We start from the raw sequence: 41,245 nt of genomic DNA, 5'->3' as shown, positions 1-41,245 counted from the left end.
AACCTGCCGGTGTCCGGCCCCCACCAGCCCGGATAGCGATCGTCAAGTTTGTACCGGCGGCCCGACGGGTCAGCGGCCGGGACGGTAACGCTTGGCCGCCCTGGCGTGCGCCTCGTTCAGCAGCGTGTACGCCTGCCCGCCGGTCGCCTCGCCGGGGTTGAGGACGCAGATCCATCCCTGGACGGCGTACAGCGGGTGCGGGATGATCCGGTCGGTCGCCGTGTAGTCGACGCCGGCGTGGTGGTCGGCGTGGGCCGCGGGCGGGTAGCCGATCAGCTCCTCGAAGGCGGCGCGGCCGACGGCGATGTTCAGCCGGAACACGCCGGGCCGGTCGAGGCCGGAGGCGGTGTCCCAGCCGGGGTAGTCCTTGACGACGACCGTCGCGTACGGCAGGCGTCCGTCGGTGGGCATCGTCCCCTCGGGGGCGTAGAAGAAGAAGGTGTCCCCCCATGCCGCCTCGGGGGTGCCGTTGTCCTCGCCGGCGGTGATGGCGACGGTGGCGGGCAGGCCGCTGACGAAGTCGATGATGTCGTTCTCGGTCACGCTCGGACGGGTCCTTTCGGAGTCGGGTTCCCTCCCTTCAAGTGTTTCATTGAAGTCCTCTTGGGACTTTTCGTGCTTTCTGCTGGACTCCGGCCGGAAAACCCTCAACCAGCGCTGTCAGCCGAGCGCGCGGTCGAGGTTGAAGGCGGCGCTGATCAGCGCCAGATGGGTGAACGCCTGCGGGAAGTTGCCGAGTTGCTCGCCGGTGTGCCCGATCTGCTCGGCGAACAGGCCGACATGGTTGGCGTAGGTGAGCATCTTCTCGAAGGCCAGCCGGGCCTCGTCCAGACGTCCGGCGCGGGCGAGCGCCTCGACGTACCAGAACGAGCAGATCGAGAACGTGCCTTCCATGCCCTGCAGGCCGTCCGGGCTGGCCTGCGGGTCGTAGCGGTAGACCAGCGAGTCGGACACCAGATGGTTGCCGAGGGCGGTGAGGGTGGACATCCACTTCGGGTCGGTGGGCGCCGAGAACTTGGCCAGCGGCATCATCAGCACCGAGGCGTCGAGGACGTCGCCGTCGAGATACTGGGCGAAGGCCTCCAGGTCGCCCGACCAGCCGCGGCGCATGATCTGCCGGTAGATCGTGTCGCGGGTCCGCTGCCAGCGGGCCAGGTCGGCGGGCAGCCCGCGGTGGTTGGCCAGGCGGATGGCGCGCTCGATGGCCACCCAGCACATCAGCCGCGAGTACAGGAAGTTCTTGCGACCGCCGCGGGTCTCCCACACGCCCTCGTCGGGCTGGTCCCAGTTGTCGCACACCCAGTCGACCAGGGTGCCGACGTAGTCCCAGTCGTCGCTGGAGATCGGTTTGCCCCACTTGTCGTAGAGGTAGATGGCGTCGACGAGCGCGCCGTAGATGTCGAGCTGCAACTGGTCGACGGCGGCGTTCCCAACCCGGACCGGCCACGATCCCTGGTAGCCCTCGAAGTCGTCGAGCAGGCGTTCCGGCAGGTCGCCGCGCCCGTCGATGCCGTACATGATCTGCAAGGGCCCGGACGTGCCGGGCGTGCAGGTGCACACGCTGGTCGTCAGGAAGCGCATGAACGCCGCGGCCTCCCCGGTGAAGCCGAGCCTGAGCAGCGCGTAGACGCAGAACGCGGCGTCGCGCACCCACACGTAGCGGTAGTCCCAGTTGCGCTCGCCGCCGATCGACTCCGGCAGGCTGGTGGTCGGCGCGGCCACGATGCCGCCGGTCGGGGCGTACGTGAGCAGCTTCAGCACCAGCGCCGACCGGTGCACCATCTCGCGCCAGCGGCCGCGGTAGCGCGAGGTGGACAGCCAGCGCCGCCAGAAGGCGACGGTGGCGGTGAACTGCTCCTCGGCCTCGGTGGTCGCGCACGAGCGCGGCGCGACTCCGTCGCCGACACGGTCGAGGGCGAAGACGGCGTGCTCACCCTCCTGAAGTTTGAACTCCGACCACACGTCCGTGCCGTCGGCTTCCATCGGCACGGTGGCGGTCAGCGCCAGCGACAGGGAAGGGGTCTCGAAGACGGCCTGGCCGTGCGCCAGGCGGAGGGTGTGCTGCTCGCTTCCGTAACCGAACCGCGGCGCTATCCGCGCCCGGAAGGGGAGCGCGCCCCGCACGCAGGTCACCCGGCGGATGAGCCGGTGGCGGTCGTGCTCGAGCGCCTCGTCGGCGACGGGCATGAAGTCCTGGATCTCGCCGACGCCGTCGTTGGCGTAGAAGCGGGTGATCAGGACGTTGGTGTCGGGGAAGTAGAACTGCTTGGTCCTGGCCGGCACGTCGGCGGCCAGCTCGAACGAGCCGCCCCGCTCGCTGTCGAGGAGCGAGGCGAACACGCTGGGGGAGTCGAACCGGGGACAGCAGTACCAGTCGATCGTGCCGTTCGTGCCGACCAGCGCGGTCGTGCGCAGGTCGCCGATCAGGCCGTGGTCGGCGATCGGCAGGTATCGGGAGTTCTCGCCGGGGATCGCAGTGGCCACCGGGGCCTCCTCGCGGTTTCGAGTGGTCCGACGGTCAAAGCCTAGGAAAGCGGGTCGCCGGGCTGGGTCTGCGTCACGTCAAGGACTCGGCAGGGTTTGGCCTCGCCGCGACGACCACTGCGACTCAGAGCGGGCGACGGCCGGGAAAGCCCAGTTCGGTGCGGTGGTACCAGGACAGCTCGCGTTCGCCCTCGATCCAGCACAACCGCACCGATCGCCCGTCCAGCACCGACGGGAAGTCCACCAGGATCGGCGCGATGCCCTTCACCTCGACCCCCTGCTGCGTCCAGCCGGTCAGGATCTCCTCGATACGGGCCTCGATGCCCTTCAGCTCGGCGAGCCCGCCCAGCGGCGAGGCGCCGTGCTGCTCGCGGTCGTGGGCGATCTCGGCCAGGTCGGCGCGGGCGGCGACCAGTTCTCGGGCCTCCTCGATGATCACGGGCAGCAGCGCGCGGGCCTCGTCGAGGGTGAAGGTCCTGTCCATGACGGCACGCTATCGGCTCGGGCCGGAGGCGCGGATCCGCGGCCCGCCCGTGTTGCCGTGGCGAGGGATCCACGGTAGCGTCGCGCTTCGAATGATCTTAACATCTGAATGTTCACGACATTTGAAAAGAGGGACTCCGTGACCCGCGGGATCGACTTCACCCGTCCTGAGCCGCTGCCCGACCCGGGCCTCCGGCAGGTGCCCGCGCCCCCGACGACCGTCTGACACGCGATGGCCCACGCGGGAAGCCGGGACGCGGCGCTGAGGTGCGCGTTCTGCGGCAAGCCCCAGAAGCAGGTCAAGAAGCTCATCGCGGGTCCGGGCCGGATCTGCATCTGCGACGAGTGCGTCGAGGTGTGCACCGAGCTCGTCGACGACGACCTCGACCCCGCCGGCGCGCCGCCCAGGCCGCCGAAGCCGCGGGAGATCCACGCCTTCCTCGACCAGTACGTCATCGGGCAGGACCGGGCCAAGCGCACGCTCGCCGTGGCCGTGCACAACCACTACAAGCGTGTCAGCACGCGATCACGCCGGGGCCGGCGCGACGAGCGGGTCGAGCTCGGCAAGTCCAACATCCTGCTGATCGGCCCCACGGGCTGCGGCAAGACCCATCTCGTCCATACGCTGGCCCGCATGCTCGACGTACCCTTCGCGACGGCCGACGCCACCGCGCTCACCGAGGCCGGGTACGTCGGGGAGGACGTCGAGACCATCCTCGCCAAGCTGCTCCACGCGGCCGGCAACGACGTGCGCAAGGCCGAGCGCGGCATCGTCTACATCGACGAGATCGACAAGATCACCCGCAGGAGCGAGCACGCGTCGCTCACCCGGGACGTCTCCGGCGAGGGCGTCCAGCAGGCACTGCTGAAGATCCTCGAAGGGACCGTCGTCAGTGTGCCCCCGCTGACCGGCCGCAAGCACCCGCAGGAGGAGTACGTCCGGATGGACACCACCGACGTGCTGTTCGTCGCCGGCGGCGCCTTCTCCGGGCTCGAACCGATCATCGACCAGCGGGCGGGGCGCGGGGCCGCCGGGTTCGGCGCCACGGTCCGCGGGGAGACGGACCCCGACCCGTTCGCCGAGGTCATGCCGCAGGACCTGCGGCGGTTCGGGCTGATCCCCGAGTTCGTCGGCCGCCTGCCGGTCGTGGCCACCTTCCAGCCACTGGACGGTGCGGCGGTGGCGCGGATCCTCACCGAGCCGCGCAACGCGCTGATCAGGCAGTACCAGCGGCTGTTCGAGATGGACGGCGTGGCGCTGGACTTCGCCGACGGCGCCGTCGAGGCGATCGCCGAGCTGGCGCTGCTGCGCCGTACCGGGGCCAGGGCGGCGCGCGCGATCCTCGAGGAGGTGCTGCTCGGCGTCATGTACGAGATCCCGGGCCGGAATGACGTGGCGCGCGTGGTGATCGGGCGCGACACGGTGCTCCGCAACGCCGGCCCGACCCTGGTGCCGCGCTCCGACGACGGGCGCCGCCACCGACGGTCGGCCTAGCGGTGGCCATGCTCGCGCCGCGCACCATCGAGGCCACCAACGGTCGGCCTGCGGGCTCGCGCCGTGCCGCCGGGGTCGCTGACGGCCGGTCTAAGGGGTCGCGCCGCGCACCGCCCAGGCCCGGGCGGGCAGCGTGATCGACCCGTCGGCCGCCACCGGGAGTCGCTCGCGCAGCCGGTCCCGCAGGGCCGTCCGGTGTGCCTCGGACAGGGACGCGGCGTACGCCGGCGCCGGGCCCTGAGCGCCGAGGAACGGCCGCCAGTAGTCGTCGAAGTCCGGGAAGACCACGGCCACCTCGATCGGCTCGACCAGCACGTCGCTCAGCCCGGCGCCGGCCCACAACGCGCGCAACGGCTCCGGTCGGCAGAGCGGGAACCGGGTCCCTTCGTCCAGCGCCTCCGCGTCCGGATCGAGTTCGGCGGCGGCCGCCCAGAAGGCCCGGATGATCGCCATTCGGCCGGAGTAGTCCCAGACGTACGCCGCGACCGTCCCGCCCGGTGCGGTCACCCGGGCCAGCTCGGCCACGGCCGCCGGCGCGTCCGGCACGAAGTTCAGCACCAGCCCGCTGACCGCGACGTCGAACCGCCTGTCCTCGAACGGCAGCGCCCCCGCCTCGGCGGCCGCGAACCGGACCCGCGGGTCGGCGACCAGCTCCCGCGCGTGCCTGACGAATCCGTGCGACGGATCGACCCCGACCACCTCGGCCGGCGCGGCGGCGCCCGGCACCGCGGCGGCCAGCGCGCCGGTACCGCAGCCGGCGTCCAGCCAGCGCCGGCCGGCCGGTACGGCGAGCCACGAGACGAACGCCGTGGCCACCATCCGGCTCCACCGGCCCATGTAACGCTCATACGCCTCGCCGACCTGCCAGATCCTCCTCCCACCCATGGTGTGACGCTACGCCGGCGGGCCGGGCGACGGCTCGCCGGGCGCCATGCCGCGGCCCTCCGCCCGTTGGCCGGTCGTCCCGCGCGGGTCGACCGGCCTGCGCGCCCAGGGCGCCGCGCCTGCGTGCAGGGTGTCCGCGCCTGCGTGCAGGGTGTCGCGCCTGCGTGCAGGGTGTCCGCGCCTGCGTGCAGGGTGTCCGCGCCTGCGTGCAGGGTGTCGCGTCTGCGTGCAGGGTGTCGCGCCCGTGGTGGCCGGGGGCGGATCCGGCCGCGCGACCTCCTGCGAGGGGCGGAAAGATCTCGGATCCGGGGTTTGCCGCCCGGGTTATCCTCGGCTCGCCCCCGAGCCTTGGAGCCGCGATGTCACGCAAGCTCAGGACCCTGTTATCACTCTTCGTGCTGGCCGTGACCCCGCTGGTCGCCGGCCCGTCGCCGGCCGTGGCCGCGGCGCCGTCCGGTGCCGCGGTCACGGCACCGGACGGCGAGAAGTGGATCACTCTGGTCACCGGAGACCGGGTGTTGCTGCGGCCGGACGCGCCACGCGGACAGGACGTGGTGGTCAGACCCGGCCGCGGGCGTGACCAGGTACGCTTCCGCAGCTACACCGACCATGGCGACACCTATGTGGTCCCGTCCGACGCCGAGGGACGCGACCGTGAGCTGTTCAACCTGACCAGGTCGGGAGGAGCGCGCCGGGCGGCGGCCACGACCACGGCGGCGGAGACCTTCGACGTCACCATCCGCGTGCTCGACCACCAGGGCCGGCCCACCTCGACCTGGTCGGCGGTGTTCAACAGCCTCGAGGTGGAGCAGTCGTTCTCCCCCCACGACCCCTCGGGCACGGTGGTGGCCAAGCTCCCGCGCGGCTCCTACTACCTGCAGGCGGAGGTGCGGACCGGGCCGCTCGTCACGCACATCGTCGAGCCGCTGTTCGTGGTCGACGGGGACCGTACGCTCGACCTGGTGGCCACCGAGGGCAAGCCGGTCGGCATCACGCTGGACCGGCCGGAGGCGGTCGGCGGCGAGGTCGCGTTGATCTTCGAGCGGTACACGCCGGACGGCCGGTTCGTCGGGCAGGGGTACCACGCGGTGAACTTCGCCGACACCCTGGTGCGGCCGTCGACCACGGCGGCGCCGCCCGGACAGTTCACCTTCTACGTCGCCGGGCGCTTCGCCAAGCCCGACGGCGCGGGCGGCTTCGCGGGCAGCCCGTACCTCTACCACCTCCAGTGGGTGCAGCCCGACAGGGTGCCCGCGGACCTGGTGCGGCACATCCCCGACGGCAACCTGGCGACTGTCGACTCGACGTTCGCCGCCTCGGCCCCCGGCAAGGTCGGCCAGAAGGACTACCTGGTCTCGGCGCCGCTGCCGTTCTCCCTCAAGGAGTACTACATCCCCGACACCCACTGGCTGTCGTCGTTCGGCCAGTTCGACGGCGCGGTCGGGGCCACCCCCGAGATCATCACCTACAGCGGGCCCAAGGTGTTCACCGCGGGTACGGTCTCGCGCGAGAGCTGGGGTGTGGCCGCGTTCGGGCCGTCCTTCCCGCCGGCGTGGCCGTGGTCCTGGACGAAGGCGGTGCGGTCCGGCGACACCCTGGACGTCGAGATCCCGCTGTTCACCGACCAGAACCCGATCAGGGAGACGCGCTCCACGGTCGACCGGGCCGCCACCGTCCTGTACCGGGACGGCAGGGTGGTCGGGCACACCGCGCTCCCCGGCAAGGGCTCCTTCACCCTGCCCCCGGGCGAGGGCTCCTACCGCCTGACGGCCACGGCCCGCCGCAGCGGCGTCTCGGGCCTGTCGGCCGAGGTCCGCGCGTCATGGACGTTCAGGTCCGGCACGGGCGAGCAGCGGCTGCCCCTGGCCGTGGTCCGGTTCGCGCCCGGCCTGGACGAGTACAACCGGGCGGCGTCAGGGCCCTTCTCCTTCCCGGTCTACGTGCAGCGGCAGGACGGCTCCACGCCCAGCGCCGTGCGGCGGCTGAACGTCGAGATCTCCTACGACGACGGCCGGTCGTGGCGGTCGGCGCGCCTGGAGGGCGCGGGCGACCAGTGGAAGGCGACGGTCTGGCACCCCAGGTCGGGGCATGTCTCGCTACGCGCCGCCCTCGTCGACGCTTCCGGCAACCGCGCCGAGCTCACGATCCTGCGGGCCTACCGGATCCGCTGAGCCGTAACAGCCGAGGACCCCGCCATGGAGATGGCGGGGTCCTCCGCGTGATGCGCCACCTCGTCGAGACCGTGCCCCCTTCCGCGGCCGGAGCGGCGGCGGGGGCGGGGGCGGGGGCGAGGGCCGGCATCCACGGCGGGAGGGGAGGACGAGGCGGGACCTCGTCCTCCCCTCGACGGTTCAGCCGGTCAGCAGGAAGGAGCGGATCAGGCCGACCATCTCGGCCGTCTTCTCGAAGATCGCGAAGTGGCCGCTGTCGACCTCGGCGTAGGCGCTGCCGGGAATGGCGGCCCGCAGCTCCTGCGAGCGTTCCACCGGGACGATCTGGTCCCGGGTCAGCCCGATCACCAGCGTGCGAGCGGAGATCTTGGGCAGCAGGTCCCGGATGTCGGCCTGGAGGTCCAGCTCGATCTGGCGGGCCAGGCCGGGAGCGGGCTGGTTGGCGGCCAAAACGGCGCTCAGCCCCTCGTCGCTGAGCGCGCTGAGGTAGCCGGGGGTGAAGCCCTGCAGCATGCCTAACCTGCTGAACAGGTCGAAGTCGGTCCGCGCCAGATCGCGCCAGAGCCCGAAGTTCAGCCGGTGCCGTACGTCGTCCCCGTGCGCCCAGCCGGCGATGAGCACGAGGCTCCTGACCAGGTCGGGGTGGTGCGCGGCGGTGGCGGCGGCCACCACCGCGCCCAGCGAGGCGCCGACCAGATCCACCGGACCCGGTGCAGCCGTGCGGGCGACCGCCACGACCTGGTCGGCCAGGCCCTCGACGGTCAGCGGCGCGCCGCCGTCCGTGGTCCTGCCGCTGCCACTCAGGTCCGGCGTGACGACGGTACGGCGGTCGGCGAAGCCGCCGACCACGTGGCCCCAGCTGGCCTCGGCGCCCGCCTGCGTGCCGTGCAGCATGATCAGGCCAGGGCCGGAGCCGGTGAGCGCGTAGTGCACGTCGGCGTCGGCCACAGTGACCGTGGGCATGGGCTACTTCCTCCTGGGCGGGTAGTCGGTGACGGGGGTGAAGGCGACGGGCAGGCTGGCCAGGCCGCGGAACATCGAGCTGCGCTGGTAGACGAACTGCTCCTCGGGGATCGTCACGCGCAGGTCGTCCAGCCAGATGAGGCGCTCCAGGGCGGCGGCGATCTCCAGCCGGCCCAGGATGGCGCCCAGGCAGTAGCGCATGCCCGCGCCGAACGACATCGGCTGCACGCCGGTGCGGGTGATGTCGAAGCGGTCGGGGTCGGGGAACTCCGCGGGGTCGCGGTTGGCGGCGCCCATGAGGGCCACGACGAAGTCGCCGGCGGGCAGCGTGACGCCGCCGAGCTCGACGTCCTCGGTGAGCCTGCGACTGTTGGACTGCACGGCCGAGTCGTAGCGCAGGCACTCGCTGACCGCGTCGGCCATGCGGTCCGGGTCCTGCCTGAGCAGCCGGATCTGCTCGGGATGGTGGATGAAGGCCAGGATGCTGTTGGAGATCTGGTTGGTGACCGTGTCGTGCCCGGCGAAGACCACCGAGATGATCGTGCTGATGATGGCGCTCAGCGTGAGCGGCCGGTCGCCGCCGCCCCTGCCCTCCTCCAGGGCCTCCAGCATGACGCCGATGAGGTCCTCGCCGGCCCGGTCGGGCCGTTCGGCGATCAGCTGGGCCAGGTAGTCGCTGAACTGGCCCATGGCGATGTGGCCGATCCTGATCTCCTCCTCGGTCGGGACGAGATCCAGGGTCGGGGCGATGTCCAGCGACCAGACGCGCACCTTCTCGTGGCCTTCCTCAGGCACGCCGAGCAGCTCGCAGATGAAGATCAGCGCGAGTGGCGCGGCGAAGTCCTTCACCAGGTCCATCTCGCCGCGCCGGACCAGCGGCTCGAGCAGCTCGTCGACCACGCGGCGGATCTGCGGCTCCATCGCCCGCATGCGCTTGGGCTTGAAGGCCGGGCTGATGAGGGAGCGCAGGAACCCGTGCTGCGGGTCGTCCTCGAAGAAGATCGTGTCCCGCATCACCTCCTTGAGCGCGCCGGGGCCGACCATCTCCTCCCAGTGGTCGCGGACGTTGGCGCAGGCGAAGCGCTTGTCGCTCATGGCCGTGCGCACGTCCTCGTAGCGGGTGACGTACCAGGTGCCGTCCTTGCCCCGGTGGACCGGGTCGTGGCGGAGCAGCCAGTGGTAGAAGGGATAGGGGTCGCGCTGGTAGGTGGGGTCGAGGCAGTCCAGGCCGGTGGCGGGAACGGGGGAGTCGGTGTCGGTCAGCTGTGTCGTCATCGGTTGTCTCCGGGTCAGCCGCGGACGGCTTCGACGGCCCAGGCGGGCAGCCGCCCCCGTCCGCGATCGTCGGTGTCGAGGTTGAGCCCCGCGGACCGGAAGAATCCGGTGGCCGTCGCGGTGACCAGGAAGGTGTCCACGCGCAGCGCGGTGATGGTCCAGCCCGCGCCGCCCAGGGCGGTGCGGAAGTCCTGCTCGGAGATCGTGAAGACGCCCGGGACTTCGACGGTCACCGCGTCGGAGAAGCAGACGACCAACAGCTTGGCGCCGGGCCTGGCGGTGCGGTGGAGCTCGGCGGCGTAGCGGTCGCGCTGCTCGGCGTCGAGGCAGTCGAAGACGCCGCTGTCGATGATCGTGTCGAAGCGGCAGTCGTAACCGCGCAGGTCGGTGACGTCGGCGACGGCGTACTCCACCTCGGCGCCGCGGTCGCGCGAGCGCTGCCGTGCCCACTCGATCGCGGTGGGCGCGATGTCCACGCCCGTCACCCGGTATCCGCGGGCGGCGAGGAAGATCGCGTTGTCGCCCGCGCCGCATCCGACGTCGAGCACGTCGCCGCTGACCTGCCCCCTGCCCTCGAACTCGACGACCACCGGTTGTGGTTCCCCGATGTCCCACGGGACCGTGTCGAATTCCATCCCTGGCACCGGAGACGCACCCCGGTAGAGGGTTTCGAAATCGGCGGCTACTGTCTCCGACATGACGACTCTCCTCTAGAAATGCCCTTTTTGCTCCTTTCTATAGGAAAGGGAAGGAAGTGAGCTGGGGGCGTTTCTTGCTGCTGACAGATTCTTTTCGATCTCCGCCAGATTCCGTATGTGGCGGGATACGTTGTCACCATGGCTGAAAAAGCGGTACCTGAGCGTTTGTCATGGGCGGTGGAGACGCTGGAGCTCGCGCCTTCGGATCGTGTGCTGGAGATCGGATGCGGCCGCGGCGTCGCCGCCGAGCTCGTCCTCGACCGGCTCAAGGAGGGCACCTTCGCCGCCATCGACCGGTCGCGGGTGGCGATCGAGGCGGCCAGGCAGCGCAACGACGTGAGCGTCGCGGCGGGCAGGGCGAGCTTCGAGGTCATGGGACTCGAGGAGGCCGCGTTCGACGACGGCTCCTTCGACAAGATCTTCTCGGTCAACGTCAACCTGTTCTGGACGCGCTCCCCGGCCAGGGAACTGACCGCGCTGCGCCGCTGGCTGGCTCCCGGCGGCAGCCTGCACCTGTGCTGGGAGCCGCCCGGCGCGGGACGCGCCAGGGAGATCGTCGACAAGGTGGTCCCCGCCGTCGAGGCGCACGGGTTCGCGGCCACCCCCGTGACCGACGTCACCTCCACCTCGGCCGCCCTGGTGTGCATCGTGGCCCGGCCGCGCGACTGATTGGTCCGAAGGTTGTACGGCGGGCTGCCTCTTTCGGTCCCGCGGTCCGACCTTCGGTCCGGATGCGTTGAAGGAGCCCGTTCGCCGCGTAGCGTCGCGGACATGGCCGATCCCGGTCGAACCTCTGGAGGGGATGGCTGTGAAGGTGAACGGATCCACGAGCGGGCTCCCCGTTCTGGAGCAGGCGAGCTACCACCACTCCCTGCACGGGGAGAGCGCCGGCTTCCTGCGGGTGGCCGTCCATGTCGACAACGACCTGGTCAGGCACGGCCTCAACGTCATGCTCGGCGCGCTCGCCCCGGTACGGCACGTCCGGCTGTGCGCGCTCCGCTCCGAGGTGCTGGAGCTGGCCCGCCAGCGGGCGTTCGACCTGCTCATCCTCGGCCTCGGCGGGCTCAACGGGGCAGAGGTGTGCATGCTGGCCGCCGAGGTGTGCCGGCACGACGTCAAGGTGCTGGTGCTGATCGCCGGCGTGGACGAGGACGGCCTCGACCTGGCCACCGCGGTGCCGTGCAACGGCTTCCTCGTCCAGGACGAGCTGACCGCCCAGGCGCTGGACGCCGCCATCTGCGGCGTGGTGGCCGGCGACGTGCCGATGCCGTCGTTCCTGGCCAACCGGCTGCTGAGCCGGGCCAGGGCGGACTTCCGCCAGTCGCAGTCGCGTATCAACACCCTGACCCCGCGCGAGCGTGAGGTGCTCGACCTGCTGGTCGAGGGGCTCGGCAACAAACAGATCGCGCTGCGCCTGCATATCTCCCAGCACGGCGTCAAACGCCTGGTGTCCAATGTTCTGGCGAAACTCAACTGCTCGAACCGGACCCTCGCGGTGGCCATCGCCTTGCGGAGCGCATACGGCGCCTAGTCGAAATTTGTGTTTTTCCATCACGTCCCCGCCTTGATGTGCGGGGGCGTGATTTTCGCTGTTCGGCGGCTTTTGGGCTAGCCGGATGGCTACCCCTAGGGGGGTGCCCATCTAGGTCTTCAGATAAGGCGTCGTCCGTGCTGATATGAGGAAAATGGTGATGATTTATATAGAAAAATGAGAAAGGGGACAGGCGATGCGCCAAATCAGAGTGAAAAAGCCTAGAAGGGCACCCGCGGCACTCGAAACTCTTGATCTTCGCACTCCTTCCGGCCGGGTCCTGTCCTACTAGATCCAGTGAGGTAGACCATGACCGCGACACTGCTACGTCGCGCGCTCGCCCTCGATCCCGCGCGGCTCACCCTGGCCCGGCTGGGCTTCCCCCAGGCCGCCCCCGGCGTGCGTGACCGGCTCGACGAGGTGGTCCGCAGCTTCGTGCGCGGCTACAACGACGGCCTCACCCAGTCCTCCGGCCCGCTCGACCTTTCCGGCGTCACGCCCGAGTTCCGCGGGTTCGCCTACGAGGGCGCGGCCATGAGCAGGTGCCTGCTCGACGTGCTGAGCCTGTCGGGCGGACGGCGGCTGCGCGACCTCCGCGAGGATCGGGGCGCGGGTTACATCCATCTCATCACCGTCGGCGCGGGATGGGCCTACGCCCGGCTGCGGCTGCCGGTCTGGCGGCTGGCCCGCCCCTGGCATCCCCTGCTGGGCTGGCTTGCCTGGGACGGCTGGGGCTTCCACCAGGCGTTCTTCCGGCCCGAGGCGGTCTTCGGCCGGCAGTGGATCGAGCGCGCGGCCCGCGGCCCGGTCAGAGCGATCAGGGACCAGGGCGTGGGCCGCGCGCTGTGGTTCTACGGAGCCGCCGAGCCCGAGCGCGTCGCGGCGACGATCGAGCGGTTCGCCCCCGAGCGCCGGGGCGATCTGTGGGCCGGGATCGGGCTGGCCGCCACCTACACCGGCGCGCTGGCGGCCGACGGCGTGGACGACCTGGCCGCTCTGGCCGCGAGCCACCGCGCGGACCTCGCCCAGGGCGCCGCCTTCGCGGCCAAGGCGCACCACCTGTCCGGCATCGAGCCCGCGGGCACGGCGATCGCCGTGGAGCGACTGACCGGCGCGGATCTGGCCACCGCGGCTGCGTGGACCGACCGCGCCTTCGAGCAGGTGGTCAGCCTGCCCAGCTCCACCACCGCCTACGAGGCGTGGCGTGCGCGGATCCGCCACGCCTGGGCGGAGGCCCACCAGGCGAAGGAGACGACATGATCGAAAGACTGCGGACGGGTGCGGCCGCCTTCTGCTCGGTGGTGCTGATCACCGGCGGGGTCTTCGCCGCGCAGGCTCCGTCCATCTCCGCCGCGGAGGAGGACCGGCTCGCCGGCCGCTTCGCCTTCCGGCAGACGGCGCTGAACACGACCGACACCCGGCGAACGGTCCGGGCGGTCGCGCCCGCCTACAAGCGGATCAGCCACTGGATCTCCTCCGTCGGCGCCGGTCTGGCCATGGACGACGTGGACGGCAACGGGCGCCCGGACGACGTGTGCCTGGTGGACACCCGGGACGACTCGGTGACGATCCGCCCGGTGCCCGGCACGGGCGACCGCTATCCGGTCGTCACGCTCACGCCCGGCAGCCTGCCGTACACCTCCACGATGGCGCCGACGGGCTGCGTGACCGGCGACTTCGACCAGAACGGCAGCACCGACGCGATGGTCTACTACTGGGGCCGCTCGCCGGTGCTGTTCCTGCGCACCGGGAGCACGTTGGCCTTCACCGCGCAGGAGCTGGTCAAGCCGTACCAGGTGTGGAACAGCAACGCGGCCTCGCTCGCCGACGTCGACGGTGACGGCAGGACCGACATCGTGATCGGCAACTACTTCCCCGACGGCGCGCGGGTGCTCGATCCGGCCGCCCGGCAGGACGAGCTGCACATGCAGACCTCCATGTCGTCCTCGGTCAACGGCGGGGTCAACCGCATCCTGCTGAACGCGGGCAAGCCGGGCGAGGCGCGGTTCTCCGACGTGCCCGGCGTGCTGGACGCGGCCGTGGCCAGGAGCTGGACGCTGGCCATCGGCGCGCAGGACCTGAACGGCGACGGCCTGTCCGAGCTCTACTTCGCCAACGACTTCGGCGCCGACCACCTGCTGCGCAACCTGTCGACGCCGGGCCGGCCCCGCTTCGAGGTCCAGGGCGGCATCAGGCACCTGACGACACCCAAGTCCAAGGTCCTGGGGCGCGACTCCTTCAAGGGCATGGGCGTCGCCTTCACCCACCTCAACGACGACGGCGCGCCCGACATGGTGGTGAGCAACATCACCGAGGAGTTCGCCCTGCAGGAGAGCAACTTCGCCTGGGTCAGCACCCGGCGCGAGGTGCTGGGCGCGGGCGGCACGGCCCACTACGACGACCTCAGCGAACCGCTCGGGCTGTCGAGGTCGGGCTGGGGCTGGGACATCAAGGCCGGCGACTTCGGCGGGGACGGCGACGTGCAGGTGCTCCAGGCCACCGGGTTCGTCGCCGGTGAGGACAACCGGTGGGCGAACCTGCAGGAGCTGGCGATGGCCAACGACGTTGTGGTGAGCAATCCCACCATCTGGCCACAAGTCATCCCGGGCGATGATATTTCGGGATCTGATCCCAATCCCTTCTTCGCGCGAGACCGGGACGGCCGCTTCCACGACATCGCCGCCCGGCTCGGCGTGGCGGACCCCGGCGTCTCCAGGGGAATCGCCCTGGCCGACGTGGACCACGACGGCAAGCTGGACTTCGCCGTGGCCAACCAGTGGCGCGCCTCCTACGTCTACCGCAACACCAGGCCCACCGACCTGCCGTACCTGGGCCTGACCCTGAAGCGGCCCGCGGGCTGCGGCTCGTCGACCGCCACGACCCCGGCCGTCGGCGCGAGCGTGACGCTCCGCTCGGGCGCGGCGGGCATCTCCGCCGGTCAGCTCTACCCGGCCAACGGCCACGGTGGAGTCTCCGCCGCCGAGCTGCTGTTCGCGCTGGCCGACCCGAAGGCCCCGGTCCCGGTCACCGTGACCTGGCGTGACGGGTGCGGCACCCGCCACACCACCGACGCCACCCTGAAGCCGGGCTGGCACGAACTGGTTCTCCGTCCGGAGGTATGACCATGAAACGCGACCCCAGGACGGCGGCCCTGCGCCGGTTCGCCCTGTCCATCACGGTCTTCAACATCGTCGGCCATCTCCTTCTCGGCTTCGAGCAGGCCTACATCACCCCGATCGCCACCGTCCTGCTGGCCTACGTGCTGGAGCTCGGACTGGAGACGATCGACGCGCGGGCCAGGCGGCGGCCGGCGAAGTACCTGGGCGGCTGGGTCAAGCTCATGGACTTCCTGCTGCCGGCGCACATCAGCGCCCTGGCCTGCGCGATGCTGATGTACGCCAACGAGCGGCTGGAACCGGTACTGCTCGCGGTGGTGATCGCCATCACCTCCAAGTACCTCTTCCGCGTCATGGTGATCGACCGCACCGGCAGGCGGAGCGTCCGGCACGTGCTCAACCCGTCCAACTTCGGGATCGTCGTCGTGCTGCTGGCCTTCCCCTGGGTCAGCATCGCGCCGCCGTACCACTTCACCGAGTTCGTCTCGGGCCCGGTCGACTGGATCATCCCGCTGGCCATCCTGTCCGCGGGCACCATGCTCAACGCCAAGCTCACCGGGAAGATCCCCCTCATCCTCGGCTGGGTCGGCGGCTTCGCGGCGCAGGCGCTCATCAGGACCGCCGTGGACGGCACCTCGACGTGGAGCGCCCTGCTGGTGATGAGCGGGACGGCGTTCATCCTCTACACCAACTACATGATCACCGACCCGGGGACCACGCCGGTGGCCCGCTGGCGGCAGGTCGCGTTCGGGGCGGGGACGGCCGCGGTCTACGGCCTGCTGGTCTCCTTCCACATCGTGTTCGGCCTGTTCTTCGCGCTGACCATCGTGTGCGCCATCCGCGGCGTCGCGCTCGCGCTCGTCTCGATCTCGCGGCGCAGGAGCGCGCCCGCCGGCGAGCCGGTCCTGGTGCCGGAACCCGCCGTCGCCCGCTGAGGAGCTGATCATGAGTTCTGCGATCGCCATCGTGGGGACGGGCTGCCGATACCCTGACGCCCGCGACCCCGGGCAGCTGTGGGAACTGGTCCTGTCGCGCCGCCGGGCCTTCCGGCCGATCCCCACGGTCCGGCTGGGCTCGGGCTACCGCAGCTCCGATCCCGGCGACCCCGACCGCACCTACGTCGGGTACGCCGCGGTGCTGGAGGGCTGGGAGTTCGACCGGTCCCGCTTCCGCATCCCCGGCCCGGTGTACCGGGCCACGGATCCGGCGCACTGGCTGGCCCTCGAGGTCGCCGCGGACACGCTGGCCGACGCCGGGTACGGCGGCGCCGAAGGGCTGGACCGGCGACGCGTGGGCGTGGTGGTGGGCAACACCATGGCCGGGGAGTTCAGCCGGGCGGCGGCCCTGCGGCTGCGCTGGCCGTACGTGGAAGGCGTGATGCGCGAGGTGCTCGCGGCCGAGGACCCCGCGCGGCTGCGTGGCCTGCTGGCGCGGGCCGAGCAGATCTTCAAGGCGCCCTTCGCCGAGCCGTCCGACGAGACCCTCGCGGGCGGGCTGGCCAACACCATCGCCGGCCGCATCTGCAACTACTTCGACCTGGGCGGCGGCGGCTACACCGTGGACGGGGCCTGCTCGTCGTCGCTGCTGGCGGTCATCACGGCCTGTACGGCGCTGCGCGAAGGGGAGGTCGACTTCGCCCTGGCGGGCGGTGTCGACCTCAGCCTCGACCCCTTCGAGCTGGTCGGGTTCGCCAGGACCGGCGCGCTGGCGAACGGAGCCATGCGCGTCTACGACGCCCGGCCCACGGGGTTCTGGCCCGGCGAGGGCTGCGGGATGGTCGCGCTGATGCGGTTGGACGACGCTCTGGCCGCGGGCCGCGCCCCGGTCGCGGTCATCAGCGGCTGGGGCGTCTCATCGGACGGTCAGGGCGGCATCACCCGGCCCGAACGGGGCGGGCAGCTGCTGGCGATCGAGCGGGCCTACCGGCGCGCCGGGTGGGGGCCCGAGACCGTCTCACTGTTCGAGGGACACGGAACCGGCACCGCTGTCGGCGACAGCGTGGAGCTGGCCGCCCTCATGGAAGCCCAGCGCGGCGGCCGCGAGCTACCGCCCGCCGCGTTGGGCTCCATCAAGGCCAACATCGGCCACACCAAGGCGGCCGCCGGGGTGGCGGGGCTGTTGAAGGCGGCCACCGCGCTGCAGCGCCAGGTCATCCCCCCGACCACCGGCTGCGAGGAGCCGCACGAGCTGCTGCGTGCGGCCGGTGCCCCGCTCCGCGTCGTCGCCGGGGCGGAGCCCTGGCCCGACGCGCCCCTGCGGGCGGCGGTGAGCGCCATGGGGTTCGGCGGGATCAACGCCCACGTGGTGCTCGAAGCCGCCATGCGGCCGGTGGGTCGTCCCCTTACCGCGCCCGAGCGCAGCACAGCCGGGCGTCCGCGCGGCCACGAGGCGTTCGTCTTCGCCGCCGACACCGTCGAGGAGCTGGCGGCGACGCTGGCGAGGACCGCCGAGGTGGCCGCCGCGATGTCCTTCGCCGACCACGTCGACCTCGCGGCGAGCCTGGCGGTCTCGACGGGCCGGCGCCGGTACCGGGCCGGCATCGTGGCGCGGGATCCGGCACAGCTGGGCAGGCGCGCGGGGCAGGCGGCCGCGATGCTGGCCGGGGCAGGCGAGGCCAGGTTGCTCACCGCTCCGGGGATCTTCGTCTCCGGCATCGCCGAGGGCCGGGTGGGCCTGCTGTTCACGGGACAGGGCGCGCCGGTGCCCACCGGTCCCGGCGCTCTCGCCTCCGTGCTGCCCGAGGTCCGCTTCGGCACCGGGGAACGCGACGACGGGCCCGTGGACACCTCGGTCGCCCAGCCCCAGATCTTCTCGGCGTCCATGGCCGGCCTGCGCTGGCTGGACCGCCTGGGGGTGAGCGCCGTCGCCGCGGCCGGGCACAGCCTCGGCGAGATCACCGCCCTGTGCTGGGCCGGCGCCTTCTCCGAGCCGGACGCCCTGGACCTGGTCACCTTCCGCGGCCAGGTGATGAGCGAGGAGGGCGAGGCGGGGACGGGCATGGCCGCCGTCCACGCCCCGGCCGAGACCGTGGCCCACCTGATCGACGACACCGAGCTGGTGATCTCGGCGGACAACGGCGCCTCCCAGGTCGTCGGCGGCCCGGTCGGCGAGCTCGAACGGGTGCTGGCGAGGGCGCGCGAGGCCGGCCTGCAGTGCACCCGGCTCCAGGTGAGCCACGCCTTCCACACCAGGGCCATGCTCGCGGCGGAGTGGCCCCTGTCCAGCCACCTGGCCGAGATGGAGATGGCGCCCATCTCCCGGCCCGTCTACTCCACGATCCTGGGTGCGAAGGCGACGCCCGCGACGGACCTGCGACGGGCGCTGGCCGCGCAGGTCACCGGTCCGGTGCTGTTCCGCCAGGCCGTCGAGCTGCTCTCGCGCGACTGCGACCTGCTCGTGGAGGTGGGGCCGGGCAGGGGGCTGGCGACCCTGGCCGCAGGCATCACCGACGTGCCCGCCGTCTCCCTGGACGTGGGGGCGGCCTCGGCCGAGGGACTGTGCCAGGTGGCCGCCGCGCTGCATGCCGTCGGCGCCGTGGACGATCTGCGCGCCATGTTCGCCGCGGGCTTCCACCGGCCCTTCGACCTGTGGCGGGACCCGTCCTTCCTGGTCAACCCGTGCGAGCGGACGACTGGGGAGCTCCCGGCCCCCGCCGAGCCCGACAGGGACGCCGCGGCCGGCGACGTCGACGCGCTGGTGCGCGATCTGGTCGCCGCGGCGCTCGAGCTGCCGAGCGAGGCGATCAGCGAGAGCGACCTGCTGATCGGCGACCTCCACCTCAACTCGCTGCGCGTGGCCCAGCTCGTGGTGGACGCGGCCAACGCCTGCGACCGGGCGGTGCCCGAGCTGCCGCCCTCTCTGGCCGACGCCACGGTGGCCGACCTGATGGCCACCGTGCGGGAGCTGCCCTCCGGGGCCAGGGAGGCCGAGCCGACGGTGCCGCGCGGCCTGTCGCCCTGGCATCGCCTCTTCGTGCCCGAGGCGCATCCCGTGGAGCCGCCCGACGCGCCCGCCGAGCCCCATGCCTGGCAGGTGCACGGTCTCGCGCCGCTGCGTGACGCGGTCGAGCCACGCCTGGTCACGGCGCCGCACGGGCCTCCCGCGGTGCTGGTCTTCCTGCCCGCCGACCCCGGCGATCAGGACATCGCCGTCCTGGTCGACGCCTCCCGCCAGGCCGTGGCCGCCGGAACGCCGCTGGTCGTCATCGACCAGGGCGACACCGCCTCCGGCTTCGCGGGAACGCTCCGCCAGGAGCACCCCGGCCAGATCGTCCGCCTGGTGCGCGCCGACTGCCCTGGCCGCTGCCCGGTGGCCGCCGAGGCGCTGGCCAAGGTGATCGCCGCTCCCGCCGCCATGGCCGACGACCTGCTCGTCGACGACGACGCGCGGATCTTCGCCGTCACCCACCGGCCGCTGGAGCCCGCCACCGGCGCGCACATCGGGCTCGGCCCCGACGACGTGGCGCTCGTCACCGGTGGCGGCCGGGGCATCGGCCTGGAGACCGCTCTCGCGCTGGCCTCACGAGGGGTACGGCTGGCGCTGCTCGGCCGCGGCGACCCCGACCACGACGAGGAGCTGCGCGCCAACCTCGAAAGGCTGCGGGAGGCCGGGGCGGCCTTCCACTACATCGCGGCCGACGTCTGCGACGCCGCCGCCGTCCGTCGCGGGGTCGCGCAGGCCACGCGGGCCCTGGGCCCCATCACGGCTCTCGTGCACAGCAGCGGCGTCAACCGCCCGGCCAGGTTCACCGACCTGAGCGCCGCCGACTTCGCCGAGCACGCCGCGCCCAAGGTGGGCGGGCTGCGCACGGTCCTGGACGCGCTGGACACCGACCGGATACGCGTCGTGATCACCTACGGATCGGTGATCGGCAGGTACGGCCTGCACGGCGAGGCCCACTACGCGCTGGCCAACGGCCGCATGCGCGAACTGGTGCGCACCCTGCGGTCCCGCCTGCCCGCCGCCTACGTGTGCAACCTCGACTGGACGGCCTGGTCGGGCGCGGGCATGGGGGAGCGGCTGCACGTCGTGCACGACCTCGAACGGGCCGGTGTCACGCCGCTGCCCGCGGCCCGCGGCGTGCAGTTCCTGCTCCAGGTGCTGGCGACGCGCCCGGAGCCGGCCTCGATCGTGATCTCCGGCAGGCATCCCGCGCTGGACCGCGCCGCGGACACCGCACCGGGAACGGCCCGCTACCTGGAGCACGTGCGGCTGCACGTGCCCGGTGTCGAGCTGGTGGCCGAGGCCATCCTCACCGCGGAGCGGGACGCGTTCCTGGCCGACCACCGGATCGACGGGCTGCGCGTGCTGCCCGCGGTCTGCGCCATGGAGGCCATGGCGCAGGCGGCGCGGCTGCTGACCGGGCAGGCCGCGACCTGCCTGGAGCTCGGGCGCTTCACCCGCCCGATCGTGGTCCCCGAGGAGGGCGGCCGCACCATCCGCATCTGCGCCCAGGTGCGCGAGGACAAGGGGGTCGACGTCGCGATCCTCAGCGACGAGACCGGCTTCGCCGTCGATCACTTCAGCTGCCGGGTCGCGGGCCCCGCGCAGGAGGCGGCGATCCTGGAGGTACCGGCGCGCCGGTCGCCGGTGCCGCCGCACGAGGCCGCCCGGCTGTACGGCCCGCTGTTCTTCCACGGGCCCGCCTTCCAGCTGCTGCGAGGCTACGAGCATCTGGAGGCCACCGCGTGCACCGCGGTGCTCGCGCCCGGTGGTGCGGCAGGCGACACCGAGCTGGGGGACCACGCGCGCAACGACGCCACCATCCATGTCCTGCAGGCGTGCGTTCCGCACCGCCGCCTGTTGCCGGTCGGCTGCGACCGCCTGACGGTCCACCGGCGGGCGGTCGCGGACGACCACCTGGTGCTCGCCGCGGCCGAGCGGTCGAGGCAGGGCGCCGACTACACCTACGACGTGGTGGTCTCCCAGGCCACGGGAGAGCCGGTCGTCACCTGGGAGGGGCTGCGGCTGCGGGACGTCGGGCCGCTGCCGGCCTTCACCCGCTGGCCGCGGCTGCTCCTGAGGCCCTACCTGACCCGCGCGCTCGCCTCCCACCTGCCCGGTGCGGACGTCGAGCTGGACCTCGGCGAGGACCTCACACTCGAGGTCCTGCCGCCGGACTCCGCGATGCTGGCGGGCGCCGAGCTCGCGCGAGCCGTACCGGACGGCGCGGACCCCTGGCCCGGCCTGACCCGCGAGCTGGTACGGCTGGCCGCCGAGCCGGTGGGCCACGTGCTGGCCCGCACGCGCGGCCTCCGGGACTGCCTTGCCAGGGCCGGACGCGACGACGAGGCGCCGCCGGAGATCCAGGGCGTCTACGACCAGGGCTGGGCGGTCCTGCGGGCGGGCGACGACCTGCTGGTCTCCGCCCTGGTGCAGGTCGAGGGGGCGGACGACCCGGTCGCCATCACCGCATTCATGGAAGGAGAACAGTGCGCCCTTACTACGCCTATGAGCACCTCGTGACCTTCGCGGACACGAACCTGGTCGGCAACGTCTACTTCGCCCGGCACCTGGCCTGGCAGGGGGAGTGCAGGGAACGCTTCCTGGCCGAGCACGCTCCGGAGATCCTGGCTCAGCTGGGCGACGACCTCGCGCTGGTCACGCTGGCCTGCTCGTGCGACTACTTCGGCGAGCTGTACGCCTTCGACCGGGTCTCCATCCGCATGACCCTCAGCGGCCTGGAGCAGAACCGCGTCACCATGGGCTTCGCCTACTACCGGGTCAACATCGACCCCGCGCAGCTGGTGGCGCGGGGATCCCAGACGATCGCCTGCATGCTTCGCACGGAGCGGGGGCTGACGCCGGTGGCCGTTCCAGGTGGGCTGCGGCGGGCTCTCGAGCGCTATTCGGATCAGCTGGTGGGTGGAGGAGTGCAGTGAACACACAGATCCTGCGATGGCGCGAGGGCACGGCACGGCGCCGGGTCGCGGCCATGCCGTCAGGTACCAAGACCGCGATCAGCATCGTCGGCTGCGGCCAGATGGGCTCGGCGCTGGCGCGGGCGCTGTCCGGCAAGGGCACCCGGCTGTTCCTGACCAGCCGGGTGCGCCGGTCGGCCGCCCAGCTGGCGCGGCAGGTCCAGGGCGCCGTCGCCGGCCCGCTGGAATGGGCGGTGGCCAACGGCGACGTGGTGATCCTGGCCACGCCGGTCGACGCCACGTGCGAGGAGATCGCTCCGCGCCTCCAGGGCCTGGTGAACGACAAGGTGCTCATCGACGTGTCCAATCCCGGCCTGGTGGACAACCGGGGCCGGCCCGACGTCTCCGCCGCCGAGCGCATCGCGCAGGCCATGCCCGGCGGGTACGTGGTGAAGGCGCTGAACTGCGTGGCCGCCAAGCGGCTCGGCGAGCTGAGCTCCGGCCACGAGCGGCTGACCATTCCCGTGGCGGGTGACGACATGTGGGCCAAGGCCTGCGTGGCCGACCTGGTCCACCGCATCGGCTTCGACACGGCCGACGCCGGAGCGCTGTCGAGCAGCCGCTGGATCGAGGGGCTCAGCTGGCTGCTGTTGCAGATCGAGAACTCGGCCGACGCGGACGAGACCGTGCGGCTGCCCTTGCTGCGGGTCGCGGCCGCCGAGGCGGGCGCCGCTCAGGGAGGAATGTCATGACCGTCACCCAGCAGCCCGTGCGGCCGGCCGCGGTACCCACCCGGCGCGCCCTGGTCGTCGTCCTGAGCGTCGTGGGCGGCGCCGTGCTGAGCATGATCTGGTCGGCGACGTTCGTCGACAAGGTCATCGGCGGCACCGTCGCCACCACCCTCCTGGGAGGCGACCCTCAGGACTTCGCCTTCACCGGCACCGCGGCGGGGATGATCTTCGCCTTCGTCACCGGCGTGGCGGGCACCTTCACCGCGTGCAACGTGGCCGTCTTCGGTGCCCTCGCGCCGATGTTCGGCGAGGGGGAGGGGGTGCGCGGCCGGATGGTCAGCGCGCTGCGCCCGCTCGGCTGGCTCGTCGTGGGCATGGTGGTGGTCTCCGCCACCTACGGCGTGATCGCCGCCCTGGTGGGCGACGGCATGCCGCAGGCCTCGACCGCGCCCTCCGGCCCCGGGCTCTCCCCGCGCTCCGTCCAGTCCATGGTCGCCTTCGGCCTGATCGGGCTGGTGATGATCTATCTCGGGCTGGCCGCGCTGAACGTGGTCCGCGACCCGCTGCGGCGGATCTCGGCGCGCTTCCCGCACGCCCGTGTCCTGCTCATGGGCGCGCTCATCGGCGGGTTCCTCGTCGGCCGCCCGTACGGGCTGTTCCGGCAGCTCTTCCGGGACACCGCCGCCAGTCACGACCCCTTCTACGGCGCGCTGGCCTTCGTCCTGCAGTCGGCCGGCAACATCCTCCTGGTCGCGGTGCTCTTCCTGGCCCTGGCCGGGTTCGCGGGCGGCCGGCTGCACCGGTGGTTCACCGCCAAGCCGGGCCGGGCGGCCGTGGTCGCCGGGTCGGCGCTCCTCGTGGTCGGCGTGTTCACCCTGCTGTACTGGGACGTCAGGCTGCTGGCCCGCCGCGAGCTCATCTGGTATCCGATGGCGCCCTGGTCCTAGCCGATCGACAGCACCTCGCGCTGGACCCGTTCCACTTCGGGGGACGGGTCCACGCCCAGTTCGCTGTCGAGCACGGCACGCAGGTGCTCGTAGGCCAGCAGCGCCTCGCTGCGCCGTCCGGACCGGTGGAGAGCCGTGATGAGCTGCGCGTGGAACCACTCGTTCAGCGGGTGGGTCGTCACCAGCCCGCGCAACTCGCCCACGAGCTGGCGGTGCAGCCCCAGCTCCAGCTCGGTCTGGATGACCAGCTCGTACGCGTGCAGCCGCTTCTCCTCCAGGAAGACCGCGTGGGCCTGCAGCGCCCGCCCCTGGGCCACGGTGGCCAGGGCGGCGCCGGTCCACAGGTCCAGCGCCTGCCGGAACGTGCGGGCGGCGGTTTCCCTGTCGCCCTCCTCGAGCAGCCGGTGACCTTCGTCGAGACGCCGGTGGAACAGCGTGGCGTCCACGGTGTCCTCCTCGGCGCGCAGCAGGTAGCCGTGCGGCGTGGTGACCAGGCGGGCCCGGCCCAGCAGCGTGCGCAGGCGGTAGACGTAGGTCTGGGCGGTCGTCACGGCGGTCTTGGGAGTGCGCTCCCCCCAGAGCTCGTCCACCAGCGCGTCCAGCGGCACGGCCTGGTTGTTGCCCTGGAGGAGCAGCAGGGAGAGCACCTGGCGCAGGCGCGCCGCCCTGGGCGTGATGTCGAGGCGGTCGCGGCACACCGCGACCGGGCCCAGCACGCGGAACTCGATCATCTGAGCACCGTCCTTCCGCCCCGTGAACGGATCGACGGTACGGCCGGCCCCCGCCGTGGACAAGACCGCTCACCGAAGGTTCGCTTCGCGGTCCGAAGGATACAAAGGCTCGCGGAGTCGCCATAAGGTGAGGGGGTTTGGGGGTTTCATGGCAACCGATGGTGACCGTGTGAACACCGGGCCCCGGGTCGTGACCGCGACCGTCGTGGGCACCGTCATCGAGTCCTACGACCTGGCGCTGTTCGGGCTGGGCGCGGCACTGGTCTTCGGCGAACAGTTCTTCCCCGAGGCCCGGCCCGGGACGGCGATGCTCGCCTCGCTGGCCACCTTCGCCGTCGGCCTGCTGGCCAGGCCGATCGGTGGCATCGTGATGAGCCATCTGGGCGACCGCCTGGGCCGGGTCCCCGTCCTGGTGCTCACCTTGGTGCTGATGGGCACGGCCACGGTCGGCATCGGCGTGCTGCCCGGCTACGAGACCATCGGGGCGGCCGCCCCCGTCCTGCTCGTCCTGCTCCGCCTGGCGCAGGGGTTCGGCGCCGGAGCCGAGTTCGTCGGCGCGATCCTCGTCGCGGCCGAGTCGGGCCCGCCGGAGCGCAGGGGCATGCGGGCCGCGCTGCCGAGCATCGGCTACTTCGCCGGCATCGTGCTGGCCACGGTGGCGTTCGCCGGCTTCGCCACCCTGCCGCCCGACCAGTTCGCCGCCTGGGGCTGGCGGATTCCGTTCCTGCTGAGCGCCCTCACCCTGGCGGTGGGCCTCTACACGCGGCTGCGGATCTCCGAGACGGAGGCGTTCCAGGCCTCCTCCGGGCGGCGGGTGCGGCTGCCGCTGTGGAGCCTGGTCCGCCACCAGCCCCGCCGCCTGCTGGTGGCGTTCGCGGCCAACGGGCCCTTCGTCGCGGTCTACTACCTGGTGTCGGTGTTCCTGCTCCACTACGTCAGCCGGACACTGGGCCTGCCGCCGGCCGTCGGGTTGACGGCCAACGTGGTGGCGGGCACCGCCGCGGTGCTGGCCGTACCGGTCTTCGGCCGGCTGGCCGACCTGGTCGGACGGCGCCCCGTCTGGTTCTTCGGGTGCCTGTTCCTGATCGCCTTCGCCGGTCCGATGATCGTCCTGCTGGACACCGGACGGCCCCTGCTCGTCGTGCTCGCGGTCACGATGGCCACGGCAGGCGGCCTGGTCGCCATGGGCGTGGCGCAGGCCTCGCTGTTCATCGAGATGTTCGAGACGCGGTATCGCTTCAGCGGCGTCGTGGTGGCGCGGGAGACCAGCGCCGCCCTGTTCGGCGGACCCATGCCGCTCGTCGCCGCCGTCCTCGTCCAGGCGGCCGGCGGCGCGTCGTGGCCGCTCGCCGTCCTGATCGTGGTGCTGGCGGCGGCCTCGCTGGTGGCGGTCCTGTTCGCGCCCGAGACCCGCGCGGCCGACCTGGTCGGTCAGACGGTGGCCTCCCGCCGTCCCGGCAGCGGGACCAGAAGCTCGACGTGAGAGCCGCGGCCCGGCCAGGAGGAGACGTTCAGCGTGCCGCCCATCAGCTCGGCCCGCTCCCGCATCGACGACAGCCCGACGCTGCGCGACCTGCCCGCCCGGCCGGTGTCGAACCCGACGCCGTCGTCCTCGACGGAGGCCCGCAGGTCGTGGGGTGAGATGTCGATCCTGGCCAGCACCACGGCCGGGGCGCCGTGGGCGACGGCGTTGCGGATGGCCTCCCTGATGACCAGGAAGGACTCGTCGCGTACGGCTGGTGGCGCCCACGTCTCGTCGCCGTTGACGCTCACCCTGATGGTCACCTCGTCGGTGCGCAACGTCTCGGTGAAGGTGAGCAGCGCCTTCTCCATGCTGGTCACGGTGTCCTCGAAACGCAGCTCCGAGGTGACGGCGCGCAGGTTCTGCATCGCCTCGCCGACGGCCTGCTTGGCCTTGCCCGCCCGCGAAGCGGCCCGTGACGGCCCGCTCGTGGCGAACATCTCGAAGAGCTCCAGCTGGCGGTGGGCGACGCTGAGCCCCGGCCCCACCCGGTCGTGCAGCTCCCGGGCGATACGGCGACGCTCGTTGAGATGCGCCCGGTGGATGATGTTGAGCAGGTAGCCGGTGTACGCGCTGGCCGCCTCCCTGATCCTGGTGTTGATGCTCTCGTTCACCGCCAGGGCGGTCAGCGTCAGCAGCTCCAGCGGGGCCTGCTCGGTGGAGACGTGGCGCTCCACCTCGCCGAGGATGAGCTCGAAGAGGGTGCCCGCCGCCCGCAGCGAGTCACGCGGGTCGAGCCGGCTCGCGGCCCTGCTCTCGCCGATGTCCCTGGTGAGCAGCCACCGCTCGCTGTCCATGGTGACCTTCCGGTCCCGCAGGCTGCGGATCAGGTCGGTCAGGGTGGCGTTCGCCTGAGCCATCGCCTGGGCCCTCGACTCGCGCTCGCGGACGATCGGATTGCCCGCCTCATGAAGTTCCCTCTCGTAGGCGAGCAGCATCGCGGCTCGCTCCTTCTCAAGGGAGCGCGCTAAGTCGTCCCACGGCGACCCATGGGGCTTGGCGTCTGCGGCCACGGGCCCTCCACTCGCGGCAACCAACCGAAGCCCGCCATGTTGGGAGCAACGGTGTCAACTGGACACCACTGAGGGTACGCCGACTGACACGAGTTGACACAGGTGCGTCACGTACTGTGTGGCCATGAAGCCTCGGTAGAGGCGGCGTTTCCTGCAGCGCCCGCCCCGCGACGCGTGGGTCAGGGCCAGGACGGCGACCACGCCCGCTCCCAGCGTCAGCGCGCAGGCCGGCAGGCCCAGTCCCGGCGCGACGGTCGCCACGGCCAGCCAGAGGCACCCGGCCAGGGCGGCGGCCGCGACCGCCAGGAGGCGGCGCAGGAGCGGCTCGCCGCACAGCACCGCGACCGTGCGCCGTCCCGCCGCGGCGTCGCCCGGCGCGTCCGGGAGGTCCTTGGCCATCGTCCCCACGAGGCCGACCCACAGCGACATCACCACCGCGAACAGGAGTGTCTTCGCGTCCGGTGCCGTGCCGTGGGCGACGCTGGCGTATCCGGCCAGGTAGCTGAGGAGCGCGGCGGCCACCCCGATGCCGGGCGCGCCCAGCGCGTGGCGCTTGAGGCTGAGCGGGGGCATCGAGTACGCGTAGCCGAGCACCAGCACGGCGGCCACCGCCGGGGCGAGCGTGGGGACGAGCAGGACGGCGCCCACCATGGACAGCGCCGCGGCCGCCTTCGCGACCGCCGCGGCCGACTCCGGCCGCAGCTCGCCTGCCGCGATGGGGCGGCGGGAGTCGTTGGCTCGGTCCTCGTGGACGTCGGTCACCCCGTTGAGCAGGTAGGCCGACAGGATCGCCAGGACCCATACCGCCGCCCCGCCCAGCACCCCTGGCGCCGACGACCCCAGCCACGCGCCGGCTCCCGCGCCCCCCTGTACGGCCGGCGAGCCGAGCCACTCGGGCGCGGCGCCCGCCACCTCCGGCACCGATCCCCCGATCATGGAGGACACCCCGAGCGCCGCGCCGGTGACGAACCTGAGCAGATACATCGCCAGGACCGACGGGCGCGCCTCGACGAGGCACTTCAGGAGCGTGCGAGCGGGGACGCGGCGCGGAACGGCCTCCTGGGTCACCATGGCGTGATTATGAGCCCGCTCGCGGACTTCCGTTAATGCGGATCTCGAAGGGGGTAGCGGATCCTACATCTTTCGATACCGGTGATTGTCCGGCCTCCGCGGCACCCGCTCTTTCGGGTCCGGACTTGTTGGAGTCGCGTTCCGTTGTTAACGTCGGCCTACCGTCTCGACCATCTCATTATAGGAGAGGACGGCACCCCGGAAATGAGCAGCGGAACAGGCGAGGTAATTTTCGACTGGAACCGGTCACGGCTCCGCCCACCCGGGCCGGAGCCGACCGGGCAGGTGGAGCTGAACGACGAGTCGCTCCGTGACGGGCTGCAGAGCCCCTCCGTCCGCCAGCCCACCCTCGACGAACGGGCCGCGCTCCTACGGCTGATGGCCAGGCTGGGGATCGACGCCGCCAGCATCGGCATGCCGGCCACCGGGTCCGAGGCCGCGTTCTTCGCCGCCCGGCTCGCCCGGCACGCCGAGGACCTGCGGTTGCCGCTGGAGCTCCATTGCGCCGCCCGGACCGTTCCGGAAGACATCATTCCCATCGCGCAAATCAGCCAGGACACGGGTCGCGTCATCGGCGTAATGGCGTTTATCGGAACGAGTCCCATAAGGATATATACAGAAGGTTGGACGGAAAACCATCTGGTTAATTCGGTCACCGCGGCCATGCAATTCGGGCGGCGGGAGAATCTGCCGGTGTGCATCGTGGTGGAGGACGCCACGCGAACCTGCCCCGACATGCTCCGGCTCATCGCGCACGTGGCCCTGCACGAGGGCGCCGAGCGGATCTGCCTCTGCGACACGGTCGGCCACGCCACGCCGCGAGGCACCCGGGCGATCGTCGGCTACGTGGCCGAGGAGATCCTCGCCGCCCACGGCTTCGGGTCCGTGCCCATCGAATGGCACGGGCACAACGACCGGGGGCTGGGTCTGGCCAACGCGCTGGCCGCGATCGAGGCGGGCGTCGACAGGGTGCACGGCACCGCGCTCGGCATGGGGGAGCGCTGCGGCAACACCGCCATGGACCAGCTGCTGGTGAACCTGCACCTGTCCGGCGACACGCGTGAGCTGCGCGCGCTGCCCGACTACTGCGCGCTCGCGGCCGCGGCCTGCGAGCGGCCCATCCCCGTCGACTATCCGGTGGTCGGGGCCGACGCCTTCCGCACCGCGACCGGTGTGCACGCCGCCGCCGTGGCCAAGGCCGAGTTCGCGGGGAACCTCCCGCTCGCCGACCGCGTCTACTCCGCTGTTCCCGCCTCCGCGGTGGGCCGGTCGCAGCAGATCGACATCGGGCCCGCCAGCGGCCGGTGGAACGTGGTGCACTGGATGCGCCGGCGCGGCCTTCCCGCTGATGGCGAGGTGGTCGACGACATCCTTCGCCTGGCGCGTCGGTCCCACCGGGTGCTGACCGACTCCGAACTCCTGATGATGGCGGGCGCGAGAAGCTGACGCGATGCATCGCGCTGACCGTCGACCTGGGTTACTCTGAGTCCGGCTTGTCAGCTGGCGCCGGATACATCCCAGAGGGGCTATCACGTGGATGGACCGCGATGACACGCGAGGCCCAGGAACCCATCAGGGTCTTGCTCGTCGATGACCATGTCCTGGTGAGGGAGGGGCTGCGCGAACTCCTGGAGGCGCAGGCCGGGATGGTCGTGGTCGGGGAGGCCGGCGACAGCGAGTCGGCGGTCGCCCTCGTGGCCAGGGAACGGCCGCACGTCGTGCTGCTCGACGTCGAGATCCCCGGCGACGATGCTCCGACGACCGTGGCCCGCATCCACCGGCACTCGCCCGAGACGCAGGTGCTGATCCTGAGCATGTACGACGGGCCGGAACTGCTCCGCAGCCTGCTCGCCGCGGGGATCAGGGGCTACCTGCTGAAGAGCGCCAGCATCCAGGAGGTCGTGTCGGCCATCCACAGCGCCCGCTGCGGCGACGGGCGGGTGCTGCTCGCCGTCTCCCGCGAGAGCCTGGCCCAGGTCGACGGGCAGTCCTCTGACCTGCTGTCCGACCGGGAACGTGAGGTGCTCACCCTGGCCGCCCAGGCGCTCACCAACACCCAGATCGGCTCCCGGCTCGGCCTGACGGAGGCCACCGTCAAGCGGCACCTGCGCAACATCTTCATCAAGCTGGGCGCCGTGTCCAGGATCGACGCCGTCAACAAGGCCGTCAGCGCGTCCCTGATCAAGGTCGACAAGGTCCACAACGGGCGGTGACCGGGCCGGCTCGCGGGGCCTCAGCGAGTGAAGACCCGCTCGAGCCCGGCACGCTGCTCGGGCGTCAGCCGGACGTGCTGGGCGGCGAGGTTCATCTCCAGGTGCAACGGGTTGCGCGTGCTCGGGACGACCACGACGTCCTCCCCCTGGGCCAGCAGCCAGGCCAGCGCCAGGCGGGACAGGCTGACGTTGAGTTCGGCGGCCATCTCCTCGGCGAGCGGCAGCAGCCGTACGCTCTGCCGCAGCCGCTCGCCACGGAAGCGGGGGTCGAGCCGGCGAGGATCGCCGGAGCGCAGGTGTTCGGGAGTGCGGATCCTGCCGGTGAGGAGTCCCCGGCCGAGGGGGCAGCCGGCGATCACCCCGATGCCGAGCGAGCGCGCGACGGGCAGCAGCTCGGCCTCGATGTCGCGGTGCACGAGTGAGTACTCCCTCACCAGCGCGGTCACGGGATGGATCCGGTGCGCCCGGCGGAGCTGGTCGGCGGAGACGCCGGACAGCCCGATGTGGCGGACCTTCCCGGCGGCGACCAGGGCGCCGAGCCTGCCGACCGTCTCCTCCAGTCCCGCCGGGGAACGGCTGACGTAGAACAGGTCGAGGTGGCCGGTGCCCAGCTCGCGCAGCCACGCGTCGCAGGCCCGCTCCACGTCCCCCGTCGCGTCCCCCGCCACCACGACGGTGCGCTCGCGGCGTCCGGCGAGAGCTCGCCGGACCACACCGGTGGCCCGGTCCGGGCTGACGCCGGTCTCCAGGAGGGCCGGGCCGGCTCCGAGCGCCTGCCGGAGGACGCGCACGCCGTCGGCGCCCTTCACCGCGCCGTAGAAGCCACTGAGAGCCGCGCAGCCGAGGCCGACCGGCGGTAGCGCCAGCTCGCCGATCCTCCTCAGACGCGCGGTGGCCGGTGTGCTCTCAGGCATCAGTCCAGAGCAGCGCACGCCGTCCGATGTCCGTGGTGCGCGGCGCGGGCGCGCGCGACCAGTCGTACTCGATCCCCGCGAGCGGTCGCGGCGCGCTCTTCCGGGGCTTTCCGGCCGGGACCTGGTCCGCACCGTCCACCCGGGCGCGGATCGCGCCGGGCCGCCATCGAGTCATCATGGTGCACCTCTGGGTCTTCCGCCGGGGCGGGCGGGCCCTCCCCGCATGGATGTCTCCAGTGTGTTCCTCCGGGTTCGCGGCGGCTCAGCACGCGCCTAGCCCGGAGGCCGCCGTTGGTGCCTGCCCACCGGGGCAGACCCTGCCTGGTCATCCGGGCCTGGTCATCCGGGCCAGGTCATCCGGGTACGCCAACCGGCTATGGACTCCGTGGTTCTCCTCGCCACTTCAATAAAATAGAGTGGTTAGGGGAAGGCGGTCACCGTCGGCGCGTTGGAGGCGGCACATGGTCCATGCCAGGCGTAACTACGGCCAGTACTGCGGGCTCGCCGCCGCCCTCGACGTCATCGGTGAGCGGTGGACGCTGCTCATCATCAGGGAGCTGCTGCTGGGGCCGCGCCGCTACAGCGACCTCATCGCCGCGCTGCCGGGCGTCGGCACCAACCTGCTGGCCGAGCGGCTGAAGTTCCTCACCGCCGAGGGCGTGCTCCGCAAGGTGGCCGACGACCAGGGCAAGGACCGGGGCTACGAGCTGACCGAGGTCGGCCGGCAGCTGCGCGAGCCGGTGCTCAGCCTGGCCCGGTGGGGGCTGCCGTTCCTGGACGCGCCGACGCCCGAGGAGATCGTCCGGCCGTACTGGGGGTTCCTGGCGGTGCAGGCCATGATCGACGACTCGCGGGTGCCCGACCTGGACGAGGTGTACGAGTTCCAGGTCGACGACGTGCTCTTCCACGTCGTCGTCAAGGACGGCGGCGCCGTCGCGGTCGAGGGCGGCTATCCCGGCTCGCCCACGGTGACCGCCGTCACCGATGCCCGCACGTTCATGGAGATCGGTTCCAAGCGGCTCTCGCCCTTCGGCGCCGTGGTGTCGGGGCGGCTGACGTTGCAGGGCCCGCCGGAGGCGATCCTGCGGGTGAGCGCCCTCCTCGGGCTGGTGCCCGAGGGGACGCCCGACCAGGCGCGCGGCGCCGCGAGCCGCTGAGCGGGGCGCCGCTACGGCGCGGGCCGCTCCACGCCGGCCACGTGCAGGGCTCCCTCCCTCACGCTGACGAGCACGTGCTGGCCGGAGCGCAGCTCGCCGTAGAGGATCTTCTCCGACAGCACGTCCTCCAGCTCGCGCTGGATGGTACGGCGCAGCGGCCGGGCGCCCATGACCGGGTCGTAGCCCCGGTCGGCCAGCAACCGCTTGGCCTCCCCGGACACCTCCAGTTCCATTCCGCGCTCCGCCATCCGCTCGGCCACCCGCGCCAGCATCAGGTCGAGGATGAGGATGATCTCCTGCGAGGCGAGCTGGTGGAAGACGACGATGTCGTCGACCCGGTTGAGGAACTCGGGCCGGAAGTGCTGCTTGAGCTCCTCCTGCACCTTGCCCTTCATCCGGTCGTAGGTGGACCCGCCCACGTCGGAGGCGGCGAACCCGATCCCGATGCCCTTGGAGATGTCGCGGGTGCCCAGGTTGGTGGTCATGATGATGACCGTGTTCTTGAAGTCGACCACCCGGCCCTGGGCGTCGGTCAGCCGGCCGTCCTCCAGGATCTGCAGCAGCGTGTTGAAGATGTCCGGGTGGGCCTTCTCGATCTCGTCGAACAGCACGACCGAGAACGGCTTGCGCCGTACCTTCTCGGTCAGCTGGCCGCCCTCCTCGTATCCGACGTAGCCGGGCGGGGAGCCGAACAGCCGCGACACGGTGTGCTTCTCCATGAACTCCGACATGTCCAGCACGATCAGGGCGTCTTCGTCGCCGAAGAGGAACTCGGCCAGCGTCTTGGACAGCTCGGTCTTGCCGACGCCCGAGGGGCCGGCGAAGATGAACGACCCGCCGGGACGCCGCGGGTCCTTCAACCCGGCGCGGGTGCGCCGGATCGACCGGGACAGGCCCTTGATGGCGTCGTCCTGGCCGATGATCCGCCTGTGCAGCTCGTCCTCCATGCGCAGCAGCCGCTGCGACTCCTCCTCGGTCAGCTTGACGGCCGGGATGCCGGTCGCCCTGGCCAGCACCTCGGCGATGAGCTCCTCGGTCACTTCACGAGGCACGGCATGGGCGGCGCCCCGGCGGATGCGGATGCGTGAGCCGGCCTCGTCGATGAGGTCGATCGCCTTGTCGGGCAGGAAACGGTCGCTGATGTAGCGGTCGGCCAGCTGCGCGGCGGCCACCAGCGCGCCGTCGGTGATCGAGACCCGGTGGTGGGCCTCGTAGCGGTCACGCAGCCCCCTGAGGATCTCGATCGTGTGCGAGAGGGAGGGCTCGGGCACCTGGATCGGCTGGAAACGCCGCTCCAGCGCGGCGTCCTTCTCCAGGTACTTGCGGTACTCGTCGAGCGTGGTCGCCCCGATGGTCTGCAGCTCGCCACGAGCCAGCATGGGCTTGAGGATGTTGGCCGCGTCGATCGCGCCCTCGGCCGCCCCCGCCCCCACCAGGGTGTGCAGCTCGTCGATGAACAGGATGACGTCGCCGCGGGCGCGGATCTCCTTGAGCACCTTCTTCAGCCGCTCCTCGAAGTCGCCCCGGTAGCGGGAGCCGGCGACCAGCGCTCCGAGGTCCAGCGTGTAGAGCTGCTTGTCCTTGAGCGTCTCGGGCACGTCCCCGTCGACGATCATCTGGGACAGCCCCTCGACGACGGCGGTCTTGCCGACGCCGGGCTCGCCGATCAGCACCGGGTTGTTCTTGGTCCGCCGGGAGAGCACCTCCATGACCCGCTCGATCTCCTCCTCGCGGCCGATCACCGGGTCCAGCCTGCCTTCGCGGGCCGCCTCGGTGATGTTCATGCCGAACTGGTCGAGGATGGAGGACTTGGGCTTGGGCGGCGCGACCGGGGGACGCTGGTCGTCCTCGTCCCCGATCTCGTCCCCCTGGAGGATCCTGGTGACCTCGTTGCGGATGCCGGTGGGCTCGGCGCCCTGCGAGGCCAGCACCTGCGCGGCCACCCCTTCGCCCTCCCTGATCAGTCCCAGCAGCAGGTGCTCGGTGCCGATGTGGTCGTGGCCGAAGAAGAGCGCCTCGCGCAGCGCCAGCTCGAGCACGCGCTTGGCGCGGGGGGTGAAGGGGATGTGCCCGTCATGCGGCCGCTCGCCGGGCAGGCTGATCGAGACGACCCCCGTCTGGACCGCGTCCAGCCCGATGCCGAGCTTGGTCAGGGCGAGCGCCGCCACCCCCTGCCCCTCCAGGAGCAGGCCGAGCAGCAGGTGCTCGGTGCCGAGATAGTCGTGGTTGAGTTTCCTGGCCTCCTCCTGAGCCAGGACGAGAACCCGCCGCGCGCGGTCGGTGAACCTCTCGAACATTCCTCGCTCCCGGAAGGCCGACGACTACTACTACTTTCTAAAGTTCGCTTGTTCACAGCTTCATGGCAAGAGGTTCGCCCACAGGTGATGCGGCTCGATCCGCGGGGTGAGCTATCGCGGTGAGGACGAACCCGTCGGTCACGCGCCACCTTCCCGCGAACTCCGTCAGCAGCTCACCCCCGTGAACGGTGGCGATCTTCGACAGATGGGCGTGGAACGTCCCCGCCGACGGATCGATCGTGACGGTGGCCTCGGAGAAGTCCAGCCAGCGCCGCGCAAGGGGGAACCAGGCCTTGTAGACCGACTCCTTGGCGCTGAACAGCACCCGGTCCCAGTGCACGCCGGAGGGCAGCCCGGCCAGCGCCCAGCGCTCGGTCCGCAGCGAGATCATGTCGAAGACACCGTCAGGCAGCGGCTCGTGCGGCTCGGCGTCGATCCCGATGGTCAGGACCTGCGTGTCCATCGCGACGGCGCACGCGCGGTAACCCGCGCAGTGCGTGATGCTGCCGACCACGCCGTCGGGCCAGGCGGGCGCGCCGCGCTCGCCCCGGGGCACGGGGACGGGAGGCAGCCCGAGCCGGGCCAGGGCGCGCCGCGCGCAGGCGCGGCCAGTGGTGAACTCGCGGCGCCTGGAGTCGACGGCCCGCTGCACCGCGACGGCCTCCTCCTCGAACAGCGTGGCGCCGGGCCGGTCGGCGAACAACTCGGCCACGGCGACGCCCTTGGGCAGGATGTCCTCGATCACACCGGCTCCAGTACGGGAAGGACCTGGCGGAAGATGTCGTGCGGCAGTCCACGCCGCTCCCACTCGCGCGGGTAGCCGACGGAGACCTCCTCGAAGCGCACGCCGTCATGCCAGGTGACCCGGGGGATGTGCAGATGGCCGTAGATCACCGCCGCCGTGCGGAACCTGCGGTGCCAGTCGGCCGTCAGCTCGGTGCCGCACCACAGGGCGAACTCCGGATGGCGCAGGATCGCCGTCGGCTCGCGGACCAGCGGGAAGTGGTTGACCATGACGATCGGCACGTCCGGATCGCAGGCCGCCAGCCTGCGCTCGCTCTCGGCCACGCGCGCCCGGCACCAGTCCTCCCTGGTCGGGTAGGGGTCGGGGTGGAGCAGGAACTCGTCGGTGCACACCACGCCGGCCTCGTGGGCCAGGGCCAGCGCCTCCTGCTTGGTGGCGCAGCCGGCCGTACGGAAGCTGTAGTCGTACAGGATGAACAGGGGCGCGATCGTGACCGGCCCGCCCTCCCCTGTCCAGACCGGGAAGGGATCCTCCGGGGTCAGCACACCCAGGCTGCGGCACAGCTGGACCAGAGCGCGGTACTTGCCGTCACCCTGCAACTGGAGGCGATCGCCCGGTACCGTCCACAGCTCGTGGTTGCCGGGGGCCCACACCACCTTGGCGAAGCGGGCGCGCAACGTGGCCAGCGCCCAGGCGATGTCCTCCCAGCGCTCGGCCACGTCACCGGCGATCAGCAGCCAGTCGTCCGTCGGTTCGCGCGGCAGATCCTCCAGCAGTTCCCGGTTCCTCGCGTACCCGACGTGCAGGTCGCTCACCGCGACCAGTCTTCCCGCCACCACACCTCCCAGATCGCCCATACTCCGATGATCGCGTGCCGGCGCCCGATTGCCCAGTGAGCTGTCGCTCGCCCGACAGATGCCGAGCGGGCCGGTCGGGGCCTGCCTACCTTGCCGAGTATGGCTACCGAAGCAGCCCGTCCACGGCACTGGGACGGGGGAGTGAACGGTGACAGTGCCAGCTCTTGGTCGGCGGCGACGGTCCGGGACACCTGGGTGAGTGCCGGGCTGCTCGTCCTCCGTGTGGCGCTCGGCGCCACCTTCCTCCTGCACGGCGTGCAGAACCTGTTCGGCGCGTGGACCGGATGGGACACCGCCAAGATGGCCGGCTACCTCGGCTCCAAGGGAGTCGGGGCGTCCCAGGCCTTCTCGTGGATCACCGCGGTCTCCGAGGTGATCGCCGGCGTCCTGCTCCTGGCAGGGCTGCTCACCTCGGTGGGCGCGGCGATCGTGGTGGTCACGATGGCCGCCTCCAGCTACATCAAGCTCTCCGCGGGCGGCGGCTTCTTCATGCCGACCGGCTTCGAGTGGGAGCTGGCCGTGCTCGCGGGCGGGCTGGGCCTCCTACTGGCCGGAGCGGGCAGGTTCGCCCTGGACAGCAAGCTGTCCGGCCGGGCCCTCGGCCGCGTCAGGGCGATCGCGGCCGTGCTCACGGTGCTCGCGTTCGTGGCCATCGTCCCGTTCATCAAGTGATCGTCGGCCGGCGGGCCGCCGTACCCGAGGAGACCCGGTGAACAGAGCTCTCGTCGCTCTGGTGACGTTCGTGTCCGTGGCGGTCGGCGGCTGGCTGGCCCTCGCGCTGGGCGGGGAGGAACGCGGCGGCGTGCCGCACCGCCCGGTGCTCGTCGATGGCCGTGTGCCGGCCACGCTGTACGTGCCGGGCACGGTCACGGCTCCGGGCGTCCTGGGCATGCCCGACCCGCCTCCGCAGGGCAGCAGGCCGCCCGTGGTCGTGATCGCACACGGCCACTCCGCCGACCAGGCCACCATGAGCGTGCTCGCTCGGCGCGTGGCCGCCGCGGGCTACGCGGTGGTCACCTTCGACTTCCGCGGCCACGGCCTGAGCACCGAACGGCACCAGTCGGCCGGGTTCGAGGGCATGCGCTCCGATCTGGACGCCGTCCTCACCTGGCTGGGCACGGTCCCCTACGTGGACCCGGCCAAGGTCGTCGTCGTCGGCCACTCGATGGGCGCCGCCGGCGTGCTCGGCTTCGCGGTGCGCGATCGGCGGCCCGTCGCGACCGTCGCCATGGGCGGCGCCATGGGCGGCGTCGAACCCGGCACCAGAGCCAAGAACGTCCTGTTCGTGGTGGCGGAGGGCGACGCGGGCGTCGTGCGGGAGGGCGCCGAGCGCACGGCCCGCCTGTGGTCGGGCACCCCACTGGCCTACGGCCAGGTCAACGGCGACCACGCTCAGGGCACGGCCGTGGCCCTGCGGGAGGTGGCCGGGACCAACCACCTGACCATGCTCTTCTCGGACCTGACGGCCGGTTACGTGGTGGACTGGGTGGCCAAGGTGACCGGCCGGCCGGCCACGCCGTCCGGCACCGCGGATCGGCGGCCGCTGCTGACGGTGCTCTACCTGCCCTGCGCCGCCGTACTCCTCACGCTCGTGGGCTTCGCCGGCGGCGCCCTGGCCCGCAGCGGCGAGCCGACCGCCGAGGCGGGGCGTCCCGTGCTCGGCCTCCTGCTGGTGGGCGGCGCGCTGCTGCTGCCGCTGCCGTGGCTGGCCTGGGGGGACGCGGGCCACCTGCTCGGGATGGAGGCGGGCGGCGCGCTGGCGGTGCTGCTGGGCGTCGCGGGAACGATCCTCCTGGCCGTGGGCCGGCTCACTCCGGCACGGCAGTGGCTCCCGGCTGCGCAGGCGTGGTCCGCACGACACACGCTCGCGCCCGCCGCGCTGGTCCTCGTGGGCGTGATCGTCGTGCTGACCCCGCTCGGGGCGATGGTGCACGGCCTGGTGCCCACCCCGAAGCGCCTGTTGCTCTGGGCGCTCGCGACCGCGCTGATCCTGCCCTTCTTCCTGGCCGCCGACCGGTTGCTGCGCCGCGGCCGCCCGCCGGCCGCCGCGGCCAAGTCGCTCGCGGCCCGCCTGCTGATGCTGGCCGTTGTCATGATTGGCGTCATCACCCAGGTGCTGCCTGGCATGCTGGGGTTGTACGTCATGGTGCTGGCGCCCATCCTGCTCCTGCTCGAACTGGCCGCCTACGGCCTGTACGCGCTGGGCCGCGACCACAGGGTCACCGCGTTCGTGCAGGCGGGGGCGGTGGCGTGGGTGCTGAGCCAGTTGTCGCCGATCATGTGGTGAGGTGGAGCCGAGGTGTCACGTCCCGCTCTGTTCGAGTCGGCCACGCCCGAGTACGTCAAGGCGCGGGCCGAACTGCTGAGCGCCGAACGCCGGTTGCGCGAGCTGGGCGAGCAGGTGGCCGCGCGGCGGCGGGCCCTGCCCCCGGGGCCCGAGCTGGACGATGACCCGCCGCTCGCCGCGCTCGACGGCTCGCCGACGCGCCTGAGCGGGCTGTTCGGCGACCATCACACGCTGCTCGTCTACAACATGATGTTCGACGAGGACTGGCCGGAGCCGTGCCCCCTGTGCTCCATGTGGGTCGACGGCATCGACGCCGTCACCCCGCACCTGCTCGAGCGCACCGCGGTGGCCGTCATGGCGCCCGCCGGACCCGCGCGCCTGGCCGAGGTGGCGCGGCGCCGGCAGTGGCGGTGGGTGCCCGTCTACTCCACGCGTCCCGGCGACCTCACCGACCGGCTCGGGCTGCGCGCCCATCCCGGTGACCTCGAACCCGTGGTGACCGTCTACGACAGGTCCGACGGGCGCGTCAGGATCTCCTGGCAGGGCTCGGCCATGCTGAGCGACCCCGGCGACGAGCCGTACCAGCCGGGTGACGGCGGCGACGCCCGCGGCCTCGACCTGCTCTGCGCGACGTGGTCGCTGCTCGACCTGCTGCCGCAGGGCCGGGGCGACTGGTATCCCAGCCGCCCGGCCCGCTGACCCTTCAGCGGCAGAGTTTGATCATCGTGTCGATCGCCCGGTCGATCTGCTCCACGTCGTTGTACAGGTGCGGGGAGATCCGGACCGCGGGCAGCTCGTCCCGCACGCCGGGGTGGGCGAAGCGGGTGATCTCGACGGTGATCCCGTGCTCATCGGCCAGCTGCCGCTTGAGCTGGACGAACCCGCCGATGTCCGCGCTCCCCCCGAAGGGGTCGAAGGCCACCAGGCCCGAGTGCAGCCGCGGGTCGTCCAGGGGGCTGAGGAGCGCGGCCCGGCCCCAGTGGTGGACGACGCGCTCCTTGAGGTGGGCGCTCAGCTCCAGGACGTGGCGCCGGATGCGGTCGCGGCCGATGCGGTCCCACAGCTCGCAGGCGATGCGCAGGCCCTGCGCCCGCGACAGGTCGGCCGAGTCGCTCTGCTGGAGCAGGCGCCCGAGGTCGTGGGGCCGGGCGGGCAGGCCGTCCCGCAGCGGGTAGAGCAGGGAGACGACCGGCCAGAAGACCGGCAGGGGCAGGGGCCGGTTGCGCGCGTAGATCAGGCCGGTGCCCATGGGGCCGCACTGGTAGCGCGATCCCGACGCGCTGAGGAAGTCGACCCCCAGCTCCCGGAGCCGCAGGGGGACGTGGCCGAGCACCTGGCTGCCGTCGAGCACGGTGATCAGGTCGTGCCGCCGCGCCAGCTCGACCAGCTCGGCCGTGGGGAAGGCGGCTCCGGTTGTCAGCGTGATCCCGGCCCACTGGAGCACCCTGGTGCGCGGCGTGATCGCCGACCGGACCAGCTCGACGATCTCCTCGGCCCGCTGCCCCGCCCCGACCGGCGGGGTGAGCTCCCTGAGGACGACGCCACGACGGTCGCGCAGCTGGCACAGCGGCGCGCGCACGGTGTAGCACTCGTGGTCGGTGGTGATGATCTCGTCGCCTTCGCGCAGGTCGAGCCCGGCCAGGATCCGGGCGTTGGCGTCGGTGGCGCTCGGCACGACGGCCAGTTCGTCGGCCTCGCATCCCAGCCCGCCCGCCAGGGACTCCCGCACGTCGGTGAGCGCGGTGTCGGCGAACGGGTCGCGCGGCGACCTCGCGTACACCCGGTCGGCGCCGCCGATGACGTCCAGCACGGGGCGCGGCGCCGAGCCGAGGCCGGCGGTGTTGAGGTGGATGAGGTCAGGGTCGATCGTGAACAGCTCGCGGACCTGCGGCCAGTCCATCATGCGCGTCTTCCCATCCGTTCAGGGCCGTGATGTGGGCAGGGGTCGTGCCGCAACAGCCGCCGAGCAGGGTCAGGCCGTACCGCCGCCGCCAGCCCGACATCAGCGCGGCGAAGCGGTCGGGTGGCACCGGAGGGCCGTTGCGGGGTTCGAGGTTGGGCATGACGCCGATGTCGCCGGCGCCGAGGCCGGCCAGTTCGGCGACGCAGCCGCGCGCCACGTCCAGCGAGGTGCAGTTGACGAGCACGGCCGCGGCCCCCGCGCGGTAGACGGCGGCGGCGGCACGCGCGACCGGCTCACCCGACAGCAGGGTGGCGGAGGGGCCGCAGACGAAGCTGACCCAGGCGGTCAGGCTCGCCTCCCGCGCCTCCTCCACCGCGATCCGCGCCTCGCGGACGGTGTTGACCGTCTCGATCAGGGCGAGGCCGATCCCCGCCGCCGCCAGCTGCCCGGCCATCCACCGGTGCTCGGCGCGGAGCTCGGCGTCGGCGGGGACGAGGTCGGGCCGGTAACAGTCCTCGACCGGGGCCATCGAACCGGCCACCACCACGTCGTCGTGACCGTCCCGCGCCGACCGCGCCAGGTCCACGGCGAGCCGCACCATGCGGCCCGCCTGCCGCTCGTCCAGCTCGGCCCGCCGCAACGCCCGCAGGTTGCAGCGGAAGGTGTTGGCGGTCAGCACCCTGGCTCCGGCCTCCAGGTAGCGCCGGTGCACGGCACGCAGCAGCTCCCGGCCGTGCTCGGTGAGCAGGGCCCGGGTGGTCCACCAGGGGGCGGCCATGGGCAGCCCGCGCCGCTCCAGCTCCGTGGCCACCGCCCCGTCCAGGAGGATCACGGCGCTCCTCGCATGGCCTCCTGCAGGTCCTCCATGAGGTCACGCCGGTCCTCCAGGCCGACCG

The 41,245-nt window shown here is 72.0% G+C and carries 35 protein-coding genes (1 of these 35 running past the window's edge); 18 read left to right on the top strand and 17 right to left on the bottom strand.

Annotated features, from left to right (window positions below):
• Positions 1-69: 69 nt before the first annotated feature.
• The 3 genes from ABZX22_RS30900 to ABZX22_RS30890 form a co-directional block, all read right to left on the bottom strand.
• Positions 70-543 (bottom strand): DUF6194 family protein, encoded by a 474-nt coding sequence (locus ABZX22_RS30900; protein ID WP_354915567.1) that lies wholly within the window; start codon positions 541-543, stop codon positions 70-72.
• 117 nt (positions 544-660) lie between these two features.
• Positions 661-2,484, bottom strand: a complete 1,824-nt coding sequence (locus ABZX22_RS30895; RefSeq protein ID WP_354915564.1) for a glycoside hydrolase family 15 protein — start codon at positions 2,482-2,484, stop codon at positions 661-663.
• 124 nt (positions 2,485-2,608) lie between these two features.
• Positions 2,609-2,968: a DUF2203 domain-containing protein gene (locus ABZX22_RS30890; protein ID WP_354915561.1), complete on the bottom strand. Its 360-nt coding sequence runs from the start codon at positions 2,966-2,968 to the stop codon at positions 2,609-2,611.
• Positions 2,969-3,199: 231 nt separating this feature from the next.
• Between ABZX22_RS30890 and clpX the strand changes: the two genes are divergently transcribed.
• Positions 3,200-4,462 (top strand): ATP-dependent Clp protease ATP-binding subunit ClpX, encoded by a 1,263-nt coding sequence (gene clpX, locus ABZX22_RS30885; protein ID WP_354915558.1) that lies wholly within the window; start codon positions 3,200-3,202, stop codon positions 4,460-4,462.
• Between the two features lie 90 nt (positions 4,463-4,552).
• Here the strand turns inward: clpX and ABZX22_RS30880 are convergent, their stop codons facing one another.
• Positions 4,553-5,347: a methyltransferase domain-containing protein gene (locus ABZX22_RS30880; protein ID WP_354915556.1), complete on the bottom strand. Its 795-nt coding sequence runs from the start codon at positions 5,345-5,347 to the stop codon at positions 4,553-4,555.
• Between the two features lie 359 nt (positions 5,348-5,706).
• On the opposite strand from ABZX22_RS30880, the gene ABZX22_RS30875 reads away from it, so the two are divergent.
• Positions 5,707-7,518 carry a hypothetical protein gene (locus tag ABZX22_RS30875; protein ID WP_354915553.1) on the top strand — a complete coding sequence of 604 codons (1,812 nt, stop codon included), beginning with the start codon at positions 5,707-5,709 and terminating at the stop codon, positions 7,516-7,518.
• Positions 7,519-7,698: 180 nt separating this feature from the next.
• On the opposite strand, the gene ABZX22_RS30870 is transcribed toward ABZX22_RS30875, so the two are convergent.
• Genes ABZX22_RS30870 through ABZX22_RS30860 form a run of 3 tightly spaced genes read right to left on the bottom strand, consistent with a single transcriptional unit; the run spans position 7,699 to position 10,391 of the window.
• Entirely contained in the window at positions 7,699-8,481 is a 783-nt protein-coding gene (locus tag ABZX22_RS30870) for an alpha/beta hydrolase (protein WP_354915550.1), read from the bottom strand.
• A 3-nt stretch (positions 8,482-8,484) separates the two neighbouring features.
• Complete coding sequence (locus ABZX22_RS30865; protein WP_354915547.1) at positions 8,485-9,756, bottom strand: cytochrome P450; 1,272 nt, start codon at positions 9,754-9,756, stop codon at positions 8,485-8,487.
• A gap of 14 nt (positions 9,757-9,770) precedes the next feature.
• Complete coding sequence (locus tag ABZX22_RS30860) at positions 9,771-10,391, bottom strand: class I SAM-dependent methyltransferase (RefSeq protein ID WP_354915544.1); 621 nt, start codon at positions 10,389-10,391, stop codon at positions 9,771-9,773.
• Between the two features lie 201 nt (positions 10,392-10,592).
• On the opposite strand from ABZX22_RS30860, the gene ABZX22_RS30855 reads away from it, so the two are divergent.
• The 9 genes from ABZX22_RS30855 (at position 10,593) to ABZX22_RS30815 (ending at position 23,639) form a co-directional block, all read left to right on the top strand.
• Positions 10,593-11,123, top strand: a complete 531-nt coding sequence (locus ABZX22_RS30855) for a methyltransferase domain-containing protein (RefSeq protein ID WP_354915541.1) — start codon at positions 10,593-10,595, stop codon at positions 11,121-11,123.
• Positions 11,124-11,262: 139 nt separating this feature from the next.
• The gene (locus ABZX22_RS30850; RefSeq protein ID WP_354915539.1) at positions 11,263-11,985 is read left to right on the top strand and encodes a response regulator transcription factor; all 723 of its coding nucleotides are present in this window, start codon (positions 11,263-11,265) and stop codon (positions 11,983-11,985) included.
• Positions 11,986-12,294: 309 nt separating this feature from the next.
• A complete protein-coding gene (locus ABZX22_RS30845; RefSeq protein ID WP_354915537.1) occupies positions 12,295-13,245 on the top strand; it encodes a DUF1702 family protein in 951 nt (316 codons plus the stop codon).
• On the top strand, positions 13,242-15,107 hold the full coding sequence (locus tag ABZX22_RS30840; protein WP_354915535.1) for a VCBS repeat-containing protein: 1,866 nt from the start codon (positions 13,242-13,244) through the stop codon (positions 15,105-15,107). Before ABZX22_RS30845 ends, ABZX22_RS30840 begins: the two co-directional genes overlap by 4 nt.
• A gap of 2 nt (positions 15,108-15,109) precedes the next feature.
• Positions 15,110-16,036 carry an enediyne biosynthesis protein UnbU gene (locus ABZX22_RS30835; protein WP_354915533.1) on the top strand — a complete coding sequence of 309 codons (927 nt, stop codon included), beginning with the start codon at positions 15,110-15,112 and terminating at the stop codon, positions 16,034-16,036.
• 10 nt (positions 16,037-16,046) lie between these two features.
• Positions 16,047-21,566: an SDR family NAD(P)-dependent oxidoreductase gene (locus ABZX22_RS30830; RefSeq protein ID WP_354915530.1), complete on the top strand. Its 5,520-nt coding sequence runs from the start codon at positions 16,047-16,049 to the stop codon at positions 21,564-21,566.
• Positions 21,533-21,982, top strand: a complete 450-nt coding sequence (locus tag ABZX22_RS30825; RefSeq protein ID WP_354915527.1) for an acyl-CoA thioesterase — start codon at positions 21,533-21,535, stop codon at positions 21,980-21,982. Before ABZX22_RS30830 ends, ABZX22_RS30825 begins: the two co-directional genes overlap by 34 nt.
• The gene (locus tag ABZX22_RS30820) at positions 21,979-22,713 is read left to right on the top strand and encodes an NAD(P)-binding domain-containing protein (RefSeq protein ID WP_354915524.1); all 735 of its coding nucleotides are present in this window, start codon (positions 21,979-21,981) and stop codon (positions 22,711-22,713) included. The genes ABZX22_RS30825 and ABZX22_RS30820 overlap by 4 nt, the downstream gene beginning before the upstream one ends.
• Positions 22,710-23,639, top strand: a complete 930-nt coding sequence (locus ABZX22_RS30815; RefSeq protein ID WP_354915521.1) for a hypothetical protein — start codon at positions 22,710-22,712, stop codon at positions 23,637-23,639. The genes ABZX22_RS30820 and ABZX22_RS30815 overlap by 4 nt, the downstream gene beginning before the upstream one ends.
• On the opposite strand, the gene ABZX22_RS30810 is transcribed toward ABZX22_RS30815, so the two are convergent.
• Positions 23,636-24,370: an AfsR/SARP family transcriptional regulator gene (locus tag ABZX22_RS30810; RefSeq protein ID WP_354915518.1), complete on the bottom strand. Its 735-nt coding sequence runs from the start codon at positions 24,368-24,370 to the stop codon at positions 23,636-23,638. The genes ABZX22_RS30815 and ABZX22_RS30810 overlap by 4 nt on opposite strands.
• A 169-nt stretch (positions 24,371-24,539) precedes the next feature.
• Here ABZX22_RS30810 and ABZX22_RS30805 point away from each other — a divergent pair, with 169 nt between their 5' ends.
• Positions 24,540-25,853, top strand: a complete 1,314-nt coding sequence (locus ABZX22_RS30805; protein WP_354915515.1) for an MFS transporter — start codon at positions 24,540-24,542, stop codon at positions 25,851-25,853.
• Here the strand turns inward: ABZX22_RS30805 and ABZX22_RS30800 are convergent.
• Positions 25,802-26,830 carry a histidine kinase gene (locus ABZX22_RS30800; RefSeq protein ID WP_354915512.1) on the bottom strand — a complete coding sequence of 343 codons (1,029 nt, stop codon included), beginning with the start codon at positions 26,828-26,830 and terminating at the stop codon, positions 25,802-25,804. The two genes, ABZX22_RS30805 and ABZX22_RS30800, sit on opposite strands and share 52 nt — an antisense overlap.
• Before the next feature lie 129 nt (positions 26,831-26,959).
• Positions 26,960-27,976, bottom strand: coding sequence for a UbiA family prenyltransferase (locus ABZX22_RS30795; RefSeq protein ID WP_354915509.1), 1,017 nt, complete (start codon positions 27,974-27,976; stop codon positions 26,960-26,962).
• 204 nt (positions 27,977-28,180) lie between these two features.
• Here ABZX22_RS30795 and ABZX22_RS30790 point away from each other — a divergent pair, with 204 nt between their 5' ends.
• Both ABZX22_RS30790 and ABZX22_RS30785 read left to right on the top strand, forming a co-directional pair.
• A complete protein-coding gene (locus ABZX22_RS30790) occupies positions 28,181-29,422 on the top strand; it encodes a hypothetical protein (protein ID WP_354915506.1) in 1,242 nt (413 codons plus the stop codon).
• 101 nt (positions 29,423-29,523) lie between these two features.
• The gene (locus tag ABZX22_RS30785; RefSeq protein WP_354915503.1) at positions 29,524-30,189 is read left to right on the top strand and encodes a response regulator transcription factor; all 666 of its coding nucleotides are present in this window, start codon (positions 29,524-29,526) and stop codon (positions 30,187-30,189) included.
• Between the two features lie 20 nt (positions 30,190-30,209).
• On the opposite strand, the gene ABZX22_RS30780 is transcribed toward ABZX22_RS30785, so the two are convergent.
• A complete protein-coding gene (locus ABZX22_RS30780) occupies positions 30,210-31,103 on the bottom strand; it encodes an aldo/keto reductase (RefSeq protein ID WP_354915500.1) in 894 nt (297 codons plus the stop codon).
• 461 nt (positions 31,104-31,564) lie between these two features.
• Here ABZX22_RS30780 and ABZX22_RS30775 point away from each other — a divergent pair, with 461 nt between their 5' ends.
• Positions 31,565-32,260: a winged helix-turn-helix transcriptional regulator gene (locus ABZX22_RS30775; protein ID WP_354915497.1), complete on the top strand. Its 696-nt coding sequence runs from the start codon at positions 31,565-31,567 to the stop codon at positions 32,258-32,260.
• A gap of 11 nt (positions 32,261-32,271) precedes the next feature.
• On the opposite strand, the gene ABZX22_RS30770 is transcribed toward ABZX22_RS30775, so the two are convergent.
• From ABZX22_RS30770 to ABZX22_RS30760, 3 genes are read right to left on the bottom strand one after another with little or no spacing between them, the layout of a single operon-like run.
• Positions 32,272-34,557, bottom strand: a complete 2,286-nt coding sequence (locus tag ABZX22_RS30770) for an ATP-dependent Clp protease ATP-binding subunit (protein ID WP_354915494.1) — start codon at positions 34,555-34,557, stop codon at positions 32,272-32,274.
• Positions 34,558-34,609: 52 nt separating this feature from the next.
• Positions 34,610-35,302 (bottom strand): 4'-phosphopantetheinyl transferase superfamily protein, encoded by a 693-nt coding sequence (locus tag ABZX22_RS30765; protein ID WP_354915491.1) that lies wholly within the window; start codon positions 35,300-35,302, stop codon positions 34,610-34,612.
• Positions 35,299-36,159 (bottom strand): metallophosphoesterase, encoded by an 861-nt coding sequence (locus ABZX22_RS30760; protein ID WP_354915488.1) that lies wholly within the window; start codon positions 36,157-36,159, stop codon positions 35,299-35,301. Before ABZX22_RS30760 ends, ABZX22_RS30765 begins: the two co-directional genes overlap by 4 nt.
• A gap of 99 nt (positions 36,160-36,258) precedes the next feature.
• On the opposite strand from ABZX22_RS30760, the gene ABZX22_RS30755 reads away from it, so the two are divergent.
• The 3 genes from ABZX22_RS30755 to ABZX22_RS30745 are packed head-to-tail and all read left to right on the top strand — an operon-like array spanning position 36,259 to position 39,145.
• A complete protein-coding gene (locus ABZX22_RS30755; RefSeq protein WP_354915485.1) occupies positions 36,259-36,831 on the top strand; it encodes a DoxX family protein in 573 nt (190 codons plus the stop codon).
• 37 nt (positions 36,832-36,868) lie between these two features.
• On the top strand, positions 36,869-38,446 hold the full coding sequence (locus tag ABZX22_RS30750) for an alpha/beta fold hydrolase (protein WP_354915482.1): 1,578 nt from the start codon (positions 36,869-36,871) through the stop codon (positions 38,444-38,446).
• Between the two features lie 12 nt (positions 38,447-38,458).
• Positions 38,459-39,145: a DUF899 family protein gene (locus ABZX22_RS30745; RefSeq protein ID WP_354915480.1), complete on the top strand. Its 687-nt coding sequence runs from the start codon at positions 38,459-38,461 to the stop codon at positions 39,143-39,145.
• Positions 39,146-39,149: 4 nt separating this feature from the next.
• Here the strand turns inward: ABZX22_RS30745 and ABZX22_RS30740 are convergent, their stop codons facing one another.
• The 3 genes in view from ABZX22_RS30740 to ABZX22_RS30730 are tightly spaced (each overlapping or abutting the next) and all read right to left on the bottom strand, a layout consistent with a single transcriptional unit that may run on beyond the window.
• Positions 39,150-40,349: an aminotransferase class V-fold PLP-dependent enzyme gene (locus ABZX22_RS30740; protein WP_354915477.1), complete on the bottom strand. Its 1,200-nt coding sequence runs from the start codon at positions 40,347-40,349 to the stop codon at positions 39,150-39,152.
• Positions 40,303-41,181, bottom strand: a complete 879-nt coding sequence (locus tag ABZX22_RS30735) for a homocysteine S-methyltransferase family protein (protein ID WP_354915474.1) — start codon at positions 41,179-41,181, stop codon at positions 40,303-40,305. The genes ABZX22_RS30740 and ABZX22_RS30735 overlap by 47 nt, the downstream gene beginning before the upstream one ends.
• Positions 41,178-41,245 carry the final stretch of a PLP-dependent aspartate aminotransferase family protein gene (locus ABZX22_RS30730; protein ID WP_354915471.1) on the bottom strand. 1,060 nt of this gene lie beyond the right edge of the window, so only the last 68 of its 1,128 coding nucleotides appear in the window; its start codon lies beyond the right edge, outside the window; it ends in the stop codon at positions 41,178-41,180. The genes ABZX22_RS30735 and ABZX22_RS30730 overlap by 4 nt, the downstream gene beginning before the upstream one ends.

This window comes from Nonomuraea sp. NPDC003804, assembly GCF_040610675.1.
GTDB lineage: Bacteria > Actinomycetota > Actinomycetes > Streptosporangiales > Streptosporangiaceae > Nonomuraea.
The sequence above is the reverse complement of the archived record's forward strand: the minus strand, read 5'-3'. Positions and strand labels throughout refer to the sequence as shown.

Bases quoted from the DNA above. Each gene is read 5' to 3' on its own strand.
- ABZX22_RS30840 (WP_354915535.1), top strand. From the start codon at position 13,242: ATGATCGAAAGACTGCGGACGGGTGCGGCCGCCTTCTGCTCGGTGGTG.
- clpX (WP_354915558.1), top strand. From the start codon at position 3,200: ATGGCCCACGCGGGAAGCCGGGACGCGGCGCTGAGGTGCGCGTTCTGC.
- ABZX22_RS30875 (WP_354915553.1), top strand. From the start codon at position 5,707: ATGTCACGCAAGCTCAGGACCCTGTTATCACTCTTCGTGCTGGCCGTG.
- ABZX22_RS30880 (WP_354915556.1), bottom strand. From the start codon at position 5,347: ATGGGTGGGAGGAGGATCTGGCAGGTCGGCGAGGCGTATGAGCGTTAC.
- ABZX22_RS30780 (WP_354915500.1), bottom strand. From the start codon at position 31,103: ATGCCTGAGAGCACACCGGCCACCGCGCGTCTGAGGAGGATCGGCGAG.
- ABZX22_RS30855 (WP_354915541.1), top strand. From the start codon at position 10,593: ATGGCTGAAAAAGCGGTACCTGAGCGTTTGTCATGGGCGGTGGAGACG.
- ABZX22_RS30770 (WP_354915494.1), bottom strand. From the start codon at position 34,557: ATGTTCGAGAGGTTCACCGACCGCGCGCGGCGGGTTCTCGTCCTGGCT.
- ABZX22_RS30815 (WP_354915521.1), top strand. From the start codon at position 22,710: ATGACCGTCACCCAGCAGCCCGTGCGGCCGGCCGCGGTACCCACCCGG.
- ABZX22_RS30740 (WP_354915477.1), bottom strand. From the start codon at position 40,349: ATGATGGACTGGCCGCAGGTCCGCGAGCTGTTCACGATCGACCCTGAC.
- ABZX22_RS30785 (WP_354915503.1), top strand. From the start codon at position 29,524: ATGACACGCGAGGCCCAGGAACCCATCAGGGTCTTGCTCGTCGATGAC.
- ABZX22_RS30795 (WP_354915509.1), bottom strand. From the start codon at position 27,976: ATGGTGACCCAGGAGGCCGTTCCGCGCCGCGTCCCCGCTCGCACGCTC.
- ABZX22_RS30810 (WP_354915518.1), bottom strand. From the start codon at position 24,370: ATGATCGAGTTCCGCGTGCTGGGCCCGGTCGCGGTGTGCCGCGACCGC.
- ABZX22_RS30845 (WP_354915537.1), top strand. From the start codon at position 12,295: ATGACCGCGACACTGCTACGTCGCGCGCTCGCCCTCGATCCCGCGCGG.
- ABZX22_RS30830 (WP_354915530.1), top strand. From the start codon at position 16,047: ATGAGTTCTGCGATCGCCATCGTGGGGACGGGCTGCCGATACCCTGAC.
- ABZX22_RS30870 (WP_354915550.1), bottom strand. From the start codon at position 8,481: ATGCCCACGGTCACTGTGGCCGACGCCGACGTGCACTACGCGCTCACC.
- ABZX22_RS30755 (WP_354915485.1), top strand. From the start codon at position 36,259: ATGGCTACCGAAGCAGCCCGTCCACGGCACTGGGACGGGGGAGTGAAC.
- ABZX22_RS30790 (WP_354915506.1), top strand. From the start codon at position 28,181: ATGAGCAGCGGAACAGGCGAGGTAATTTTCGACTGGAACCGGTCACGG.
- ABZX22_RS30865 (WP_354915547.1), bottom strand. From the start codon at position 9,756: ATGACGACACAGCTGACCGACACCGACTCCCCCGTTCCCGCCACCGGC.
- ABZX22_RS30760 (WP_354915488.1), bottom strand. From the start codon at position 36,159: ATGGGCGATCTGGGAGGTGTGGTGGCGGGAAGACTGGTCGCGGTGAGC.
- ABZX22_RS30835 (WP_354915533.1), top strand. From the start codon at position 15,110: ATGAAACGCGACCCCAGGACGGCGGCCCTGCGCCGGTTCGCCCTGTCC.
- ABZX22_RS30775 (WP_354915497.1), top strand. From the start codon at position 31,565: ATGGTCCATGCCAGGCGTAACTACGGCCAGTACTGCGGGCTCGCCGCC.
- ABZX22_RS30890 (WP_354915561.1), bottom strand. From the start codon at position 2,968: ATGGACAGGACCTTCACCCTCGACGAGGCCCGCGCGCTGCTGCCCGTG.
- ABZX22_RS30800 (WP_354915512.1), bottom strand. From the start codon at position 26,830: ATGCTGCTCGCCTACGAGAGGGAACTTCATGAGGCGGGCAATCCGATC.
- ABZX22_RS30860 (WP_354915544.1), bottom strand. From the start codon at position 10,391: ATGGAATTCGACACGGTCCCGTGGGACATCGGGGAACCACAACCGGTG.